The sequence below is a fragment of the Umezawaea endophytica genome (assembly GCF_025061645.1).
In the GTDB taxonomy this organism is placed as follows: Bacteria; Actinomycetota; Actinomycetes; order Mycobacteriales; family Pseudonocardiaceae; genus Umezawaea; species Umezawaea endophytica.
In genome coordinates, this window is record NZ_JANYMP010000001.1 from 116,153 (window position 1) to 173,823 (window position 57,671).

Annotated in this window: 40 protein-coding genes (1 of these 40 cut by a window edge); 19 read left to right on the forward strand and 21 right to left on the reverse strand. The window is 73.6% G+C overall.

Going from position 1 to position 57,671, the window contains the following annotated elements:
• Positions 1–397: 397 nt before the first annotated feature.
• The gene (locus tag NZH93_RS00520) at positions 398–2,992 is read left to right on the forward strand and encodes a tetratricopeptide repeat protein (RefSeq protein ID WP_259620844.1); all 2,595 of its coding nucleotides are present in this window, start codon (positions 398–400) and stop codon (positions 2,990–2,992) included.
• Positions 2,993–2,995: 3 nt separating this feature from the next.
• On the opposite strand, the gene NZH93_RS00525 is transcribed toward NZH93_RS00520, so the two are convergent.
• Positions 2,996–4,363: a permease prefix domain 1-containing protein gene (locus NZH93_RS00525; protein ID WP_259620845.1), complete on the reverse strand. Its 1,368-nt coding sequence runs from the start codon at positions 4,361–4,363 to the stop codon at positions 2,996–2,998.
• The gene (locus tag NZH93_RS00530; RefSeq protein WP_259620846.1) at positions 4,360–4,734 is read right to left on the reverse strand and encodes a PadR family transcriptional regulator; all 375 of its coding nucleotides are present in this window, start codon (positions 4,732–4,734) and stop codon (positions 4,360–4,362) included. Before NZH93_RS00530 ends, NZH93_RS00525 begins: the two co-directional genes overlap by 4 nt.
• Positions 4,735–4,928: 194 nt before the next feature.
• Between NZH93_RS00530 and NZH93_RS00535 the strand changes: the two genes are divergently transcribed.
• Positions 4,929–5,606, forward strand: coding sequence for a hypothetical protein (locus tag NZH93_RS00535; protein WP_259620847.1), 678 nt, complete (start codon positions 4,929–4,931; stop codon positions 5,604–5,606).
• Here the strand turns inward: NZH93_RS00535 and NZH93_RS00540 are convergent.
• The 4 genes from NZH93_RS00540 to NZH93_RS00555 form a co-directional block, all read right to left on the reverse strand.
• Entirely contained in the window at positions 5,547–7,121 is a 1,575-nt protein-coding gene (locus NZH93_RS00540; protein ID WP_259620848.1) for a hypothetical protein, read from the reverse strand. The genes NZH93_RS00535 and NZH93_RS00540 overlap by 60 nt on opposite strands.
• A 182-nt stretch (positions 7,122–7,303) precedes the next feature.
• Positions 7,304–7,933: a TetR/AcrR family transcriptional regulator gene (locus NZH93_RS00545; protein WP_259620849.1), complete on the reverse strand. Its 630-nt coding sequence runs from the start codon at positions 7,931–7,933 to the stop codon at positions 7,304–7,306.
• Between the two features lie 5 nt (positions 7,934–7,938).
• Positions 7,939–9,498 (reverse strand): hypothetical protein, encoded by a 1,560-nt coding sequence (locus NZH93_RS00550; protein ID WP_259620850.1) that lies wholly within the window; start codon positions 9,496–9,498, stop codon positions 7,939–7,941.
• Positions 9,498–10,778: an FAD-dependent monooxygenase gene (locus NZH93_RS00555; protein WP_259620851.1), complete on the reverse strand. Its 1,281-nt coding sequence runs from the start codon at positions 10,776–10,778 to the stop codon at positions 9,498–9,500. Before NZH93_RS00555 ends, NZH93_RS00550 begins: the two co-directional genes overlap by 1 nt.
• Before the next feature lie 146 nt (positions 10,779–10,924).
• Here NZH93_RS00555 and NZH93_RS00560 point away from each other — a divergent pair, with 146 nt between their 5' ends.
• Positions 10,925–11,182: a hypothetical protein gene (locus NZH93_RS00560; RefSeq protein ID WP_259620852.1), complete on the forward strand. Its 258-nt coding sequence runs from the start codon at positions 10,925–10,927 to the stop codon at positions 11,180–11,182.
• Positions 11,183–11,211: 29 nt separating this feature from the next.
• Here the strand turns inward: NZH93_RS00560 and NZH93_RS00565 are convergent, their stop codons facing one another.
• A complete protein-coding gene (locus NZH93_RS00565; RefSeq protein WP_259620853.1) occupies positions 11,212–12,666 on the reverse strand; it encodes a protein adenylyltransferase SelO in 1,455 nt (484 codons plus the stop codon).
• Positions 12,667–12,812: 146 nt separating this feature from the next.
• On the opposite strand from NZH93_RS00565, the gene NZH93_RS00570 reads away from it, so the two are divergent.
• A complete protein-coding gene (locus NZH93_RS00570) occupies positions 12,813–14,630 on the forward strand; it encodes an AMP-binding protein (protein WP_259620854.1) in 1,818 nt (605 codons plus the stop codon).
• 151 nt (positions 14,631–14,781) lie between these two features.
• Positions 14,782–16,266 (forward strand): carboxylesterase/lipase family protein, encoded by a 1,485-nt coding sequence (locus NZH93_RS00575; RefSeq protein ID WP_259620855.1) that lies wholly within the window; start codon positions 14,782–14,784, stop codon positions 16,264–16,266.
• 55 nt (positions 16,267–16,321) lie between these two features.
• Here NZH93_RS00575 and NZH93_RS00580 read toward each other — a convergent pair whose 3' ends face one another.
• From NZH93_RS00580 to NZH93_RS00590, 3 genes are all read right to left on the reverse strand, one after another.
• Entirely contained in the window at positions 16,322–18,502 is a 2,181-nt protein-coding gene (locus NZH93_RS00580) for an MMPL family transporter (protein WP_259620856.1), read from the reverse strand.
• Between the two features lie 5 nt (positions 18,503–18,507).
• A complete protein-coding gene (locus NZH93_RS00585; protein WP_259620857.1) occupies positions 18,508–19,107 on the reverse strand; it encodes a TetR/AcrR family transcriptional regulator in 600 nt (199 codons plus the stop codon).
• Between the two features lie 119 nt (positions 19,108–19,226).
• A complete protein-coding gene (locus tag NZH93_RS00590; RefSeq protein ID WP_259620858.1) occupies positions 19,227–19,733 on the reverse strand; it encodes a neocarzinostatin apoprotein domain-containing protein in 507 nt (168 codons plus the stop codon).
• 115 nt (positions 19,734–19,848) lie between these two features.
• Between NZH93_RS00590 and NZH93_RS00595 the strand changes: the two genes are divergently transcribed.
• Genes NZH93_RS00595 through NZH93_RS00615 form a run of 5 tightly spaced genes read left to right on the forward strand, consistent with a single transcriptional unit; the run spans position 19,849 to position 25,658 of the window.
• A complete protein-coding gene (locus NZH93_RS00595) occupies positions 19,849–20,931 on the forward strand; it encodes a heme/hemin ABC transporter substrate-binding protein (protein WP_259620859.1) in 1,083 nt (360 codons plus the stop codon).
• Positions 20,928–22,040 carry a FecCD family ABC transporter permease gene (locus NZH93_RS00600; protein ID WP_259620860.1) on the forward strand — a complete coding sequence of 371 codons (1,113 nt, stop codon included), beginning with the start codon at positions 20,928–20,930 and terminating at the stop codon, positions 22,038–22,040. Before NZH93_RS00595 ends, NZH93_RS00600 begins: the two co-directional genes overlap by 4 nt.
• Entirely contained in the window at positions 22,040–22,819 is a 780-nt protein-coding gene (locus NZH93_RS00605; protein WP_259620861.1) for a heme ABC transporter ATP-binding protein, read from the forward strand. The genes NZH93_RS00600 and NZH93_RS00605 overlap by 1 nt, the downstream gene beginning before the upstream one ends.
• Positions 22,816–23,616: a hypothetical protein gene (locus tag NZH93_RS00610; protein WP_259620862.1), complete on the forward strand. Its 801-nt coding sequence runs from the start codon at positions 22,816–22,818 to the stop codon at positions 23,614–23,616. The genes NZH93_RS00605 and NZH93_RS00610 overlap by 4 nt, the downstream gene beginning before the upstream one ends.
• Positions 23,613–25,658: an HtaA domain-containing protein gene (locus NZH93_RS00615; protein WP_259620863.1), complete on the forward strand. Its 2,046-nt coding sequence runs from the start codon at positions 23,613–23,615 to the stop codon at positions 25,656–25,658. Before NZH93_RS00610 ends, NZH93_RS00615 begins: the two co-directional genes overlap by 4 nt.
• A gap of 39 nt (positions 25,659–25,697) precedes the next feature.
• On the opposite strand, the gene NZH93_RS00620 is transcribed toward NZH93_RS00615, so the two are convergent.
• On the reverse strand, positions 25,698–26,159 hold the full coding sequence (locus NZH93_RS00620; protein ID WP_259620864.1) for an Lrp/AsnC family transcriptional regulator: 462 nt from the start codon (positions 26,157–26,159) through the stop codon (positions 25,698–25,700).
• 109 nt (positions 26,160–26,268) lie between these two features.
• Between NZH93_RS00620 and NZH93_RS00625 the strand changes: the two genes are divergently transcribed.
• The 8 genes from NZH93_RS00625 to NZH93_RS00660 all read left to right on the forward strand — a co-directional run bounded on the left by NZH93_RS00625 (position 26,269) and on the right by NZH93_RS00660 (position 37,481).
• Positions 26,269–27,336, forward strand: a complete 1,068-nt coding sequence (locus tag NZH93_RS00625; RefSeq protein WP_259620865.1) for a Glu/Leu/Phe/Val dehydrogenase dimerization domain-containing protein — start codon at positions 26,269–26,271, stop codon at positions 27,334–27,336.
• A gap of 80 nt (positions 27,337–27,416) precedes the next feature.
• On the forward strand, positions 27,417–28,052 hold the full coding sequence (locus tag NZH93_RS00630; RefSeq protein ID WP_259620866.1) for a hypothetical protein: 636 nt from the start codon (positions 27,417–27,419) through the stop codon (positions 28,050–28,052).
• Between the two features lie 94 nt (positions 28,053–28,146).
• Entirely contained in the window at positions 28,147–30,978 is a 2,832-nt protein-coding gene (locus NZH93_RS00635) for an nSTAND1 domain-containing NTPase (RefSeq protein ID WP_259620867.1), read from the forward strand.
• Between the two features lie 84 nt (positions 30,979–31,062).
• Entirely contained in the window at positions 31,063–31,446 is a 384-nt protein-coding gene (locus tag NZH93_RS00640; RefSeq protein WP_259620868.1) for a VOC family protein, read from the forward strand.
• A 15-nt stretch (positions 31,447–31,461) separates the two neighbouring features.
• Positions 31,462–32,031: a PadR family transcriptional regulator gene (locus NZH93_RS00645; protein ID WP_259620869.1), complete on the forward strand. Its 570-nt coding sequence runs from the start codon at positions 31,462–31,464 to the stop codon at positions 32,029–32,031.
• A 45-nt stretch (positions 32,032–32,076) separates the two neighbouring features.
• The gene (locus NZH93_RS00650; protein ID WP_259620870.1) at positions 32,077–32,853 is read left to right on the forward strand and encodes an alpha/beta fold hydrolase; all 777 of its coding nucleotides are present in this window, start codon (positions 32,077–32,079) and stop codon (positions 32,851–32,853) included.
• Positions 32,854–32,951: 98 nt separating this feature from the next.
• Positions 32,952–34,766 carry a multicopper oxidase family protein gene (locus NZH93_RS00655; protein WP_259620871.1) on the forward strand — a complete coding sequence of 605 codons (1,815 nt, stop codon included), beginning with the start codon at positions 32,952–32,954 and terminating at the stop codon, positions 34,764–34,766.
• A gap of 24 nt (positions 34,767–34,790) precedes the next feature.
• Entirely contained in the window at positions 34,791–37,481 is a 2,691-nt protein-coding gene (locus NZH93_RS00660) for an AAA family ATPase (RefSeq protein WP_259620872.1), read from the forward strand.
• A gap of 9 nt (positions 37,482–37,490) precedes the next feature.
• Here the strand turns inward: NZH93_RS00660 and NZH93_RS00665 are convergent, their stop codons facing one another.
• The 5 genes from NZH93_RS00665 to NZH93_RS00695 all read right to left on the reverse strand — a co-directional run bounded on the left by NZH93_RS00665 (position 37,491) and on the right by NZH93_RS00695 (position 51,343).
• A complete protein-coding gene (locus NZH93_RS00665) occupies positions 37,491–38,321 on the reverse strand; it encodes an oxygenase MpaB family protein (protein ID WP_259620873.1) in 831 nt (276 codons plus the stop codon).
• A complete protein-coding gene (locus tag NZH93_RS00670; protein WP_259620874.1) occupies positions 38,318–39,250 on the reverse strand; it encodes an FkbO/Hyg5 family chorismatase in 933 nt (310 codons plus the stop codon). Before NZH93_RS00670 ends, NZH93_RS00665 begins: the two co-directional genes overlap by 4 nt.
• On the reverse strand, positions 39,247–40,731 hold the full coding sequence (locus NZH93_RS00675) for a tryptophan 7-halogenase (protein ID WP_259620875.1): 1,485 nt from the start codon (positions 40,729–40,731) through the stop codon (positions 39,247–39,249). The genes NZH93_RS00670 and NZH93_RS00675 overlap by 4 nt, the downstream gene beginning before the upstream one ends.
• The gene (locus NZH93_RS49460) at positions 40,728–48,887 is read right to left on the reverse strand and encodes a type I polyketide synthase (RefSeq protein ID WP_276022488.1); all 8,160 of its coding nucleotides are present in this window, start codon (positions 48,885–48,887) and stop codon (positions 40,728–40,730) included. Before NZH93_RS49460 ends, NZH93_RS00675 begins: the two co-directional genes overlap by 4 nt.
• A 536-nt stretch (positions 48,888–49,423) precedes the next feature.
• Entirely contained in the window at positions 49,424–51,343 is a 1,920-nt protein-coding gene (locus NZH93_RS00695) for a discoidin domain-containing protein (protein WP_259620876.1), read from the reverse strand.
• A gap of 94 nt (positions 51,344–51,437) precedes the next feature.
• Here NZH93_RS00695 and NZH93_RS00700 point away from each other — a divergent pair, with 94 nt between their 5' ends.
• The gene (locus NZH93_RS00700; RefSeq protein WP_259620877.1) at positions 51,438–52,436 is read left to right on the forward strand and encodes a LacI family DNA-binding transcriptional regulator; all 999 of its coding nucleotides are present in this window, start codon (positions 51,438–51,440) and stop codon (positions 52,434–52,436) included.
• 32 nt (positions 52,437–52,468) lie between these two features.
• Here the strand turns inward: NZH93_RS00700 and NZH93_RS00705 are convergent, their stop codons facing one another.
• The 5 genes in view from NZH93_RS00705 to NZH93_RS00725 are tightly spaced (each overlapping or abutting the next) and all read right to left on the reverse strand, a layout consistent with a single transcriptional unit that may run on beyond the window.
• On the reverse strand, positions 52,469–53,104 hold the full coding sequence (locus NZH93_RS00705; protein WP_259620878.1) for a hypothetical protein: 636 nt from the start codon (positions 53,102–53,104) through the stop codon (positions 52,469–52,471).
• On the reverse strand, positions 53,101–54,987 hold the full coding sequence (locus NZH93_RS00710) for a WD40 repeat domain-containing protein (RefSeq protein WP_259620879.1): 1,887 nt from the start codon (positions 54,985–54,987) through the stop codon (positions 53,101–53,103). The genes NZH93_RS00705 and NZH93_RS00710 overlap by 4 nt, the downstream gene beginning before the upstream one ends.
• Entirely contained in the window at positions 54,984–55,616 is a 633-nt protein-coding gene (locus NZH93_RS00715) for a hypothetical protein (RefSeq protein WP_259620880.1), read from the reverse strand. The genes NZH93_RS00710 and NZH93_RS00715 overlap by 4 nt, the downstream gene beginning before the upstream one ends.
• Positions 55,613–57,553 carry a WD40 repeat domain-containing protein gene (locus NZH93_RS50450; protein ID WP_259620881.1) on the reverse strand — a complete coding sequence of 647 codons (1,941 nt, stop codon included), beginning with the start codon at positions 57,551–57,553 and terminating at the stop codon, positions 55,613–55,615. The genes NZH93_RS00715 and NZH93_RS50450 overlap by 4 nt, the downstream gene beginning before the upstream one ends.
• Positions 57,550–57,671: the 3' end of an MFS transporter gene (locus NZH93_RS00725; RefSeq protein ID WP_259620882.1), read on the reverse strand. 1,111 nt of this gene lie beyond the right edge of the window; the window shows 122 of its 1,233 coding nt (coding positions 1,112–1,233); its start codon lies off the right edge, out of view; its stop codon occupies positions 57,550–57,552. Before NZH93_RS00725 ends, NZH93_RS50450 begins: the two co-directional genes overlap by 4 nt.

A 57,671-nucleotide genomic window follows, 5' to 3' on the forward strand; every position in this document is an offset into this window, starting at 1 on the left:
CGGGGGGGGGGGGGGGGGGGCCCCCCCCCCGGCGCCCGCCCTTCCCGCCACCACGGGCCCAGACCATCGGGGAGGAGTGGGTCCGAACCCGGAGAGCGCCCGGTGTGCACCCCCCAGAGCAGCGCACACCGGACTCGCGGCACGGCGGCGCGCCTCCACGCGGGGGCCGGGGTCGGTGGGACGACCCCGGCCCGGCCAACCGCCGTGCCCGGTCCCCGTCGCAGGCCCTTCGCCTCGCCGCCCCTCCTACCAGGACGAGTCGGTGCGGACCTGCCCGGCGCCCCCTCGTGATCACCGGTCTGCCACCAACCCTGCCCCGTCGCGCAGCGCGGGGGTGGGATCCCGACCGAATCCGAACGCGGGTATAACGGTGGGCAACGGCCATCTCTGGAGGACCATGCCCACACCGCGCGATCCGGATGACGCGTTCGCGGTGTTGCCCGATCCCGGTCAGGCCGACTCGCTCGACGACGTCGTGGAACGGTTGCGGTCGCTGAAGGTCTGGGCGGGCGACCCGTCGTACGAGACCATCAAGGACCGGGTCAACGGGGCGTGGACCGCGGCCGGTCGCCCGGCGGGCGACCTGGTGGGCAAGACCACCGTCGTGGACTGCTTCCGGCTCGGCAGGCGGCGGCTCAACACCAACCTGGTCCTCGCGGTGGTGTCGGCGCTGCACCCGGACCAGGGGTACGTCGCCCAGTGGCGGCAGGCGCTGCGGGTCGTCGGCGGCGAAACCCGTGCGGCGGCCCAGGTCCGCGTTCAGGACGGCCTCCCCGAGGACCTGAGCGGGTTCACCGGCCGCGCCGCCGAACTGGACGCGCTCGCGGAGGCGCTGACCCGCGGCGGCCGGGACGGCGACCCGGTGGTGGTCTCCGCGATCGAGGGCATGGCGGGCGTCGGGAAGACCCGGCTGGCGATTCACGCCGCCCACCTGCTGGCCCGGCGCGAACCGTTCGACCACGTGCTCTTCGTGAACCTGCGCGGATTCCACCCCGATCCCGGTCAGCCGCCCGCCGATCCCGCCGCCGTCCTGGACGGCTTCCTGCGGCTGCTCGGCGTGCCCGGCCACGAGATCCCGCACGGCCTCACCGAACGCGCCGCCGTCTACCGCGACCGGCTCGGCGGCACCCGCACGCTGGTGCTGCTGGACAACGCGGCCGACGAGGACCAGGTCCGCCCGCTGCTCCCCGACTCCCCCGGCTGCCCCACCCTGGTCACCAGCAGGCGCCACCTCACCGACCTCAAACCCGCCACGCACCTGGCCGTCGACGTGTTCACGCCCGCCGAGGCGCTGCGGTTCCTGGACAACGCCGCGCCGGGGGTGCCGGTCGGGCCCAGCCCGACCGCGGCGGACCGGATCGCCGCGCGGTGCGGCCACCTCCCGCTGGCGCTGAGCCTGGTCGCGGGCCACATCCGCGCCACCCCGGACTGGACGCTGACCGACCACGCCGACCGGCTCGACGAACGCCACCGCGACCGCAGGCTGGAGGGCGGCGTGGAACTCGCGCTCGACCTGTCCTACCGGCGGCTGCCCGCCCAGCGGCGCCGACTGCTGCGGCTGGTCGCGCTGCACCCCGGCCAGGACTTCGACGCCCACGCGGCCGCCGCGCTCGTCGGCACCGACCTGCGCACCGCCCGCACGGACCTGGACCACCTGTGCGACGAGAACCTCCTCCAGGCGACGGCGGGCAGGCACACGTTCCACGACCTCGTGCGCGCCTACGCCGCGGTGCGGGCGGGTGACGAGGACCGCCCGACCGAGCGCCGCGCCGCCCTCACCCGCCTGTTCGACCACTACCTCGCGGGCGCCGCCGCGGCGATGGACGTCCTGTACCCGGCGGAAGCCCACCACCGGCCCCGGATACCGGCGCCCACCACACCGCTTCCGACGACGTCCGACCCGGACGCCGCGCGGGACTGGCTGGACACCGAACGCCCGATCCTCGTCGCGGTGGCCGCGCACACCGCGAACCACGGCTGGCCCGAGCACACCACCCGGCTGTCCGCCACGCTGTTCCGGTACTTCACCGGCGGCCACTTCGCCGACGCGGTGGCGATCCACGGCCACGCGCGGATCGCCGCCGAGCTGACCGGCGACTCCACCGCGCAGGCCGCCGCGCTGACCAACCTCGGTGTCGCGCACATGCAGATGGGCAGGCACGGGTCGGCCGCCGAGTGCTTCGCCGCCGCGCTCCCCCTGTTCCGGCGGAACGACGACCGGGTCGGGGAGGCCCGCGCGGTGCACAACCTCGGCATCGTCGAGCACCGCCTCGGCCGCTACGCCCCCGCCGGCACGCACTACGAGCGGGCGCTGGAGCTGTGCAGGCTGACCGGCGACCGGACCGGCGAAGCCGGGGCGCACAACGGACTGGGCATGGTCGAGTTCCGGCTCGGCCGCCTCACCAGCTCGGCCGACCACCACGAGCGGGCGCTGGCGCTGGTCCGCGAGGCGGGTGACCGGCTCGGCGAGGCCAACACGCTGATGAACCTCGGTGACGTCGAGGTCGCGCTGGACCGACTGGAGTCGGCCGCCGACCACCTGGGCCAGACCTTGGCGCTGTACCGGGCGATGGGCGACCGCGACGGCGAGGCGTGGACGTCGGACAGCCTCGGCGTGCTGGAACTTCGCCGGGGTCGGCCCGACCTCGCGACCGACCACCACGAGCGGGCGCTGGTCATCCACCGGGAGACGGGCGAGCGCGACGGCGAGGCCAACGCGCTCAACGGCCTGGGCGAAGCCGCCCAGGCCGCCGGGCGCGCCGCCGACGCGCTCGCCCACCACACCGCCGCGCTCGCCATCACCACCGCCACGGGGGCGGGTGACGAGCGGGCCCGCGCCCACACCGGACTCGGCAACGCCCACCGCGAGCTGGGCGACGTCACCCCGGCCCGCGAGGAGTACGGGCGGGCGTTGGCCCTCTACACCGAACTCGGCATGCCGGAGGCAGACGTGATCCGCTCCCGGCTCACCGCCCTCGACGGCGAGCGGTGACCATCAGAGGTAGCCGAACACCGGCGGGAACACCAGGACCACGATCCACGCCCACACCGCGAACACCGGGAGGTACGTGGTCTGCCAGCGTTCGAGCGCCGCGAACGGCGTGCTGCGCCGGACGAGACCCAGCAGCAGCCACGCCGCCCAGGTGAGGTTGGCCAGCAGGATGATGTTCTCGCCGAGCGCCGCCGCCTTGTTCGGCGTGGTGCCGAACTCGGAGATGCGGCCGGTGATCTCCAGCAGCACCAGCACGTCGATGGCCAGCGCGCTGACCACGAGTGCGAGCTGGAGCTTGTCGAACAGGCCGGGCGGGGCCAGCGGGTCGCGCGCCGAGATCGAGTAGAGCAGCAGCGCCAGCACCACGACCAGCAGCAGGTCGAACAGGATCAGCGCCTCCCGCTCGACGTCGATGCCCCCGCTGCTGATGCCGAACGCGACGAGGAAAGCCAGCAGCACCAACGTGAACAGCGGCGTGAACAGGCGGGTGAGCACCGGCGCGATGTTCTCGACGACGCTCTGCTTGGCCTCGACGAGCCAGCCGGAGACCACCACCGCGGCCATCCCGCCGCACGGGACGAGCCACTGCCCGACGAACGTCTCCGGGGAGATCCCGATGGCGCTGAAGGTGCCGACCGTGAACCCGATCAGCACGCCACCGCCGAGTCCGATGAGGACGGTGTAGACGAACCACTCGCCGGTGAACCGGATGAAGTCCATCCGGCGGCGCGGTGAGCGCAGGTCGTCGGAGACGTAGGCCAGCCCGACCACGAACCACAGCGCGATGGGCAGGTGGATGCTGGTCAGCACCACCGACATGGACTCCTCGCCGAGCGGGTAGGCGTTGGCCGCCACCGCGCCCAGCGCGAACAGCGCCAGCAGCACACCCATCAGCGCCCTGGGGGCCTTGCGGCGCCAGGCGAGGAACGCCGCCAGCCACGGGAAGGCGAACAGCGCGGCGTTCGGCGCGTAGAAGGCGCCGTCCCGTTCGAACTCCAGGCCGAACAGCTCCGGCACCTTGATCGACGCCGCCGCGCCGAGCGCGCAGACGACCATCGCGAACAGGTCGCGCCGCGACCGGGTGTCCGCTACCGGGCCGTCGGTGTCGCCGGTCAGCACGAGCTGCTTCCACAGGCGTTCCGAGTGCTCCCTGGCGAACTCGCGCGACAGGTCGTCCAGGCTGCCCATCCGCTTGACCGCGACCAGGAACGCCTCGTCGGCGTGCAGGCCCGCCGAGACCAGCTCGTCGACGGACCCCCGGAGGTGGTCCTCGAGCTCGTCGGCGTCGGTCTGCCGCAACTCCCGGCGCCGCTGCACGTAGTGCCGCCACTGCGCGAACTGGGCTTCCAGCTCGTCCTGACCTTCCGTCATGCCGGTCCCCCTAGCGGAATCGCGGTGAACGACCTCGCGTCGCCCGGCCCGCGCCAGATCTCCTTGAGCGCGTCGACGACCGTGTCCCACTGCCGACGCTGCTCGGCCAACTCGGCCAGCCCGCTCTCCGTGACGCGGTAGTACTTGCGCCGCCGCTCCCCCGGCACCGTCTGCCAGGTCGCCTCCACGTGCCCGAGCCGTTCGAGCCGGTGCAACAACGGGTAGAGCAACCCCTCGGTCCAGTCCAACTCCCCACCGGACAACTCGTTGATCCGCCGCAGGATGGCGTACCCGTAGCTGTCCGCCTCGGCGAGGATGCCGAGCACCATCGGCGTGGCCGAGGCGGCCACAAGATCTTTGGCGACTTTCACGCGACCCCGCTCCGTTCGTACCCTAGAAGTACTAGGCATAGTAGTTCTAGGTATCGAGCGGCGCAAGGAACCAGGGCGCTCACCACGCTCCCGGCCCTCCTGGCCGGCACTGGCGCAACCAGTCCGGTACCCGCACAGCGCTTCGCGATCCCGGACGCAGCGGCCGACAGGGATGAGCGGAGTACGATCGCTCGATGACCAGCGAGGACGCCAAAGCGCTGCGAGCCGGACTGATCAGCGCGCTGGCCACGGCGGCGGCCGGCTTCGGCGCGATGACCGCCTTCGCCTTCACCGCTCCGTCCTCGGTGCGACACCTACCCGACCTGTGGAGCTACCAGAGCGCCACCTGGGGCGACGGCATCTTGTTGCCGTTGTCGTGCGGCGCACTGGTGTATTCCCGCGCCAAACTGACCACCAGTGGACTACGCGGGGTAACCGTGGCAGCGGCGGTGGCCGGCGGACTCCTGGGGCTTGCGACTCAGGCTCTGTGGCTCCTGGATGACGATCCCCGGTTGAACTGGACCCTTCCCGAGCCTCATCACTTCACCACCGCCGGGGTGTACCACGGCATGTACCTGGTGACGATGTCCGCTGTCTTCGCCGCCCTGTGGACCTCCGTCCTCTGCCGCGCGAGGGCGGCCGTTCGAAACGGTGATGACGTCGACTGGCCGTCGGTCAGCGGCGGAGCGGGTCTCGCGGTGTGCTCCGGCATCGGCTTCGCCGCCTTGGTCGTCGCCGACAATCAGGTGAGTTCCGGTTCCAGCGCGAGCACGGCCACGCTTGCCGCCATCGGCACCGCACTGGCCTGCGCGCTAGGCACCGGACTCGTCGTCCTCCGGATTCTTCGGCAACGGCGTCGTCTCCGACGGTAGGTTGTTCTCGACCCGTGACTTCACGGCCAGCGGAATGACCATGACCCACACCACCGAGATCGCGAACAATCCCAACGTCGCCTTGTTCTGCCACCAGAGATGGGATCGAAGCCGACTGCGGAACTCACGAATTCCAGCCGGGTTTCCGGCTAGCAATTTAATTTCTCGCCCGAACTCGTGCATGAGGTGCTCGGCGTTCATCTGGGTCGTGTACGCATAAATGCGGTACAGCAGCCACGTCACAGCACCAAAGGCCAGTAGCGGTTTCACGTTCTGCGGGATGTCAGGATTCAGTCGCGCGACCAGGATACTGGGCAACCAACAGGTCGCCGCTGCGAGGAAGAGGTACAGAGCCTGCCCTTGAATGCCGTTGCTCCCGGTACTCCTCACCGTGAGCTGCTGGTGCTCGGTGGAGGTCGAGAACGCCAGGACGAAGTAGATCGCCGCAACGCACACCATACCGAGGCTGAATTGCCCCAAGGTCAGCAACGCGGAGGGGAAGGCGACTCCCCGCCAAGGCCCCACCCACAGTTGCCGCTCCACCATCCACACGACCAAGGCGCTCACGGTGAAAGCACCGACAACAGCCAGCAGGCGGGTGGCACCGTTCTCCAGCACCAGGTGCAGTCGGATCGTGGTGACGATCAGGTCTTCGCCGTAGAAGACGCCGACAGCCACGGCCAGCACGAGGATGTACGCGACGACATAGGGCGGCCACGGAGCGGCCGAGGCCAGGACGTCATGAAGGACCACAGTGCTCAAGCCACCGGACGCGGCCACGACCAGACAGGCGGCGACCGGGTTGACCTGGGGTCTCTCCTTCTCCGCCGGACTCCGCCTTCGAGTCCATGAAGCGACCAGAACCCCCGCCAACGCGACCACCGCCGCGGCGCCGATCGCGTAACCTGTCGCCCACTCGCTCGACGGCGGCTTGGCATCCGTGGGAATGTCCAGACCAAGAGGACGGCCGAGCAGCACGAAAACAGGTACCGCTGCCGCCAGCACGCCAAATCCCGTCAAGAGCGTGGCGATGAGAACCGGCACTTGCGGGGTGTCATTGGTTTCGTCCCGCTCGGCCGCCACCATGAGCGAGTAGAAGGACGGACCAACGAGGTGCGCCGCCACCAGCGCGAGACCGGCGAGTCCCACCATCGCCACCGCCGCGGACGCGGCCGACCACGTCGCCTGATAGGCGCGCGTGGCCAGGGCGATCACGGCAACCACTCCGAAGGCGTAGAGCGCGGCATTGAACTGCGTCTTCCACGTCTGCGGCACGATCACCACGGTCAACCCGCACGCGAGCCCCCACACGAGGACCACCTGTAGTGATCGTGGACTGTTCGACGCAACGGAAAGAGATGCCGACACGCCGCCGATCGCCCAGAGCGGCGCCACCACGATCGCGATCAACCGACTGCGGGCGGTGAGGCCGAACGCCAGCACCACGGCCGCGATGATCACACCCACCAGCATGGCGGGAAGCCACCATGCCAAATGGCTGCGGATCAGTGTCATGAGTAGACCATCGACCCGTTGGGCTGCCCGTTACGACAGATTCGGAACCCATACCCGTTCGGACCACACACCCCGCACAGGTGATTTTGCCGAGGATTCCCCGGTCCGGGCGAACGTCTAATTCAAGGCTGCCGAATTCCAGCCCACGATTTCGCCATTCACCCGTAGAAGGCCCGACGGCGTCACCCGCCCGACGACTTGCGGAGCTTCGCGCGCAGGGCGCGGCGGGCTACCGGGCCGAGGTCGTCGACGACCTCGACGAGGGTCGCCATGCGGTCGAGTGCGTCGAGGGCCGACTGTGCGCCGGCGGGGTCGACGCCCTCGAAGAGTTCCAGGCCGATGAAGCCCGCGCACACGGCTCGGGCGAGGCCTGCGGTGTCCAGGAGCGCGGCGACCGGGGAGTCTGCGAGCAGGCGGTCCAGTGCCTGTTCGATCGGGTCGATCCACAGGTGCAGGGCGGCCGCGGTGGCCTTCGCCAGTTTCGGGTCGGCCTGGGCTCCCGCGAGCATCTGGGCGAGCACCATGACGTTGCCGAGCGCGCGTTCCTCCGTGTGCAGGCCGCGGCCGAGGTCGAGTAGCTGCCGCAGGGTGGTGATCTGGTCTAGCTGCTCCAGGAACGGCGCGACCCTGGCGCTGGTGGCGACCACGCACGCTTCCTCCAGCAGCTCGTGCACGCTGCCGAAGTGGTAGAAGACCAACGCCTGGTTGGCGCCCGCCGCGGCGGCGATCGTCCGCGCGGACGTCCCCGCGATGCCGTGCCGCCGGATCGCCTCGATCGCGCCGTCGATCAGTCGTTGTCGGGTGTCCGCCATGGTGATCACGGTAGGCGTGCGGGGTCGCGGACCTTCACGGGGCGCGCGCAGAGGTACGGGCGGGACAGGACCAGGGCGGTCGCGGTGAGGGCGATCCCGACGAAAACCGGGGCCAGGTGGAGGAGGTCGGTGTAGTGGATCGTGCCGTGCACGACGACCGCTGGCAGGAAGCCGGCGGCCGCGGCGAGCGCGAGCGTCCACCAGACCCAGGCCTCGCCCCGCCGCCACCCCCACGCGCTCAGCAGCGTGATCGCTGCGGCGGCTGCCATCAGCGCCCCGCCGAAGCCCGCCCGGTCGTGCGCGACGAACGACAGCAGCCGCGGGTTGGCGGCGCGCAGGGCGTCCGCGTCGGTCCCGAGGAACTCCAGGTCGCTGGCCACGAAGACGTCGGTGAGCCCGACCGCCGACACGACGACACCGCCGATGAACAGCCCGATCCCGGTGCACACCATCAGGAGTTGCCCGACCAGCGCCCGACGCCGCACGGACTCCGGGCCCTCGGCGAGGACCGTCCACCGAGGACGGTCGGTTCGGCGGTGGACGGCGACCAGGAACATCGGGAACAGCACGACGGCGACCGCGGTGTGCAGCGGTTCCACGAACCCGTGGCCCAGGAAGTAGAGCAGCGACGGGAACCCGATCCACCCGGACACGAGGAACGCCTCACGGGCCCAGCCCCAGCCCTGTCGCAGACCGCCGACGGACAAGCCCGCGTAGAGCACGCCGATCGCCACCATCGTGCCCGCCATGGTGATCCGGTCGTGCTGGAGGAAGTGCACCAGGTGGTGGTTGACCGCGTGCAGCCCGTCCAGCCCGGTGCCGAGGAACTCGCGGTCGTACCAGAGCAGCACCGGTCCGAGCGTGATCGCGGCGGCGCCCAGACCGGCGCCCGCCATGCCGAGGCCGACCAGCAGGCCCCACCACCACGCGGGCCACCGCCGGGGATCGAGGCCGAGGTCGCGCACGGAGGGCGGCGGTTCGGTCGGTGTCGCCGCCTCGGTCACCCTGGCGAACCAGCCGGGCCCGGCCGCCACCAGCACGGCGGGGGTGGCCAGCACCGCCGCCGCGCGGTCGGCGAGCGCGTCGACGGCGGGCGCCACCAGCGGGGACGTCACGTGGAGCGCGGCCGGGTCGGCCTCGGTCCTGACCGCGTCGACGTGCCCAGCCAGCGCGGCCACGACCGCCGCCGCGTCCGGCCCGACCGCGTGCACCACCACCGGGACCCGCCGCCCCTCCGCCGCCTCGCGCACCGCCGGGACGTCGGCGAGGCCGACCGGCGCCACCTCGACGAACCCCGCGCCCACCGGCGGCAACGCGCGCACCGCGTCCCGTGCCACGCCGGGCGGAACCACGGCGCCGAGCCGGTTCCGCACCGCGACGCCCGCGACCGTCCCGGCCAGGTGCGCGGGCGGGTGCCGGTGCCCGAACCCTCGTGCGATCAGGCCGCCGCCACCGGGCAGCGAGCCGACGGTGGCCAGTGCCCGCAACGCGGCCAGCCGCGACCGGCGCGGGCCCAGCAGCGCGGCGGCGATCCCGCGCAGCGGGTGGTAGGTCCAGTCGGGCACTAGGGGGCTCCCGGTGGTGTCCAGCCGAGGACCGGCGCCATGGCGCGCAGGGTCAGGGCGGCGGGGATGGTCCTGGCGGCGAGGTCGCGGACCGCCACCGCGGGCGGCCACGACCACAGTGCGACGGAGCCGAGCCGGGCCGACCGGCGGACGACCGCGCGGGTCCGCGGTCGGCGCACCGCGTCGTAGCGGGCCAGCGCCGCGTCGACGTCCGCGGTCGCGGCCAGGCAGTCGGCGAGCGTGACCGCGTCCTCCAACGCCTGGCACGCGCCCTGCCCGAGCATCGGGTCCATCGCGTGCGCCGCGTCGCCCAGCAGCACCGCCCGACCGCGCACGTAGGTCGACAGCGGCGGCAGGGCGTGGACGTCGTGGCGGAGCACGCGGTCCGCGGGGACGGCCGCCAGCAGCGCGGGGATCGGGTCGGGCCAGCCGCCGAACCGGCTCAGCAGTTCGGCGTGGGCACCACGGCCGGGCGGCGCGGCGGCGGTGAAGCAGGGGAACCGGCGGCCGGGCAGCGTGGGGATCGGGTCGAGCCAGCCCTGCGCCTCGGCGTGGACAGCGCCACCCGCCGCCGCAGAATCACCGGTTCGGCTCAGCTCCTCGGCGTGAGCGCCGGGCGCCGTGGCGGCGAAGCAGTAGAACCTGCCGCCGGGCAGCGCGGTGAACCCGAACCGCTCGCCACGGCCCCACAGCACCGCCCCCTCCGGTCGCAGGCCGGGCAGCGGTTCGGTGATCGCGCGCCACGCGACGTGGCCCGACTTGACGGGCTCCGCCGCGTCCGGCCACCACTGCCGCCGCACGCCGCTGCGCAGGCCGTCGGCGCCGACCACCAGGTCCGCGCGCACGGTCCCGCCCCGGAACTCGACCACCACGCCCTCGCCGTCCCGGCGGATCGCGCCGACCTCGCTGCCCGGTCGCAGCACGGCGGGCGGCAGCGCCTCGACCAGCACGCGGACCAGTTCGGCCCGGTGCACCACGACGAGCGGCCAGCCGTGGCGCCGCGCGATCTCGCCGTTGTCCACCCTGGACAGCCAGCGGCCCCGACGATCGCGGACGCCACCCGCCGTCTCGACCGCGCCGACCGCCCGCACCTCCTCGGCCAGGCCGAGCGCCCCGAGCGCGCGCATCGCGTTCGGCCACAGCGACAGCCCCGCGCCGACCTCGGTGAACTCCGCGGCCCGTTCCAGCACCACGACCCGCCACCCGGACCGGTGCAGCGCCAGCGCGGCGGCCAGCCCACCGATCCCACCCCCGACCACAGCCGCGACCCGCTCGACCATCGGACTCTCCTTCTTGAGCGGTCGCTCAAAAGAAGCATAGGTCGTTTTGAGCGACCGCTCAACCACGAAAGCGTGACTCCGAACGGTGTAACCAGTCGGGCCGCCCCGTCGATACAGACCAGACCAGCGACGGAAGGACTTTGGCGGTGCGATGTGGTCGCGTTGATGTAGTCCTGTCGTTCGCGTTGGGGACGCTCTTGGTCTGCGGTGTGGTGGACGTGGTGGTGGCCGTGCTCTGGGGCGCGTGGTGGCTGTGGACCGTGGGCGGGCTGTGCCTGGCGGCCGCGGCGGTGGTCGCGGCCAAGTGGCACGGGCACGCGACCCGGTGCGACGCCCCGCCGTCCGCCGCGGAGCCTCCCGAACGCCTGCGGTCGGTCGCGGACGTGCTGAAAGCCGTCGCCTGAACGCGGCGGCAAACCTCCGGACGGCGGCCTCAGGTCCCGCAGAAGGTCCGGTAGGCGCCGAAGTCCTCCGGCGCGGGCGCCGCGTAGCGCTCCAGGCCGGGACGCTCGTCGTACGGAGCGGTCACCGCCTCCAGGAGCCGGTCGAGCGGCCCCTGGTCACCGTCCGTCGCGGCGGCGAGCGCCTCCTCGACCAGGTGGTTGCGCGGGATGTACACCGGGTTCACCCGGTCCATCACGGCGGCGTCCGGACCGAGGGCCCGCCAGCGCGCCAGCCAGCCGTCGATCCCGGCGAGGTCCAGGAACACCTCCCGAGCGGGCTCGGCGTCACCGCGGGCGGCCGAACCGAGGCGGCGGTAGAACGACGTGTGGTCGACGTGGTTCTCCCGCAGGAGGGTGAGCAGGTCGTCGACCAGCGCCGCGGCGTCGACGCCGTCCGGCAGGCCGAGCTTCGCGCGCATCCCGGCCGACCAGGCGCTCTCGAAGTGCTCGCGGAACGCTCCGAGCGCCTCGACCGCCAGCTCGACGCCCTGCTCCTGGTCGTCGGAGAGCAGCGGGAGCAGGGCCTCGGCCAGCCGGGCGAGGTTCCACTGCGCCACCGCGGGCTGGTTGCCGAAGGCGTAGCGGCCGCCGTGGTCGATGGAGCTGTACACGGTCGCCGGGTCGAACGCATCGAGGAACGCGCACGGCCCGTAGTCGATGGTCTCGCCGGAGATCGTCATGTTGTCGGTGTTCATCACCCCGTGCACGAACCCCACGAGCATCCACCGCGCCACCAGCGCCGCCTGCGCCGCGACGACCGCCTCGAAGAGCGCGAGGTGACGCCCCTCGGCCCCCGCCGCGGCCGGGTGGTGGCGGTCGATCGCGTGGTCCGCGAGCCTGCGCAGCAGGTCGACGTCGTCCGTGGCGCGCGCGTACTGGAAGCTGCCGACGCGCAGGTGGCTGCTCGCCGTCCGGGCCAGCACGGCCCCCGGCAGCACCGTCTCGCGGCGCACCGGACGGCCGGTCGCCACCACGGCCAGCGACCGGGTCGTCGGAATCCCGAGCGCGTGCATCGCCTCGCTGACCACGTACTCGCGCAGCATCGGCCCGACCGCGGCCAGTCCGTCTCCCCCGCGCGCGAACGGTGTCCGCCCGGACCCCTTCAGGTGCAGGTCGCGCAGCCCGCCGTCGGCGTGCACCAGCTCACCGAGCAGCAACGCCCGCCCGTCCCCCAACCGCGGCGAGTAGTTCCCGAACTGGTGACCGGCGTAGGCCTGCGCCACCGGCGCCGCCCCCTCGGGCACGTGCCCGCCGACCAGCAGCCGCAGCCCCTCACCCTCCCGCAGCCAGTCGACGTCGAGCCCGAACTCCCCGGCCAGCCGCTCGTTGAGCACCAGCAGGCGCGGCTCGGGGGCCTCCTCGGCCTGCCAGGCCATGGCCATCTCGGGAAGCGCGCGGGCGAACTGGTCGCCCAGGGTGGCGGTCGACGCCGGTGCGGTGCTCACGCCGTCAACGGTACTTGCGCGGGCACTTGGCCCCAAAAGACGGCGAGATCATGACTCGTCCCCTCGAAAGCGGCCGGTTTCCCGCCATCATGGTCACCGAGGCGGACAGTCCACGCGGCCGCCTCGTACCCGTCGAGGAGGACGGCATGACCACCACGGTTCAGTTCACGACGCTCTGCGAGGCCTTCCAGCACACGGCGGCGCTCAGGCCCGACGCGGTGGCGTTGCGCACCCTGGGTGGTGCGCAGGAGTTGACGTGGCGGGAGTATGCCGACCGGGTGCGGCGGGTCGCGGGTGGGCTGGACTCGCTCGGGCTTCGGCGGGGCGACACGATGGCGTTGCTGCTGACCAACCGGCCCGAGTTCAACCTCGTCGACACGGCCGCGCTGCACCTCGGGCTGGTGCCGTTCTCGATCTACCAGACGTCGGCGCCCGCGCAGATCGCGTACCTGCTGCGGCACTCGCGGTGCCGGGTCGTGGTGACCGAGCGGCAGTTCCTCGACCAGGTGCGGGCCGCGGGGGTGCCGGTCGAGCACCTGGTCGTCGTGGACGGCCCGGTCGAGGGGACCGCCTCGCTGGGGCTGGACGACCTGGAGAACACCGAGGCGGACGGGTTCGACTTCGACGCGACCTGGCGCTCGGTCGAGGGCTCGGACGTGCTGACGCTGATCTACACCTCCGGCACGACCGGTGACCCCAAGGGCGTCGAGCTGACCCACGCCAACGTGCTGGCCGGGATCATGGCGGTGGACGACGAACTCGGCGTGCACGCGGAGGACCGGACCATCTCGTACCTGCCGTCGGCGCACATCGCCGACCGGGTGTCGGCGCACTACATCCAGATCGCCCACGGGATCGAGGTCACCTCGATCACCGATGCCCGCCGGGTCGCCGAAGCGCTGGTGGACGCCCGGCCCACGTTCTGGTTCGCCGTCCCGAGGGTCTGGCAGAAGATCAAGCTCGCGCTCGAGTCACGGCTGGCGGCGGCACCCGCCGAGCAGGCGGCGGCGATCTCGCGCGCGTTCGAGGTGGCGCTCGCCAGGGTGCGCGCCCAGCAGGCCGGGCTGGACGTCGAGCCGGAGGTGGAGGCCGAGTTCCAGGCGCTCGACCAGGCCGTGCTGGCGCCGATGCGCGCGGCGATCGGGTTCGACCGGATGCGGTGGGCGATGTCCGGCGCCGCCGCCATCGCGCCGAAGACGCTGGAGTTCTTCATGGCGCTGGGCCTCACGATCGTGGAGGTCTGGGGCATGTCCGAGACGACCGGCGCCGCCACCTACAACCCGCCGTCCAAGGTGAAGATCGGCACCGTCGGCGTCGCCGTCCCCGGCGTGGACCTCCGCGTCGACGAGGACGGCGAACTGCTGGTGCGCGGTCCCATCCTGATGAGCGGCTACCGCGACGACCCGGCCCGCACCGCCGAGACGTTCACCGAGGACGGGTGGCTGCGCACCGGTGACGTGGTGACGATCGACGACGAGGGCTACGTGACGATCGTCGACCGCAAGAAGGAGCTGATCATCAACTCCGGCGGCAAGAACATGTCGCCGACCGCCATCGAGAACACCGTCAAGGTCGCCTGCCCGCTGGTCGGCGAGATCGTCGTGATCGGCGACGACCGCTCGTACAACACGGCGCTGGTCGCGCTGGAGCCGGACGTGTCCGCCGCGGTGGCGGCCAAGGCGGGCATCGCCGACGCCTCCCCCGCCGCCCTGTCGCGGCACCCGGTCGTGGTCGAGGCGATCAGGGCGGGGATCGCCGAGGCCAACGCGAAGCTCTCGCGGATCGAGCAGGTCAAGCGGTTCCGGGTGCTCCCGACGATCTGGGAGCCCGGTGGTGACGAGATCACGCCGACGATGAAGCTCAAGCGCCGCAACATCGGCCGGAAGTACGCCGCCGACGTCGAGGTGCTGTACCAGGAGTCACTGGCGGAGGGCGTGCACGAGCCCTCCGAGCGGACCGGGTGACGGCGGCGACACCTCCGCGGTGACCCCGGTGGCCGGGTGGTAAGGATGGACGTGAGCCCGGCCGGGTGGTCGGCCGTCAGGCGGAGGAGGTCCACGACCCGGCCCGCCGGGTGGTCGACCTCCTCGGCGCCCGACCCGACCCGGAGGACCGTTGATCACCCAGCCCGTCGTCACCACCCGCCACGGGAGCGTTCGAGGCAGCGCCACCGACTCGAACGTCCTGGTCTTCAAGGGGATCCCGTACGCCGCGCCGCCGGTGGGGCCGAACAGGTTCCAGCCGCCGCGGGAGCCCGAGCCGTGGTCGGGGCCTCGGGACGCCACCCGGTTCGGCCCCACCGCGCCGCAGACCGCGGGCGACGGCCCGCTGGGCGACCTGGTCCCGCGGGCGATCACCCCCGGTGACGACCACCTCAACCTCAACGTCTGGACTCCCTCGACCACGGGCCGCGCGCCGGTCATGGTGTTCGTCCACGGCGGGTCGTTCACCAGCGGCTCGGGCTCGATCCACGGCTACGACGGCACCCGGTTCGCCCGTGACGGCGTGGTGCTGGTGACGATCAACTACCGGCTCGGCGCGGACGGCTTCCTCTGGTTCGGCGATGGCGTGCCGAACCTCGGCCTGCTGGACCAGGTCGCCGCGCTGGAGTGGGTCCGCGACAACATCGCCGGGTTCGGCGGCGACCCGGACAACGTCACCGCCTTCGGCGAGTCCGCGGGCGCGATGAGCGTGTGCTCGCTGCTCGCCATGCCCGCCGCGAAGGGCCTGTTCCACCGCGCCATCGCCCAGTCCGGCGCGGGCCACAGCAGCGTCTCCCCGGCCACGGCCCGGCTGATCGGCACCCGGCTGGCCGCGATCCTCGGCGTCGCCCCGACCCGCGAAGCCGTCGCGGAGGTCCCCGTGGAGCGGTTGCTGGCCGCGCAGGACCAGGTGGCTCGGGAGGTCGGCGCCAAACCGAGGGTGGGCCGCTGGGGTGACGTGGCGCGCAACCTGATGCCGTTCGAGCCGGTGGTGGACGGCGACGTGCTGCCCGCGGCCCCGATCGCCGCCGTCGCGGCGGGCGTGAGCGCGGAGGTCGACGTGCTGATCGGCACGAACACCGAGGAGGCGCGGCTGTTCCTCGTCCCGACCGGCGCCATGGCGAGGATGAACGCCCTGGCCCCGCACGTCGTGGCGCGGCGGTACGGGCTGCCCGCCCGCACGGCGGTCCGCCGGTACCGCGCCAACCGGCCGGGCGCCACGCCGGGCGACCTGGTGAGCGCGATCATCACCGACTGGTACTACCGCATCCCCGCCCTGCGGCTGGCGGAGGGCCACCGGGGCAGCGCGCACGTGTACGAGTTCGCCTGGCGCTCCCCCGCCTACGGCGGCACGCTGGGCGCCTGCCACGCCATCGAGCTGCCATTCGTCTTCGACAACCTCGACGACCCCGCGCTCGCCGCCATCACCGACGGCCACCCGCCCCGTGAGCTGGCCGACACCGTGCACCGGGCGTGGGTCGACTTCGCCACGAGCGGCGATCCCGGCTGGCCCGCCTACCGGGCGGACCACCGCGTCGCGATGCGCTTCGACACCGCGTCGGCGACCACCGTCGACGACCGGGCCGACGAGCGCCTCCTCTGGGAGGGCCGCCGCTGAACGGCCGGTGGCCCCCGGCGCCGGAGCGCCGAGGGCCACCAAGGCCGCGAACGGGTCACCGCTCGCCGACCGAGACCTCCACCTTCTTCTCCGCCACGGGGGCCTTCTCGGTCAGCGCCGAGCCCTCGACGTCCAGCGCGGGCAGCCAGTTCAGCCAGCGCGGCAGCCACCAGGCGCGCTCGCCGAGCAGGGCGAGCGCGGCGGGGACGAGGACCATGCGGACGACGAACGCGTCGAAGAGGATGCCCGCGGCGAGCGCGAAGGCGATCGACTTCAGGGTGGCGTCACCGGCGGGCACGAAGCCCGCGAACACCGAGAACATGATCAGCGCCGCCGCGACGACCACGGGGGCCGCCTGCCGGAAGCCGGTGCGGATCGCGTCCAGCGGCGCGGCTCCGTGGCTGTGCGCCTCGTGCATCCGGGACACCAGGAAGATCTGGTAGTCCATCGCGAGGCCGAACAGGATGCCGATCACCAGGATCGGGGTGAGGCTGATCAGCGGTCCGGTGCTGTCGAGTGCGACCAGGTCGGCCAGCCAGCCCCACTGGAACACCGCGACCGTGGCGCCCAGCGAGGCGCCGATGGTCAGCAGGAAGCCGAGCACGCCGACGAGCGGCACGAGCAGCGAGCGGAAGACGAGCACCAGCAGCGCCAGCGCCAGGCCGACGACCAACGCGAGGTAGATCGGCAGGGCGTCGTCGAGGCTCTTGGCGACGTCGACGCTGACCGCCGTGGCGCCGGTGACGGAGAAGCCCGGACCGTCGGTGGCGGCGGGCAGCGCGCGCAGGTCCTCCACGAGCTGCTCGGTGTCCTCGCTGGTGGGGCCGGACTTCGGGATCACGGTGACCAGCGCGGCGGTGCCGTCCGCGTTCGGGATCGGCGGGGTCACGAGGGCGACGTCGTTCAGGGCGGCGATCGACGGGCCCGCCTTCTCGGCGGCGGCCGGGGCACCGGCGCCGTCGAACAGCACGATGATCGGGCCGTTGAACCCGGCGCCGAAGCCGTCGGTGAGGATCTGGTCGGCACGCGCCTGGGTGCTGTCCGAGGCGGGGCGCTGCACCAGGGTGGTGTGCATCGAGGCGAACGGGATCGAGACCACGGCGAGCGCGGCCACCGCGAGCGCCAGCGACAGGACGCGCTGACGCGTGACGACGGTGCTCCAGCGGGCCAGGAACCCGCGGCCGCTCGTCACCTCGGCGTCGTCCGCGACGACGACCCCGCGCTGCTTGCGCGGCAGCACGCGCTGTCCGAGCAGGCTCAGGGCCGCCGGGACGAGGGTGATCGCGACCAGCACGGCGACGACGATGGTCGCGGCGGCGGCGACACCCATCTGGGTCAGGAACGGGATGCCGACCACGACCAGGCCGGTCAGGGCGATGACCACGGTCAGGCCGGCGGTGACGACGGCCGAGCCCGCGGTGCCCACGGCCGTGGAGATGGCGGCTCCGACGTCGGAGCCGCGGCGCAGCTCGTGGCGGAACCGGGTGACGATGAACAGGGCGTAGTCGATGCCGACGGCGAGGCCGAGCATGCCCGCCAGGATCGGGGTGGTCGACGACAGGTCGGCGAAGCCGGTGGCGATGGTGACGCCCAGGACGCCGATGCCGACACCCACGAGCGCGGTCAGCAGGTTCATCCCGGCGGCGATCAGCGAGCCGTAGGTGATGACCAGGATCAGCAGGGCGACGACGACGCCGAGGCCCTCGGCGATGCCGCCGATGTGGAAGGCGGGCTGGACGGCCTGGCCGGTGGCCTCGACGGTGAAGCCGGTGCTCCTGGCCTCGTCCACGGCCTTGAGCAGGGCGTCCTGCTGTTCGACGGTCACCTCGCCGACGGCCGCGGTGTACGTCACGGTGCTGTAGGCGGTGTTCTGCTGGGCGTTGACCGACGGGGCGGCCGGGTCCAGCGGGTTGGTGGCCGACTCGACGCCGGGCAGGCCGCCGAGCTTCGCGACCAGCTCACCGAGCGCCTTGGCGCCCTCCGGCGTGGTCAGCGTCCGCCCTTCGGGGGCGCGCACCACGACCTTGGCCTGGGCGCCGTCGGAGCCGAACTCCTGGCCGATCCGCTCCAGGGCGGTGGTCGACTCCTGGCCGGGGATGGAGAAGGAGCTGGAGGTCTCCCCGGCGAGGGTGACGGCTCCGGCGCCCGCGCCGAAGAGCACGACCAGCCAGACGGCGATCACGGAGAACCGGTGCCGGTGCGCGAACGCCCCGATCCGGGACAGGAAACGTGCCATGGAGATCAGTCCTCAACCTGGTCGGAGTCAGAACGGGACGCGCCGGGACGACCGTGGCCGAGCGCGTCGAAGCAGGTGGCGATGATGTGGGGGCGCCAGGTGGCGACCTGGTCGGACCGGTGCGCGGCGAGGCCGAGGACGGCCAGCACGACCAGCGCGCCCGCCACCCGGACGCTGCGCTCGGTCACGGGGGTCAGCGGGTCGAGGCCGAACGCCTCGAACGCGGCTCCCCCGATGCCGCCGTCGGCGGGCTTGATGGCGTCGGAGCTGCCCTGCATGACGGGCGTGAGGAGCATGGCGACCAGGCCGGGGTGGGCGAACGCGACGTCGACCAGCACCTCGATGGCCGACCGGTCGCGGTCGACGCCCGCGGGCAGGTGCCGCACCTGGGCGAGCACCCGTTCCCCCAGCGAGACCGCCTGGGCGACGACGGCCTCGTGCAGCGCGTCCTTGCTCGGGAAGTGGTGCAGCAGACCGGTTTTCGACAGGCCGACGGCGTCGGCGACCTCCTGCACGGAGGTCTTGGCGACGCCGCGGCGGGCGAAGAGGGCGGCGGCCTGGTCGAGGATGCTCTCGTCGACCTGCTGCCGGAACGGTCGGGTCATGACGACCACGGTACGAGCTTGCGGACCAAGTTGGTCTGTTTACCGACCAACTTGGTCGGTGGCCTTCGTCATAGTCCCGGACGGGCGGGGCGCGCCGGAGCCCCCCCCGCCGCTGTCAACTACCAGGACACGGGGATGAAGACGTCCGAGTCGCGGTTGGACGACGCGAGGTGGTCGCGCCGCGAGACGATCGCGCACGTCACGACGCCGCAGTCGAGCCCGGCCGTCACCTTGGTGACCCGGATCTGGGTGGTGAAGCTGCCGTCGGCGGCGATCGGCGAGGACGGGTTGCCGGGCACGCCCGCGTTGGTGACCCACGCGGAGGCCGTGACGCCGCCGCCCTGACCGTCGCCACCGGAGCACGGCGACGGCTTCACGCCGTACTCGTAGTCGTCGGGCACCTGGCAGAGCGCGATGTAGTAGCCGGCCGACGGCGAGTAGCCGGTGCCGGTGACCGTGACGGTCTCCCCCGACGCCACGAGCCCGCTCGCGTTCGAGGCGGACAGGGTGAGGCCGTTGCGGGACGCGCTGCCGGGGGCCGCGGACGCGGGGAGGGCGAGTCCGACCGTCACGGCGAACGCCGAGGCGAGGACCAGGACGACGCGCGCGGAGGAGCGGAGCGACATGTGGGTTTCTTCCCTTCGAACGGGGTGTCCGTGGTGGGAGTGATCAAGACCCTATCCAGATCGTCGGGAGTTTGGATAGCCTTGCCTTATTAACCTGGTCACGCAGGGGGGTCGGATGAGAACGCTGTGCGCACTGCTGCTCGTGCTGGCGCTCGCCGGGTGCGACGCGCCCGGCGCGGCGTCCGGCACGCGCCCGCCCGGCGCGCTCGACGACCGGCCACCGCTGTCCGCGCTGACACCGCTGGCCGATCCCCGCGCGCACACCGGACCGTCCACGGCGGTGCTGTCCCAGCCGGACGTCGTCGCCGTGCGGGAGAACCCGGTCCAGCGGCTCCCGGTGACCGTGACCGACTTCCAGGGAACGTCGGTCACGGTGACGGACACCAGCCGCGTCCTGGCGTTCGACCGGGCGGGCACGCTGTCCGCGACGGTGTTCGGGCTGGGCCTCGGGAAGTCCGTGGTCGGCCGGGACGTCTCCACGGGTTTCCCGGCGGCGCAACACCTCCCGCTCATCACGACGGGCGGCCACCAGCTCAACGCCGAGGCCGTCCTCGGTCTGCGGCCGACCGTCGTGATCACCGACACGACCGTCGGGCCGTGGGACGTGGTGCTGCAACTGCGCGACTCGGGCATCCCCGTCGTCGTCGTGGACTCCGCGCGCACCATGGACAACACCGCCGAGCTGACGACGTCGGTGGCGGCGGCGCTCGGCGTTCCCGAGGCGGGGCGGGAACTCGCCGCGTCGATCACCTCGCGGATCGACGCCAAGAAGGCCGAGATCGCGAAACTCGCCCCCGCGGCGGCGGACCGGAAGCCGCGGGTGGTGTTCCTCTACGTGCGCGGGCAGTCCGGCGTGTACTACATGTTCGGCAAGGGGTCCGGGGCCGACTCGCTGATCGGCGCGCTCGGCGCGGTCGACGTCGCGACCGAGGTCGGCTGGGAGGGCATGCGCCCGATCAACCCCGAGGCGCTGGCGAAGGCCGCCCCGGACGTGATCCTGATGATGACCGCGGGCCTGGAGTCCGTCGGCGGCGTCGACGGCGCCGTACGCATCCCCGGCGTCGCGCAGACCCCGGCCGCCGCCCACCGGCGGTTCATCGACATGAGCGACCACCAGGTCCTCGGCTTCGGGCCGCTCACGCCGGACGTGCTGGACGCGTTGGCACGGGCGCTGTACGCGCCGGAGGCCGGGCGGTGACCGAACGGCGGCTGCGGCTCATCGAACCGCCCACGACCCCACCCCCGCCGACACCCCCGGTCCGCCGGGCGGCGCCACGGCGACGGGTCCGGGTCGCGGTGCTGTTCGCGGTGCTGGTCGTCGGCACGGTGCTGGTGTCGTTGCTGTCGGCGGGGAGCGGGCAGTTCGACGTGCCGCTCGGGCAGGTCGTCGGCTCGGTGCTGCACCACGTCGGCGTCGGCGGCTCCTCGCTGGACCGGTTCGCCGAGGCGACGCTGTGGGAGGTGCGGTTCCCGCGGGTCGTGATGGCGCTGGTGGTGGGCTGCCTGCTCGGGGCGTCCGGGGCGTTGATGCAGGGGATCTTCGGCAACCCGCTGGCCGAGCCCGGCGTGGTCGGGGTGTCCTCGGGCGCCGCCGTCGGGGCGTGCCTGTCCATCGTGTTCGGGTGGGGGTTCCTCGGGGCGTTCACGACGCCCGCGCTGGCGTTCGTCACCGGGTTGCTCACGACGCTGCTGGTGTACGTGCTGTCGCGGTCGGGCGGCCGGTCCGAGGTGGTCACGCTGATCCTCACCGGGGTGGCGGTCAACGCGGTGGCCGGGGCCGTGATCGCGTTCCTGACGTTCCTGTCCGACCAGTCCTCGCGCGAGCAGATCGTGTTCTGGCAACTGGGTTCCCTGGCCGGGAGCAGGTGGGTCTACGTGTACTCGCTGCTCCCGCTCGCGGTGGCGGGGTTCCTGGTCGCGGGTGTGCTGGCCAAGCGCCTCGACCTGCTCGCGCTCGGCGACCGGCAGGCCCGCCACCTCGGCGTCCGGGTGGAGGCGCTGCGGATGGTGTCCGTGGTCGTGGTGGCGCTGATGGTGTCGGCGGCCGTGTCCTACGCGGGGATCATCGGGTTCGTCGGACTCGTGGTGCCGCACCTGGTCCGGATGGTCGCCGGTCCGGGGCACCGGGTGCTGGTTCCCGCGTCGGCGTTGGCCGGAGCGCTGCTGCTCGGCGGCGCGGACCTGGTGGCGCGCACGCTGTTCCGCTTCGCGGACCTGCCGATCGGGGCGCTCACCGCGCTGGTCGGCGGGCCGTTCTTCTTCTGGCTGCTGCTGCGCACCCGGCGGCGCGCGGGCGGGTGGCTGTGATGTCCGTGCGGGCGCACGAGGTGAGCGTGGTCGTCGACGGGAAGTCGTTGCTGGACAGCGTGTCCCTCGCGCTGGAGGCGGGCGAGGTCCTGGCGCTGGTCGGGCCGAACGGGGCGGGCAAGTCGACGCTGCTCGACGTCCTCGCGGGCGACCGGAAGCCGGACGGGGGCGCCGTCGAGCTGTGCGGGAAGCCGCTGCGGGGGTGGTCGACGCTGGAGCAGGCGCGGCGCCGGGCCGTGCTGCCGCAGCAGAACTCGGTGGCGTTCCCCTTCACCTGCGCCGAAGTCGTCCGGATGGGCCGAGCGCCGTGGGAGGGCACCGACGCCGACCAGCACGACGACGTCGAGGTCGCGACCGCGTTCGAGCTGACCGGGACGGCGGGGTTCGCCGACCGGCCGTTCACCTCGCTGTCCGGCGGCGAGCGGGCGCTGGTCGCGCTCGCCCGCGTGCTGGCCCAGCGGACCGACGTGCTGCTGCTGGACGAACCGACGGCGGCGCTGGACCTGCGGCACCAGGAGCGGGTGCTCGGCATCGCCCGCGAGCGCGCCGACGACGGCTGCGGCGTGCTCGCGGTGCTGCACGACCTCGGACTGGCCGCCGCGCACGCGGACCGGATCGCCGTGCTGGCGGGCGGCTCCCTGGCCGCCGTGGGCGTTCCGGCCGAGATCTGCACCGCGGACCTGCTGAGCGAGGTCTACCAGCACCCGGTCGAGGTCTTCCCCCACCCCCGCACGGGCAGACCGGTCGTGCTGCCGCACCGAGAGGAGAACCGCCGATGAGGTGGCTGATCGTGGCCTTGCTGCTGGTGGGGCTCGCGCCTCCGGCGTCCGCGCAGGGCGCCGCGGTGGCGGTGTCCACCGGCACCGCCGATCCCGACTACGCGACGGCGATCGACCTGAGCGGGTCCGGGTTCCAGTCGATCCCCAAGGGCCACGGCGGGATCTACGTCCTGTTCGGCTGGGTCGCGGACCCGTGGCGGCCGAGCCAGGGCGGCGCGGCGGGCGTGACCTACCGGTACGTGCAGGACAGCGAGGCCAAGGACAACAACGGGTTCCAGCGGTTCGTGGCGTTCCCCGACAGCGACACGGCCTCGGCGGCCAACGGCGGTGTGATCGCCGCGGACGGCACGTGGCGGACCCGGATCGTCGTGCCCGGCGCGCGGTTCAAGGCCGCCGACCGCACCGGGTCGGTGACCGAGGTCGACTGCCGCCAGGTGCGCTGCGGCGTCATCACGATCGGCGCGCACGGCGTGGTGAACCCGACCAACGAGACGTTCACGCCGATCACGTTCGCCGTGCCGCGGCAGGCTCCCCCTCCCCCACCCGTCCCGACGACGACGCCTCCCGCCGTGACCACGACGACGGAGGCACCCACCACGACCACCACCACGACCACGACCACGAGCAGCACGACCACCACGACGTCCTCGGCGGCGCCGGTGGACGTGGCGACGGAACCGGTGAGCGGCAGCAGGTCCACCTGGATCGCGGCCGTCCTCGCCGGACTGGTGGTCGCGGGCGGCGCGGTCGTGGCGATCAGGGCACGACGTCGAGCTTCGGAAGGGAAGCCGGAATGACGACCACAAGACGGGCGCTGGGCGCCGTGGCGGCGGCGGTGCTGCTCACGGCGCTGAGCGGCGCGCCGGTGCTGGCACAGGACGGTCCGAGGGTGACGGTCACGCCGTCCACCGGACTGGCCGCCGACGGCAGCACGGAGATCACCATCTCCGGCACCGGCTTCGCCCCGGACGGCAACGGCGGGCTGGGCTACGGCCTGCGCGGCGGTCCGGAGCTGGCGACGCTGAAGGACCCGGCCACCACGCACGGGTTCCAGCTCGCGAAGCTGATCAAGAAGGGCGCGGTGGGCGCGCAGATCCCGCTGACCGACGCGGGCACGTGGGAGTTCAAGACCAGCCTCAAGGCAGTCTACGCGGGCAGCGACGGCCAGACCCACGACGCGGCGAAGACCCCGTTCAGGATCCACACCTTCGGCTGGAAGTCGGCCGAGACCACCTGGGACACCGCGACCCCGATCTCCTTCGCGGGCACCACCCCCGATCCCCCGTCCGGCACCGGACTGTCCTGGGGCGTCAAGCAGTCGTGGCGGAGCTACGTCGCCACCTTCGGCGGCACGGCCACCGGCAGCGGCGGGGTGGTGATGGACCCCGCGTACACCTGGCCGGTGTCCGGGGTGGACGCCGACGGGACCGTGCGCTTCGGCGGCGCGGTGCACTACTCGGTGCCCAGCCACCTGATCTGGGACATCGGTATCGCCGAACCCCGGATCGTGCCGACCGGCGCGGGAACGGCCACGCTGCACGCCAAGGTGAACTTCTCCTTGCAGGGCACCAAGGAGGTGCCGCAGCTCAGCCAGCCGCCGACCGACACCGCGCTGGCCGACCTGACGCTGGGCACGCCGAGGCCCGACGGGGACAAGGTGACCACGGACATCACGGCGGCCGTGCTGACCGAGGCCGGCGCGGCGGCGTTCGCGGGCTTCTACCAGCCGGGCACCGCGCTGGACACCGGCTCGTTCACCCACGTCGGCCGCACGACACCGCCCGCGTACCAGCCGAAGCTCGCGCTCGGCGCGGCCTCCGTGGTCAAGGGCGGCACGCTCGCCGTCACCGGCAGCGGGTTCGCGCCGGACGAGGACGTGACCCTGACCGGCGTCGCGGGGACCGCCCGCACCGACGCCGCGGGCGCCTTCAGCACCTCGCCGGTGGTCGACCTGGAGCCGGGCGAGCACACCGTCACCGCGACCGGCGCCGTCTCCAAGACCCCGGCGACGGCCACCGTCACCGTGACCGCTCCCCCGTCATCGGAACCGTGCGCCATCAACGGGGAGGTCACCCGCGGGAACCTGCTGTGGGGCTTCAAGAAGTCGTTCCGCCAGTACGTCGGCACGGGCCTGACCGGCGGTCCTGCCACCGGCAACAGCATCACCGCCGCGGACGGCGCGGAGATCACGAACGTCGACGAGGTGGTCGGCGGTGGCAGGCCGAACCCGGACGGCATCCCCACGGGCGCCTACCAGTTCGGCTTCTCCTCGGCGACCTACGCGTCACCGACCGACCTGACCGGGCAGTTCGCGGGCTCGATCCGGTTCAGCTACCCGGCGCACCTGTTCACCCTCACCCTGGCCAGGCCGAAGGTCGTGCTGACCGGTGACGGCGGCACGCTGTACGCCGACGTCAAGCTGGAGAGCACGCCCGGAGCGCCGTCCGAGCCGAAGGAGCTGACCGGCGTCGCGCTGGCCACCCTGGACTCCTCGGGCGCCACCCGGACGTCCGAGGACGGGGTCGTGGTGGTGAGCGGCGTCAAGGCGACGCTGACCAGCTCCGAGGCGTTCGCCGGGTTCTACGAGACCGGCGCGGCGCTCGACGACGTCACGGTCACGCTCGGCGCGTCCTGCGCCACCCTGCCCGAGGGCGGCGGCACACCGCCACCGCCGGGTGGGCAGGGCGGCGGCGACGGGGAGAACCTCGTGCCGGCGCTCCAGTACCGGCCGCTGGCGTCCACCGGCGCGACCCTGACGCCGCTGTACGCGGGCGCCGGGTTCCTGGTGGGCGGCGCGGTGCTGCTGTTCCTGGCCCGCCGCAGGCACGCGCGGGTGTGACGGCCCTGCTCGCGGGGGCGATGGCTCCCGCGAGCAGGCTCACCCCTGCCGGACCGGATCAACCGAGAGCCGCCGCCGGTGGTCGTAGATGATCGACGTGCGGAAGCCGACCACCTCCTTCCGCTTGCTGAAGCGGTCCACCAGCATCGTGTGCATGTCGCTGATCGTCGGGATGGCCACGTGCACCAGGAAGTCGTCGCCGCCCCCGAGGACGAAGACGGCCAGCACCTCCGGCTGCTCCAGCGCGAAGGTCTCGAAGCCGCGGATGACGTCCCGACTCAGCGGGCGGATGGTGAAGGCGATCAGCGCCTGCACACCCCGGCCGATCTTGGCCAGGTCCACCTGCGCGTGGAACCCGGTCAGGATGCCCTGCTCCCGCAACGCCCGCGTGCGCACCAGGCAGCTCGACGGCGCCAGGCCGACGCGGGCCGCCAGCTCGCGGTTGGTGAGCCGGGCGTCCGCTTGCAGTTCGCGCAGGATCGCCGAATCAAGTTCGTCCACGTCCGACCTTCCCCTCCTCGTTCCGAACGACGTTCGGCACCCGCACCACAGCGGGTCCACCAGGGTCAAAGTTAGCCCGGGTCGTCGAACGTCCGAACAGGAGAAGAGCATGACGCTGAACCTCGACACCGGGTCCGCCGTGGTCGCGCGGACGCCGGAGGCGGTGCGGATCGAGCGCGGTGCGCGCAGCGGGCAGATGATCATCGTTTGCGTCGACTCGACCCGGCTCGGTCCCGCGCTGGGCGGCTGCCGGATCAAGGCCTACCCGACCTGGCGGGACGGGCTCACCGACGCGCTGCGGCTGTCGTCGGCGATGACCGAGAAGGCGGCCCTGGCCGGGCTCGCGCACGGCGGCGGCAAGACGGTCGTGGCGCTCGACCCCGCCACCGCGGCCGAGGCCACCGGCCCGCGCCGCGCCGACCTGCTGGCCGACATCGCCGACCTGGTGGGTTCCTTCGACGGTCGCTACTCCACCGGACCGGACATCGGGTCCACCCCGCAGGACATGATCGCGATCGGCCGCGGCACCACGCGCGCGCTGTGCCGTCCGGAGTCGGCGGGTGGCAGCGGCGACTCGTCCGGCCCCACCGCGGCCGGGGTGATCGCCTCGATCGAGGCCGTGCGGCACCACGTCCTGGGTGACCGCCCGCTGGGGTCGCTGAGCTTCTCCCTGCTCGGGCTGGGCCACGTCGGCACCCTGGTCGGCGAGCACCTGGCGGCGGCGGGCGCCCGCCTGGTGGCCGCCGACGTCGATCCCTCCCGCCGGGCGCCGGCGGCGAGGTGGGGCGCGACGTGGAGCGAGCCGGGCGACGCGCTGGTCGCGGACGTCGACGTGGTCGTCCCGGCGGCGGTCGGCGGCCTCCTGACCCCGGAAACCGTGCCCCGCCTGCGGTGCCGGGCGGTCGTCGGCCCGGCGAACAACCAGCTCGACGTCGACTCCACCGCCGACCTGCTGCACGACCGCGGGATCTGCTGGGCCCCGGACACGGTGGTCAGCGCGGGCGGCGTCGTCTCCGCCGTCGCGCGTGAACTGGACGGCGCGACGCCTGAGGAGACCGACTTCCGGGTGCGCGACATCGGCCGACGGCTCGGCGAGGTCCTGGCCGCGGCGGCGGAGCGCGGCACCCCGCCGCTGCACGAGGCCCGCCGCCGGGCGCGGGACCTGCTCGGGGGCTGAGCCACGCGTCCACAGAGGACTTCCGGCGGGCGGCCGTTCGGCGGTCTCGGGCTCGCCCCACCGGTGGAAGACTCTTGCCGGTGAACGCACGTGTGCTGGGGAGGACATCCGGGCTGGCCGTCTTGTGCGCGGGGCTGCTCGCCTGCGGCAGCGCGGAACCCGTGGCCGGTCAGCGAACCGGGTCGGCGCCGGTCACGACGACGGCGGCGCCGACGACCACGACGACGACACCCCGCCGACTCGACCCGAAGACCGATCTCGAAGCGGTGTGCAAGGGCAAGAGCTTCCCCGCCGGGGCGGCCTACGACGGGCCGCCGCCGCACCCGACCCAGGCGCACGGTTTCGGCACCCTGTACGGCGAGTACGACGAGTGGCCGGACCCGTGGCCGTCGTGGGCGCCGGACAAGGCCGACTCGGGCGACATCCAGCTCGTGCTGTGCGAGGACAAGCCGGACGCCGAGCCGACCGACCTGGTCTGCGAGTACGGGCCCGCGTTCGGGGACTCCGGCGGGAACCGCTCGCTCACCGTGGAACTCGACGTCGCGGAGGTGAAGCTCTACGAGGTGAGGACCGGCGAGCTGGTCGCGGAGGCCCGGATCACCGGTCCGCGCGAGTGCCCGGAGACCGCGGCGGTGGGCGAAGGTGAGAGCACGGTGACGTCGTTCGTCGAGGTCGCCGCCTACGCGGAAGCGTTGAAGGCGCACGTGACCGGGTGACGGTCGTGCGCGCTGTCCGCACGGGGTGCTCCCGCCCAATTTCCTGGACGGCGGCCGACCGGAGCCGGGAGAATCGCTCCGGGGGTGTGGGGGGATGCCGAGAAGGGAACGGCCGCTCGACGTCGGGGACAGCGCGCTGCTGCGGTTCGCGCAAGACCTGAGGTCGTTGCGGGACAAGGCGGGCAGGCCGACCTACCGGGAACTGAGCGCCCGCGCGCACTACTCGACGGCGGTGCTGTCGCAGGCCGCGGCGGGCAGGCGGATGCCGAGCCTCCCGGTGACGCTCGCGTACGTGGAGGCGTGCGGCGGCCAGGTCGCCGAGTGGCGGGAGCGGTGGCGCCGGGTCGTGGCCGACCAGGAGCCGCGACCGGACGGCGAACGCCCGTACGTCGGCCTCAACGCCTTCCAGCCGACCGACGCGAACCGGTTCTTCGGTCGCGCCCGGATGGTCCGGGAAGTGTTGGCGCGCTTGGCGGACCAGCGCGTCGTCCTGCTCTTCGGCGCGTCCGGCGCGGGCAAGTCGTCGCTGCTGCGGGCCGGGGTCGTCGCCCGGCTGGACGGCCCGGTGCTGCTGTTCACCCCCGGCGAGCACCCGCTGGAGGAGTGCGCCATCCACCTCGGCAGGCTCGGCGGTACACCGGCACCCTCGTTGGGGGGCACCAGGTTCGCGCTGGCCGAGCACCTCCGGCAGGCCGTGCCGGACGGGACCGAACCGGTGGTCGTCGTGGACCAGTTCGAGGAGGTCTTCACGCTGTGCCGCGACCCCGCCGAGCGGGAGGCGTTCGTCGACGCGCTGCTCACCGCCGCGTCCGAGGAGCACGGCCGGTGCCGAGTGGTGCTCGGGGTGCGCGCGGACTTCTACGCCCACTGCACCACGTCGGCGCCGCTGGTCGAGGCGATGGCCGCGGGTCAGATCACCCTCGGGCCGATGACGACGGACGAGCTCCGGCAGGCGGTCCTCCAGCCCGCCGTCCGCGCGGGGTACGCGGTGGAGACCGCGCTGCTGACCGAACTCGTCGCCCACGCGCGGGGACAGCACGGCGTGCTGCCGCTGCTCTCGCACGCGCTGCTGGAGACGTGGTTGCGCCGCAAGGGGAACACGCTCACGCTGGCGGGTTTCCAGGCGGCGGGCGGCATCGACGGCGCACTGGCCCAGACGGCGGAGGCGCTGTTCGCCGGGCTGACGGCGCGGCAGCAGGTCGTGGCCAGGGACCTGGTGCTCCGGCTGATCGCCCCTGGGGACGGCACCGAGGACACCAAGCGCCGCATCACCTGGGCCGAGCTGGACGACGACCCGGACGTCCGCGCCGTGCTCGACCTGCTCGGCGGGGCCCGGCTCGTCACGCTCGACCGGCACAACGTGGAGCTGTCCCACGAGGCGCTCGTGCGGGCGTGGCCGAGGCTGCGCGACTGGCTGGCCGAGGAGCGCGAAGGGCTGCGGCTGCACCGGGAACTCACCCGCGCCACGGACGCCTGGGAGGCGCTGGACGGCGACAGCAGCGCCCTGTACCGGGGCACGCGGCTCGTCCTCGCCCGGCAGTGGGCGTCCCGGAACCCGACCGCGCTCACCGCGCGGGAGCGGCGGCTGCTGGACGCGAGCCTGGCCGCCGACGCGGCGGAGACCGAGCAGGCCAGGAAGCGGGCGCACCAGCAGAAGCACGCCGTCGTGCTGCTCGGCGTCCTGTTCCTGCTCGCCGTCACGGCCACCGCGTACGCCGTCAGCGCGCAGCAGTCCGCCCGGTGGCAGCGCGACCGCGCGCTGTCCGAAATCGTCGCCGCGAAGGCCGTGAACCTGCGGCCCGAGGACCCGGCGCTGGCGGCCCAGCTCAGCCTCGCCGCGTACCGGCTCGCGCCGACCGGCGAGGCGCGGGCGAGCCTGCTGGCGACGTTCCCCTACCCGTACCGGCGGCTCACCGGGCACAGCGCCAACCTCGACTCGGTCGCGGTCGGCTCGGACGGCCTCCTGCTGGTGACCGCGGGCCACGACCGGGTGGCGCGGCTGTGGGACCTCACCGACCGCGGCCGTCCGGTCCGGGCGGGAACCCTGGTCGGGCACGAGGACACCGTCAACGGCGTCGCGGTCCAGCCCGGCGGCCGGGTCGTCGCGACGGCGAGTTGGGACCGCACGGCCAGGCTGTGGGACGCGACCGATCCGAGCGCGCCCGTGCTCCTGAGCACCCTCGGCACGCACACCGACGACGTCAACGCGGTCGCGTTCAGCCCGGACGGCCGGACGGTGGCGACCACGAGCACCGACCGCACCGCCAAGCTCTGGGACGTCACGAACCCGCGGAACCCCCGTGAGACCACCACGTTGGCCGGGCACGGGAACGGCGTGGTGGCGGTGGCGTTCAGCCCGGACGGCCGCACGCTCGCGACGGCCTCGTTCGACAACACCGTCGTGCTGTGGGACCTGACCGGGTCCGGTGCCAGGACGGTGCTGGCGGGCCACCAGGCCCCGGTGACGGCGGTGGCGTTCAGCCCGGACGGCACGAGGGTCGTGTCCGCGGGGCAGGACCGGGTGGCCAGGCTGTGGGAGACGGCGACCGGGCACGAACTCGCCGTGCTGCGCGGGCACGACGGCATCGTGCGCGCGGCCGTGTTCAGCCCCGACGGGCGGACCGTCGCGACCGGGTCCGAGGACATCACCGTTCAGCTCTGGAGCACCGCGGGTGGCGGGCGGGTCGCCGAGTTGGGCGCGCACGCGGAAGCCGTGGTGTCGCTGGCGTTCACCTCGGACGGGCGCACCCTCGTGTCGGGCAGCGACGACGACACCGCGGTGCTCTGGCGGATCCCGGACGTGCCGCTGGAGCAGGTCGACGTCGACGACGCCGCGGGCTGGGTGTGCCGGGCCGTCGACGGCCCGGTGACGAGGGAGCAGTGGGACGCCTACTTCCCCGGTCTCCCCTATCGACCTCCCTGCTAGCCAAACTTGACTAGTGGCCTCTCGAGGCCCTACCTTCGGTTCCGGTAGTCAAATTTGGCTAGTCAATCGAGGAGATCCCAGCCCATGTCGACCTTGACGCCCTACGTGATGGTGGAGAGCGCCCGTCCCTTCGCCACCTTCCTGGAGACCACCTTCGGGGCCGAGGTGACCACCGTCGTCCCCCTGCCCACCGACCCCGAGCGGGTCCTGCACGCCGAGGCGCGCATCGGCGACGGAACGCTGTTCTTCGCCGACTCGGGTCCGGACGGCTGCCAGTGCCGGGCCTTCCCCGACGAACCCGCGCACGTCCAGTTGTGGATGACCGTGCCGGACGCCGAAGCCGCGTTCGAGCGGGCGGTGACCGGCGGCGCCCACCCGGCGGTGCCGGTGGCGGCGCAGCACGACGGCAGCCGCATGGGAGGCTTCGTCGCGTTCGGCGCCCTGTGGTGGGTCAGCACAGCGGCCTGAGGGAACTGGAGCACCATGACCGCGGTTCGACTGCTCGTGCTCGGCGCCGTGCGGCGCCGGGCACGGGCGCACGGCTACCAGGTCCGGGCCGACCTGGAGTCCTGGGGCGCCCACGAGTGGGCGAACGTCAAGTCGGGGTCGGTCTACCACGCGCTGAAGGCCATGACGGCCGAGGGCCTGCTGGTCGCGCACGACACCACGCCGAGCGAGGCGGGCGGTCCGCCGCGGGTGGAGTACGGGGTGACCGCCGACGGCGACCGGACGTACCTGGCGCTGCTGCGCACCGCCCTCGCCCACCGCGACCCGCGGCTCGACGTCCTCGCCGGAGCGGTCGGCCTCATCGAGGACCTGACCCGCGCCGAGGCGATCGACCTGCTGCGCGAGCGCGCCGGGACGATGGACCAGTGGCGGGCGAGCGTCACCGCAGGCCTGCCCGCCGACGCCGACCTCGACACGTGGGGTCCGGTCGGCGAGGTGCTGGGCCTGTGGATCCACACCGCCGACAGCCGCGCCGAGTGGACCCGCCGGTTGATCCGACGCCTGGAGGACGGGGCTTTCACCATGGCGGGCGAGGAACCTGGCTGACGGCCTACCGCTACCGTGATCGTTCCCACTTCCACGGAGGCGACGTTGGCCACCACTGTCACGGGTGACGGGTACCGGCTCTGGTACGAGGTTTCGGGCGACGGCCCGGCCGTCATCTTCCCGGCGCGGTTCCGCGCCGAGCAGGCCGCACTGGGTCGCGCCCTCGCGGACGGCCGCCGGATCGTCCGGTACAAGCCGCGCCAGGTGGTCGGCGTGCTGGAGGCCGACGAGGACGCGGGCGGCCCGTGGGACCCGACCGCCCTGACCCGCTACCCGCTCGACATGGAGGTCGCCGACCTGCACGCCGTGGCCGACGCGGCGGGCGTGGACACGTTCGTGCTCGCCGGGTACTCGGGCATGGCGGCGCTGGCCGGTTTCCTGGTCACCGCGAGCGACCGCGCCACCGGCCTCCTGGTCGGCGGCTTCCCGCTGCTGGCCGGGTACGACTACTGGCTCGGCTACGTCGAGGGCGCTCGCGGGGCGCTGCGGCAGGCCGGGCTGCCGGACAAGGCGGACGAGCACCACGTGGGCGTGCTGCTGTACCGGGACTGGGTCGACCGCGACGACACCGCCGCGCTGACGGCACTGCCCGGCCCGAAGATCCTCTGGTACGGCTCGCGGGACGGCGAACCGGACTGCCGGATGCACGACGTGGTCGGCGGCAGCGCCATCGCCCGCCGCGTCCGCGCCCACGCGGACCCGTTGCGGCGGGCGGGTTTCGAGCTGATCGAGTTCGACGGCCTGGACCACATCGGAGCACTGTCGACCACCGACGTGGTCGGCCCGCGCCTGTCCACGGCACTGACCGAAGCGGGCTGGTGACCGGACCGCGCCTACTGGTCGTGGTGTGACCACCCATCGGTGCGATTAGGCAATTCCCACCGACGCGAACGCGGGCCGGGTCGGGTGATCGTGGTCGGGTGTTCGAACCGCTCTTCCTCACAGACATGGTCCTCGCCCTGCTGGCGATGGTGTCCGCGCTCGTCGTCGGCCTGCGGGCGGGTGGTGACGGGCCGCGGTCGCGCCGCTGGCTGCACATCACCGCGGCGCTGGTGGCGGCGCGGCTGGTCGCCGCCCTCCTGATCCTCACCGGCGGGCTCGCGCTGGCCGACTCGCGGCTGCTCGTGCAGGTCCCGCTGGCGGTGCTGCCGATGGCCTTCGCGGTGTGGCGGCCGAGTCCGACGGCCGTCCACGTCGGCGCGGCCGGTGCGCTGCTGTCGGGCTGGTGGCTGTTCGTGCCGTTCGGGCCCCAGGACGTGGTGGCCGTGGTCGGCGGGTCGCTGGTGGCGTTGGCCGTGGTCGGCGGTCTCGGGTTGTGGCGGCGGTCGGGTTCTCGCGCTTCGCGCCTGCCGTGGCCCGCGGTCGCGGTCCTGCTCGTGCCCGTGGTGGCGCTGGTCGTCGGAGGCCAGGCCAACGCCACCGCGGGCGGGCACGACCACCACGCCGCGGGTGGCGGGACGAGCGTCGACCGGCTCACCGGGCCGCGCGACGGGACGCCCGACGTGCGGCTCACGCTGACCGCGGCCAGGACGACCCTCGCGCTGGACTCCGGGCGGACCGTGGACGCGGTGACGTTCAACGGCGTCTCGCCCGGCCCGGAGATCCGGGCGAAGCGGGGGCAGCTCGTCGAGGTGACGCTGGTCAACACCGACGTCGAGGAGGGCGTGACCGTGCACTGGCACGGGGTCGACGTGCCCAACGCGGAGGACGGCGTGCCGGGCGTGACGCAGGACGCCGTCCGGCCGGGCGGGCGGCACGTCTACCGGTTCGTGCCCACCCGGTCGGGCACGTTCTGGTACCACACGCACCGCGACGCGGTGAACACCGTGCAGCGCGGGCTGTTCGGGGCGCTCGTCGTCGAGGACGGGGCACCGTTCGACGGGGTCGAGCGCACGGTGTTCGCCCACCTGTGGCCCAGCGGCGACCGGCCGGTCGCCGCCTTCGACCGGGCCGACCAGCCCTCCCGGCAGGCGGTCGACGCCGGGAAGCGGGTCCTCCTCAGGCTGGTCAACAGCTCCCGCGAACCGCAGCGGATCCACGTCGACGGCACCGGGTTCGCCGTCGCGGCCATCGACGGCAACGCCGTCCACGGCGGCGCGCAGCTCGATCGGGGCACCGACTTCCTGCTGGCCGCGGGCGGTCGGCACGACATCACCTTCACGATGCCGGACGGCCCGGTGACCGTCGCCATGCCCGACGCCGCGCTGGTCTTCAGCCCCGGTGGCACGGCGGACCCCGCGCCACCGGCCACCGGGCCGCTGTTCGACGCGCTCGCCTACGGGTCGGGCTCGGACCCCGCGCCGGAGGACCACCAGCGGACGTTCGACCTCCGGCTGGACGACGGGTTCGGCTTCAGCCAGGGCCGTTTCGGCTACGTCAGCAGCCTGATCAACGGCCGCCTCTACCCGGCCGTGCCCACGCTGGTGGTCGCGCGGGGCGACCGGGTGAAGGTGCGCATCGCCAACCGGAGCGTCATCGACCACCCCATCCACCTGCACGGCCACCGGGTCCGCGTGCTGTCCCGCAACGGCGTCCCCGCCACCGGGTCCCCGTGGTGGACCGACACGCTCAACGTGGCTCCGGGCCAGGTCTTCGAGGTCTCGTTCACGGCGGACAACCCCGGCGTCTGGATGGACCACTGCCACAACTTCGAGCACGGCGCCGACGGCATGGTCATGCACCTCGCCTACGAAGGCGTGAGTACGCCGTACTCGGCGGACCACACGCCCGAGTGAACGCGGGTCGCTACCGTACGGGGTATGCGGACGTTGGTTCCCCCACCCGGCCCACTCGTCGGCAGGCAGGCCGAGGTCGGGCGCGTGGACGAGCTGACCGCCGCCGCGCGCGGGGGCCGGGGCGGGGTGCTGGTCCTGCGGGGCGAGGCGGGCATCGGCAAGAGCGCGCTGCTGGACCACGCCCGCCGGGCGGCCGGGTTCCGGGTCATCCAGGTGACCGGGTCGGAGTTCGAGTCGGAGCTGCCGTTCGCCGCGCTGCACCAGCTCTGCGTGCCCGTGCTGGCGCACCTCGACGACCTGCCCGAGCGGCACGGCGAGGCGCTCCGGGTCGCGTTCGGGCTGGCGACCGGGACCCCGGACCTCTTCCGCATCGGCTTGGCGGTGCTGGAACTGCTGGCGCTCGCCGCCCGTGAGGTCCCGGTGCTGTGCGTGGTGGACGACGCCCAGTGGCTGGACTCCGCGTCGTCCGGGGCGCTGGCCTTCCTCGCCCGGCGGGTCGCCGCCGAACCCGTCGCGCTGGTGTTCGCGGTCCGGCTGCCCGGCGAGCCGGGTGAGCTGGACGCGCTGCCGGGGCTGGTCGTCGACGGGCTGGGCGACGCGGACGCGCGGACGCTGCTGGCGGCGGGCGGGCACGTGACGCTCGACGAGCAGGTGCGGGACCGGGTCATGGCCGAGGCGCGCGGGAACCCGTTGGCGCTGCTGGAACTGCCCAAGGCCGGAGGCTTCGCGCCACCGGACACGTCGTCGGTGCCGAGCCGGGTCGAACGCGGTTTCCAGGCCAGGCTGGACGGTCTGCCCGCCGGGGCGCGGCTGCTGCTGGCCATCGCGAGCGCCGACCCGACCGGCGACCCCGGTCTGCTGTGGCCCGCCGCGCGCCTGCTGGACCTGGACGTGACGGCGGCGGGCGAGGCCGCCGCGGCCACCGGGCTGGTCGAGTTCGCCACCCGCGTCCGCTTCTGCCACCCGCTGGCCAGGTCGGCGGTCTACCGGGCCGCGGCGGCCGACCAGCGCCGGACGGCCCACCGGGTGCTGTCCGAGGTCACCGACCCGGTCGTGGACCCGGACCGGCGGGCCTGGCACCGCGCGCAGGCCTGCGCCGGTCCCGACGACGACGTCGCCGCCGACCTGGAGCGCTCCGCGTCCCGCGCCCTGTCGCGCGGGGGCGTGGTGGCCGCGGCGGCGTTCCTGGACCGCGCGGCGGCCCTGTCGCTGGACACCGACGAGCGGATCGCCAGGACGTTCGCCGCGGTGCGGGCCAAGCTCGACGCGGGCGCCACCGAGGCCGCCGCCGCACTCCTCACGACCGTCGAGAACGCGGCCCTGGACGATCTCCGGCACGCCGAGGTCGACCTGCTGCGGGGCCGGATCGCCTTCGTGCGGCACAACGACGGCAACGGCCCGACGTTCATGCTGCGCGCCGCGCGGCAGCTCGCGGGGCCCGCCCCGGACCGGTCGCGCGAGTGCTTCCTGGACGCGCTGGAGATGGCGCTGCTCGTCGGTCGGGCGACCGGCGTGATGGACACCGTCCTGGACGCCGCGCAGACCGCGGCGCGGTCTCCGCGCACCCCCGACGTCCTGGACGCGTTGAGCCTGCTGGCCACCGAGGGGCACCGCGCGGCGGTTCCCCTGCTGCGCGGCCTCCTCGACGGCGGCGAGAGTCCGATGTGGACGCGGCGGCCCGCGCTAGCCGTCATGGTCGCCGGTGAGCTGTGGGACCCGCACGCCCACGCGGCGATCGTCGAGTGGCTGGTGAAGACCGGCCGCGAATCGGGGTCGCCGCTCGTGCTGCGCCTCGGTCTCGCGCAGGTGGCGTCCGGCGCCGTGCTGAGCGGCGACTTCGGCCGGGCGATGGCCGCGATAGCCGAGGAGGAGGCGATAGCCGACGCCTCGGGCGGGCACCCGGTCCACTACCACCGGTTGCAGGTGGCCGCGATGCGCGGTCGCCGCCAGGAGGGGGTCGCGCTGTTCGAGCGGGCCACCGCGGCGGCGACGGCGAGCGGGGCGGGGCAGCTCGTCGCCAACGTCCACTGGGCGTCGGCCGTGCTGCACAACGGGGTGGCCGACTACCCGGAGGCGCTGGCCCAGGCCAGGCGGGCCACCGAGCACGGCGACCTGTTCCTCGCCGGGGCCGCACTGCCCGAGCTGGTGGAGGCGGCCGTCCGGTGCGGCGAGCCCGCCGCCGCGGCCGAGGCGCTGGAGTCGCTGACCGAGCGCACCGCGGCGAGCGGGACGGCCTCGGGGCTGGGGGTCGCGGCCTACGCGCGGGGCCTGGTGACCGGGGTGGAGGACCACTACCGGGAGGCCGTCGAGCACCTGGACGAGTCCCCGATGCTCCCCTACCGGGCCAGGGCCCACCTCCTCTACGGGGAGTGGCTGCGCCGCGAAGGCCGCAGGCGGGACTGCCGCACGCACCTGCGCACCGCCCACGAACTGCTGTCCACCGCCGGGATCGAGGGGTTCGCCCGGCGGGCGGCCGACGAGCTGCGGGCCACCGGCGAGAAGGCCCGCAGCCGGTCGGGGAACACCCTCGACCAGCTCACCATGCAGGAGGTGTCGATCGCCCGCCTGGTCGCCACCGGCGCCACGTCGAACGAGGTGGCGGCCCGCCTGTTCCTCAGCCCCCGCACCGTGGACGCCCACCTGCGCAACATCTTCCGCAAGCTCGGCATCACCTCGCGCAGGCAGCTCAGGGACCAGCCCGACCTCGGCTCCTGACGGGCGGCGTCACGCGCGGGCGAAGGCGGTCCTGGCCCGCTCCACGTACCGCCACCGACGCGGCACCACCGGCCACCCGAGCCGGACCGCGACCCGTGCCGCGCGGAAGACGACCCGCCGCGCGCCGGTCGACCGGTAGCCCAACACCTCCCGCACGGCAGGGGGCAGCGCCGCCACGCTGACCGCACGGGGCACGGCCGCCAGCGGCGCGAGCAGCCGCCACACCCACGCGGGCACCCACGGCTGTGCCATCGACCCCGGCCGGTCGAACACCTCCCGGAAGCGCCGCGCGGCCGGGGTCATCTCCAGTTCCTCGGCGCACACGCGGTCGAAGTAGCGCCGGAACGCCGGGTAGTCGGCGGGGACGTCCCGCGTGCCCAGCCCGAACTGCCGCCAACACCGCAGCATCTCCTGGTAGAAGGCCTCCCGCTCGACGTCGTCCATCGGGTGGTCGAAGGCGTCCACCACGGCGATGACGTTCTCCGTGATCGTCGCGAACGCCCAGAAGAAGACCCTCGGCTCCAGCGCGTGGTACCGCTCGCCCCGGTGGTCGAAGCCCGTGACCGGCCGGTGCAGGTCGCGGACCGACACCGCCGTCCGCGCGGCGTCGGGGCCGTCGTAGACGAGGCCGGCGATGGCGGGCAGCGACCGCAGGACCCGGTCCCAGGGCTCGGTGTGGAACGCCGAGTGGTCGACGACGCCCGCGCTCAGCGGCGGGTACATGAGCTGGAGGTACCCGATCCGGCCGAGGAGCAGCAGCATCCGCCGGTCGCCGCAGTAGCGCCAGGCCAACGACTCCGGCCCCAGCGGCTCGACCACCTCCCGACGGGACCCGGTCACCGGACCGGGCTCCACGTTCCCTCGATCTCGACGAGGAGGTCCGGCCTGCACAGGTCCACCACGAAGAACGCGATGTCCGCCCCGGCGGGAAAAGCTCGCAGGCACTGACGGCGGACTTCCTCCACGTCCTCCGCGCGACGGACGTAGACCTTGATCCGGTCGAGGCCCGCGAGGTCGGCGGGCGCGTCCAGCAGCGCCTCGACGTTGCGCAGCGCCTCGCGGCACTGCCCGGCCACGTCACCGGGGAACACCGTGCGGTGGCCCACGATGGCGGCCGTGCCCGACAGGTGCAGCTCGTCGCCCCGCCGGGTCGCCCGCGCGAAGCTGGGCGGCTTCGGCCCGTACCGCCGGGGGTAGTGGTAGGCGGGGACCTGCCGCGGGTTCTCCAGGTGCCGCACCGGTTCCCGGCACGCGAGCAGGTGCACGGAGATCCCACCGCCGAGCGCGCCGACGCCGGTGGCCGCGGGCATCGCGGCCGGACCGCCGTGGCGGTCGAACGCCCTGGCCCTGCCGAGGCAGAAGTCCTGGTAGACCTCCAGCCCGTCGGCGTTGAGGCCGTTGACGTCCTCGACGTACTGCCAGACCCGGAACAGCTCGCGGTACCCCGTGGCGGCGGTGAGGGCGAACAGCTCGGTGTAGAGCCGTTCCACGGCGTCCGCGTAGCGGTCCGACCGGGGCACCCGCGCGGCGAACAGCGCGACCTCGCCGTCGTGGGCGTACTTCACCCGGCCCCCGTCGACCACCGACACCGGCCGGGAGGTCGTCCACACGTCCACCGCGTCCGGTTCGCCCGGCGCGGTGAGGTGCACGTCCATGGTGAGGGCACCGGACGCGACGGACGGGTCACCGGACCGGCCGGTGTAGCGGATCGTCCCGAGCGCACGCGTCGCCGTGCCGGGTCTCGTGACCACGTCGGCCGGACCCCTCATCCCTGCACGGTCCAGGCCAGCCCGTCGGCCGTCGGCACGACCTCGCCCGCCGAGGGCTCGGCGGCGTCGAGGCCACCGCCGTACAGCGCCTGCTCCTGGAGCTGGCGGCCCTCGCTGAAGACACCGCTGATCACGGTCGACTCCAGCAGCGGGTTGCGCCGGTCGCCGGTGGTGGACAGCCGCCGCACCGCCTCGCTCACGTCGGCCGCGGCGGCGGTCAGCCGCTCGCCGAACTCCTCGGGCCGCAGCACCGCGGCGTCCCCGGAAACCAGGCCTCCCACCAGGTCGGCGAAGGCCTCGGCCTCGGGCGCGGACACGTCGGTGACCCGCTTCGCGGACCAGAAGTAGGACCGGTGGTCCTTCTGCATGTCGTAGAACGTCGTGAGGAACTCGTAGAACTGGCCGTACTCGCGCCGGTAGCGGTCCTCGAACTCGGTGAAGCTCCGCTTCTCCTCCAGCCCGTCCTCCAGGCACGCGTTGATCGAACGGGCGGCGAGCAGCGCCCCGTAGGTCGCGAGGTGCACACCCGAGGACAGCACCGGGTCGACGAAGCACGCCGCGTCGCCGACCAGCACCAGGCCGGGCTTCCAGAAGCCCTTCTTCCAGTACGAGTAGTCCTTCCGCACCCGGATCTCGTCGTACGGGGCGGCGGTCGCCGTCGGCACCCCGCGCAGCAGGTCGCGCACCTCCGGGCAGGAGTCGATCATCCGCCGCCACGCGCCGCGCGGGTCGCGCTGGATCGCCGCGGTGTGCTCGGGCCCGACGACGGCGCCGACGCTGGTGAGGTCGTCCCGCAGCGGGATGTACCACAGCCAGCCCTCGTCGAAGGCGGCGCAGAAGATGTTGCCGTCGTTCGGTTTCGGCAGTCGGCCGCCACCCTCGAAGTAGCCGAACACCGCGAGGTTGCGGAAGAAGTCCGAGTACACCCGCCGCCCCGCGACCTGACCGTGCAACCGGCTCGTGTTGCCCGACGCGTCCACGACGTGCCGCGCGCGCACGACGTGCTCGACGCCGTCGGCGTCCGCGTACCGCACGCCCTCGACCCGGTCCTCCCCGTCGAGGACTCCCAGCACCCGGCTGCCCTCCCGGACGTCCACGCCCTTGCGGGCCGCGTTGCGGAGCAGGATCTCGTCGAACCGGCTCCGCTCGACCTGGAACGCCGTCGAGGTCGGGTCGGGCAGCCGCGGGGACAGCGCGAACGAGAACTGCCACGGCTCCGGGTCGGTGCCCCAGCGGAAGGTGCCGCCGCGCTTGAGCTTGAAGCCCGCGGCGGCCACCTCGTCCGCGACGCCGAGCAGGCGACACAGGCCGTGCACCGTCGACGGCAGCAGCGATTCCCCGATCTGGTAGCGGGGGAAGACCTCCTTCTCCAGCAGCAGCACGCGGTGTCCGCGCAGCGCCACCACCGTGGCCGCCGTGGCCCCGGCGGGGCCTCCGCCGACCACGACCACGTCGAAGGTCTCCTCGGTCGAGCCCGTCATCCTGTTCCCCTCATCTCCTCGGTCAAGGCCTCGATCCAGTCGCGCACGGCGGCCGCGGTGGTGTCCGCTCGCTGGTCGCGCATCGACTGGTGGTCGCCCGGCACGTCCACCACGTCGTGCGGGAACGGCCAGTGAGGACGCCAGTCGGTCAGCGGCACGGGCCCGCGCATCGACGGGGTCGGGGTGTCCGCGCGCACCAGCAGGGTGGGCACGGTCCCCGGTTCCGGTCGCCACCCGTCGAACAACCGGACGTAGGCCCCGCCCGCGAGGAGCGCGCGATCGGTGCACAACCCGGTGAAGTCCTCCTCGGACATGTCCGACACCTGCGAGACCAGCGCGGACAGGCGGCCGTCGGCCCGGAAGCCCTCCGACAGGTGCGTGTCGAGCAGGACCAGCCCCGCGGGTGGTGTGCCCGCGTCCTCCAACACCGCTGCCACCGCGTGCGCCACGACGCCACCGAGGCAGTGGCCGACCAGCACGAACGGCGCGTCCCCCAGCAGCGTTCGGATCGCCTCGGCGTGCACGAGCGCCAGCGTCTCCACGCTGTCCGGCACGGCCGGATCGCCGAGCATCCCGGGGTGGTCCAGCACGTGCACGTCCGAGTAGCCGTCGAACGCCTCCAGCAGCCTGGGGGTCGAGCCGGGGGTGAAGGTCACGTAGCTGTCCAGGTAGAGCAGGGCGGGACCGCGACCGCCCCCGGCCACCCGGCGGGGCAGGACGGCGTGTGCCGCCCGATCGGCCGCGGCGAACGCGGGCAGCGCGTACGAGGCGAGGAACCGCATCGTCATCGCCTCCGCCGGGCCCTTGGAGTGGACGACCCGGTGGTACACCGAGGCGAACCTCAGCTCCGCCGGACCGCTCTCGACCGGCGGCGGTGGGAGGCTGTCCGCCAGCACCGAGTGCACGTAGGCGGTCAGCGCGTCGAGCGTCGGGTGGTCCAGCACCATCGTCGCCGCGAGGCGGGCGCCGGTGGCGTAGGCGACCCGGTTGCGGAGCTGGACGGCGGTCAGCGAGTCGAAGCCCACCTCGTCGAAGCCGCGGTCGACGGGGAACGCCGCCGGGTCCGCGAAGCCGAGCACCAGTGCCATTTCCGCGGTGAGCAGCCTCGCCAGCTCGGTCTGCCGCTCGGCCGCCGGGAGTCCGCTGAGGACGGTGCGCCAGGCGCCGGGCGACTCGGCCGCCGGTTCGACGTCCACCGCCTGGACGGCCGCCGGGCGCGGGGGCAGGACGGCGGCGAAGATCGGTGGTGTGTCCGGGTCGTCGCGCAGGACGTCGAGGTCGAGCGGGGCGAGCAGCAGCACGGGTTCCGGGGTGCGGAGGGCCCGGTCCAGCAGCAGGTTGCCGTGCCGCGGCGTGATGGCCGCGGTGGCGCGGTCCTGCCGGACACCCTCGCCCATGCCGCCGCCCTCGGTCTCCCACAGGCCCCACGCCAGCGACTGGGCGGGGAGCCCGGTCGCGACGCGGTGGCGGGCGAGCGCGTCGAGGAAGGCGTTGGCCGCCGCGTAGTTCGCCTGGCCCGGTCGGCCGAACAGCCCGGACGCCGACGAGTACAGGACGAACGCCGACAGGTCCAGGTGTTCGGTGGCGGTGTGCAGGGCCCAGGCCGCCGTCACCTTCGGCGCCAGCACGGCGTCCAGCCGGTCCGGGGTGAGGCTCGCCAGCACGCCGTCGTCGAGCACCCCGGCGAGGTGGAACACCGCCGTGAGCGCGGGCGCGCAGTCGGCCACGAGCTTCGCCACCGCCGCCGGATCGGTGAGGTCGCACGCGACCAGGCGCACCTCGGCCCCAAGACCGACCAACCGCGCCCGCAACTCCTCGACCCCCGCCGCGCTGGCACCGCGCCGACTGGCGAGCACCAGGTGCCGCACACCGTGCGCCACCACGAGGTGCTCGGCCAACACCGCGCCCAGCGCCCCACCACCACCCGTGACGAGGACCGTGCCGTTCGGGTCGACCGGCCGCGAGAACACCGGTGCGGCGGGTGGGGGGTCGAAGTCGACGAGGCCCAGGGACGGCGCCCCAGCCCCGACACCGGCAGGCCCTCGGGACACCACGCCGGCAGGCGAAGCGCCGAGATCAGCCAGGCGCGGGGACACCGCGACGAGCGGCGGGCCGCCGAGGTCGGTTAGACCCGCGGAGGCCACCCCAGCCGACGGACCGCCACGGTCGGCCAGACCCGCGGACGTTGCCCGAGTCGACAGACCGCCACGGTCGACCAGACCCGCCGACACCGCCACAGCCGACGGCGCCCCGAGGTCGGCCAGCGCCGCAGTCACCGCCCCGGACGACCGATCGCCAAGGTCGGCCAGACCCGCGGACGTTGCCCCAGCCAGCAACGCCCCACGGTCGGCCGGACGCCCCGCCTCGGCGGGCGGGGTGTCGACGTGGGCGAGACGGGGGGTGTGGGGTTTGCCGTGGCGGATGGCGAGGTGGGGTTCGGCGAGCGTGATCGCGCTGCCGAGTGCCGCGGCCGAGTCGGCGGACTCGTCCAGGTCGACCAGCACGAGCCTGTGAGGGTTCTCCGCCTGGGCCGATCGGATCAGGCCCGACACGGCGGCGGCGGCGAGGTCGGGGTCGGTGGTGGTGGCGTCGCGGGTCACCACGACGAGGCGGGCGTCGGTGCGGTACGCGGTGCTGTCCAGCCAGTCGCGCACCACCTCCAGGACCGTGCCGACCAGGTCGCGCGCCCGTGCGGCCGGGTCGAGGTCGTCGCGTGGGCGGGCCGCCAGCACGAGGTGCGTGGCGGACTCGGGCTCCACGACGCCGATCATGTGCGCCGCCAGCCCCAGGACGTCCTCCCCCAGCACCGCCCACGCGCCGGGAACGGGTTCGGGCAGCGGGACCGGCACCCAGTCCAGGCGGTACGTCGCGCGGCTCGCGACGGCGTCGGCCGCGGTGGCGGCGTCGAGCGGTCGGGTGACCAGCGACTCGACCGTGAGGACCGGCCGGTCGGCGTGGTCGGTCACCGCGACGGAGAAGCCGTCCGGGCCGCTGGGCGCCATCCGGACCCGGACCGACGTGGCCCGCGTGGCGTGCAGGTCCACCCCGGTGAACGCGAACGGCACCAGCGCGGTGGCCTCCTCGCGGTCGGACCCGGACGCCAGCGCGCCGCAGTGCAGCGCGGCGTCCAGCAGGACGGGGTGGACCCCGAACGACCCGGCGGCCCCGTCCGGCAGGGCCACCTCGGCGAACACCTCGTCACCCCGGACCCACGCCGCCGTCACGGCGCGGAACGCCGGGCCGTAGCGCAGCCCCCGCTCGGCCAGCCGGTCGTAGCCGCCGGTCAGGTCGACCGGCCGCGATCCCGGCGGCGGCCAAGCCCCCGACCGGGCGGGCGCCTGCCGTCCGGTGCGCGCGACCTGGCCGGTCACGTGCCTGGTCCACGGTTCGACCGACCCGGTGCGGGCGTACACGTCGAACGGGTACCGGTCGTCGGCGAGGTCCCCCACGACGACCTGGACCTCGGGCGCCTCGCCGTCCGCGAGGGTCAGCGGCGCCAGCACGAGGAGTTCGTCCAGCCGCGTGCTCCCCCGCTCCCCGGCGGCCGTCAGCGCGAGGTCCACGAACGCCGACGCCGGGACGACCACGGTGCCGCCCACGGCGTGCTCGGCGAGCCACGGCTGGGACACCGGGGACACCCGGCCGGAGTGCCGGACGTGCGCCGTGTCGGCGCCGGGCACCGGGGCCGACAGGAACGGGTGATCGCCCGCGGTCGACGTGGAGGTCAGGGCGTCGAGCCAGTACCGCGAGCGCTGGAACGGGTAGGTCGGCAGCTCGCACCGGCGGGCGCCGCCGCCCGCGTGCACGGCCGCCCAGTCGACGGGCACGCCCCGGACGTGCAGCCGCGCGAGCGCGGCGAGCAGGCCGGTGTCCTCGGCGCGGGACGCTTGGACCGCCGCGACGCACACCGCCCCGCCGCTCTGCTCCTCGGCGAGCGCGGTGAGCACCGCGTCCGGCCCGACCTCGAGGAACGCCGTGACACCGGACTCGGTGAGCGCGGTCATCGCGTCGCCGAAGCGCACGGCCTCCTCGGCGTGGCGGACCCAGTGGTCGGCGTCGAAGCCGGTGGCACCGGCCACGGTGGACACGACGGGAATCGTCGGCCGGTGGTGGGTCACGCCCTCCGCGACCTCCCGGAACGCCTCCAACACGGGCCGCACCAGCGGCGAGTGGAACGCGTGGCTGACCCGCAGCCGGGTCGTGCGGGCGAAGTGCCCCGCGATCCGCACGACGTCGGCCTCGACACCGGAGATCACCACCGACGACGGGCCGTTGACCGCCGCGACGGCGACGCGGTCCGGCAGGAGCAGCGGCTCGACCTCGGCGACCGACGCCTCCAGGGCGATCATGGCCCCACCGGGCGGGAGTTCGGCCATGAGCCGCCCCCGCGCGGCCACGAGCCGGGCCGCGTCCGGCAGGGACAGCACCCCGGCCACGTGCGCCGCGGCCACCTCCCCCACCGAGTGGCCGACCAGGACGTCCGGGCGGACGCCCCAGCTCTCCAGCAGCCGGAACAGCGCCACCTCGAAGGCGAACAGCGCGGCCTGCGCGAAGTCGGTGCGGTGCAGCAGGTCCGGCTCCCCCACGCCGTCGACCACGTCGCGGAGCGGCGCGTCGAACTGGCGGCAGACCTCGTCGTACGCCTCGCGGAAGACCGGGAACCGGGCGGCCATGCACTGTCCCATGTGGACCCGCTGAGCGCCCTGACCGGTGAAGAGGAACGCGAGCCTGGCAGGCCCGCGCACCCGGCCGCGGACGACGTCCGGGTGCGCGGAGCCCTCGGCGACCGCCAGCAGCGCGGCCCCGAGCCGGGCCGGGTCGTCGGCCGACACCGCCACCCGGTGTTCGAACGAGTCCCGGCCCACGGCGAGCGAGTAGCCGACGTCGGCGAGCGGGCGGTCCACCAGTGCCGCGAGCGCGCGGGCCTGGTCCCGCACACCGGCCTCGTCGCGCGCCGAGAACATCCACGGGGACACCAGGGGGTCCGCCGGGGCTCCGGCCTCGTCGACGGCGGGCGGCTCCTCGATGATCACGTGCGCGTTGGTGCCGCCGATGCCGAACGAGGACACGCCCGCGCGCCGCGGCCGGTCACCCGCGGGCCACGGCCTGGCCCGGTCCAGCAGGGTCACGGCGCCCGCGGACCAGTCCACCCTGGACGACGGCGTCCCGGAGTGCAGCGAGCGCGGGAGTTCGCCGTGGCGCAGGGCCTGGACGACCTTGATGATCCCGCCGACCCCCGCCGCGGCCTGGGTGTGGCCGATGTTGGACTTGAGCGACCCCAGCCAGAGAGGGCGGTCCGGCTCCCGGTCCTGGCCGTAGGTGTCGAGCAGCGCCTCGATCTCGATCGGGTCGCCGAGCGTGGTGCCGGTGCCGTGCCCCTCGACCACGTCGACGTCGGCGGGCTCCAGGCCCGCGTCGGCCAGCGCGAGCCGGATCAGGGCGCGCTGGGCGTCACCGTTCGGCGCGGTGAGGCCGTTGGACGCGCCGTCGGAGTTGACCGCCGACCCCCGCACGACGGCGAGCACCGGGTGGCCGAGCCTGCGCGCGTCGGAAAGCCGTTCCAGCAGCAGGAAACCCGCGCCCTCCGCCCACCCGGTGCCGTCCGCCCCGTCGGAGAAGGAGCGGCACCGGCCGTCGGGCGACAGGGCGCGCTGGCGGCTGAACGAGATCAGCGGCTTGGGCGTCGACATCACCGTGACGCCGCCCGCGAGGGCCAGGGAGCACTCGCCGTCGCGCAGCGACTTGGCCGCCAGGTGCAGCGCCACCAGCGACGCGGAGCAGGCGGTGTCCACGGTGAGCGTCGGACCGGTCAGGCCGAGCGTGTAGGCGATCCGGCCGGAGGCGACGCTGCCCGCGGACCCGATGCCCAGGTGCGACTCCAACTCGTGCCGCGACAGCCTGGTCCCGTAGTCGCCGTGCATGACGCCGACGAACACGCCGGTGTCCGAGCCGCGCAGCGAGGAGGGCGCGATGCCCGCGTTCTCCAGCGCCTCCCAGGCGATCTCCAGCAGGAGCCGCTGCTGGGGGTCGGTGGCCAAAGCCTCGCGCGGCGAGATGCCGAAGAAGCCCGCGTCGAAGTCCGCGAGGTCGTGCAGGTAGCCGCCGCGCCGGGTGTAGGACTTGCCGACGCGGTCCGGGTCCGGGTCGTACAGGTCGGCGAGGTCCCAGCCGCGGTCGGTCGGCAGGTCGCCCGTCGCGTCGACACCGTCCGCGACGAGCCGCCACAGGTCCTCCGGCGACCCGACCCCGCCGGGGTAGCGGCACGACATCGCGACGATCGCCACGGGCTCGTCGGCCGTCGCACGCGGACGCGGCACGGCCTGGCGCGCGACCGCGCCGGTGAGCCGGGCGTTCAGGTGGTCGACCACGGCGGCGGGGTCGGGGTGGTCGAAGACCGTGCTGCTCGACAGCCGCAGCCCGGTCGCCGCGCCCAACCGCTCCGCGAGCGCGACCGCGCCCAGCGACGTGAGGCCCAGGGAGGTGAACGCGGTGCCCATCGGCACGTCGTCCGCCGACGGCCACCCGCAGGCGAACGCCGTCTCGGCCCTGACCAGGTCGCGCAGGACGGCGGTCCGCTCCGCGTCGGGCAGCGCCGCCAGTTCCGCCGCGCGGGCCGCCGCCGTGGCGGGACCGGCGGCAGCCTCGGCGGCCAGCCCGGCCACCAGGACGCGCCGCAGCGGCTTGCCGGAGGCGGTGCGCGGGATCTCGTCGACCAGCAGCACCGCGTCCGGCACCTTCACCTCGGCCAGCGCCGCCGCGCAGGCGTGCCGGAGGACGAGGGGCTCCACGGTCTCGTCGGCGGGCACGACGAACGCCACGGGGACCGCGCCGAGCACGGGGTGGGGCCTGCCGACGACAATGGCGTCCCGCACGCCCGGCAGGCCGAGCAGCAGCCGTTCGACCTCGGCCGGGTGGATGTTCTCGCCGCCGCGGATGATCACGTCGTCGACCCGGCCGGACAGGACCAGGTGGCCGTGCTCGCCGACCCGGCCCAGGTCGCCGGTCCGGTACCACCCGTCCACGACCGCCTTGGCGGTGGCTCCTGGGTTCGCGTGGTAGCCGGTCATGACGCCGGGGCTCCGCACCCAGATCTCGCCGTCCGCCCCCGGCGGGACGTCCACGGCCGTCTCCGGGTCGACGACGCGCACCTCGGTGCCGGGCAGCGGAGGCCCGCAGGACCCCTCCACCCGCGGCCCGTCGAGCGGCTGCACCGCGATCATCCCGCACGTCTCGGTGCTGCCGTAGCAGTCGTTCAGCGCAGTGCCCAGCAGGGCTTCCGCGGCAGTGCGCAACTCGGTCGCCAGCGGCGCGCCCGCCGTGACGCACAACCGCAGCGCGGGGGCCGTCAGCGGCTCGTCGACGTCCAGGAACCGGTGGTACGTGGTGGGCACGCCCGCCAGCACGGTCGCCGACGACTCCTCGACCAGCCGCAGCACGGTCGCGGGCAGCGGGGGTTCGCTGACGATCCGCGCGCTCGCGCCGACGGCGGTGATCCCGACGACGCACAGCGAGTGCGAGAAGCTGTGGAACAGCGGGAGTGGCCACAGCAGCCGGTCGTCCGCCGTCAGGCCGAGTTCCGGCACGTAGCAGGCGGCGACCGACCACAGCGCGGTGCGCTGCGTCGACACGACGCCCTGCGGGCCGCCGGTGGTACCGGACGTGTGCAGGATCCAGGCCGGCTCGTCGAGCCCCAGGTCGTCGCGCGCGGGTTCGGGTGGTTCGGTGGCGACGAGGTCGTCGTACCGCGTCGCCCCCGGCCCGCCGTCGCCCACGACGACGACCCTGAGCAGCGGCCGGTCGGCCGCCATCCGCTCCACCTGGGCCGCGTGGCGCGCGTCGGTCACGACCGCGGCGGCGGCGCAGTCGTCCAGCAGCGCGCCGAGTTCGACGTCCGTGCAGTTCGGGTTGACCGGCACGCCGACGACCGCGGCCCGCACCCCGGCCAACAGGACCTCCACGTACTCCACCCGGTTGTCCAGGTAGACCACCAGGCGCTCCCCGCGGCCGACCCCCAGCGCCGCGAGGTGGCCCGCGAACCGCCCCGTGCGTTCCAGCAGCGCGCCGTAGGTGACGGCCAGGCGCGCGTCGCGGAACGCCTCCCTGTCCGGATCGCGCTCGGCGTGCGACTTCAGCGCGTCGGGCAAAGGGCGGATCAAAGCCTCATCAGACATGCCGAATGAGCCCTCTCGAGGAGAAATCACGTGCGAGGACGCAGTGAAAGCGGCGGCGGGTTCCCCCTTCCATCTTTACACCGCGGACGACGCTTATGACAGGTGGTGGGGAAAGTCGGGTGCCCAGCTCGACCGGACGACGCGGGCCATCAGGCGGGAACCGTTGGTGTGGAACGACTCCGCTCACCTGGCGAAGGCGAGGACCGGGTGCGGTGAGCAGGCACGCGAATCGCTATCGCGGCGAGCGTGAATTGAATACCGCTCCGAAAAGGACCAGACCAGAAGCCCCAGTGGAACAGTCCGTTTCGAACACCACCACGTCCGGAACCGACTTTCCACGGCATCCGCTCAAGGGCAGGCAGGACGGCTCGTAATACGCTGCGCTGCGGAAACTGGGGCGAGGGCTCGCCCGGCCGCCGGCTCGGACACGGCGGACGGGCGGAGGTACGCGCAGGGCAGCGTCGAGGAGGTCATCACCCTGGTTTCCGGTGGCGGGAACGTGTCCCGCCACCGGAGGTCGATCAGGCGTACAGGCGCACGTCGCTGACGCTCCACCAGTTCCCGGCCTGCGCCGTGGCGGTGATCCTCAGGTGCCGGGCGCGCGTGCGGGGCACGTCCACATTGGTCAACTGCCCAACGCCCACGCCACTGGCCAGTTCTCGCCAGTCCGTCCCGTTGTCGCTGACCGAGAGCCGCCACCCGCGGGCGAAGTCCCCGAGGTTGCCGCCGCTGTCGATCGCGACCCGCCGGAACACCTTGCCACCACCGAGGTCGACCTGCACGTACTGGCCGGGTTCCTGGCCCTGGCCGCTGCTCCACCAGGTCGACGCCTCGGCGTCCACCGCGGACGCGGGGTCGGTGCCCGCGGGTGACGTGGTGACCTTCGCTCCGGTCAGCGCGACCTGGTCCAGGTCGGGGCGCGGGGCGCGGTCACGCGGCCAGGTGAAGGTCGCGAGTGCCCCGCCGGGCAGGGTGTAGTCGAGGACCCGGTCGCCGACCGCGACGGCGAACGACCTCGGCTCGTCGTTCTCGTTGTGCACCACCAGTGCCGTGGAGCCGTCGGGGTTGCGGAACGCCACGTCGGCGATCTGGCCGTTCCAGCCCGTGGAGCCGAACGACGTGCTGGCGATCCGCCTCGCACCCGGTTTCACGAACTTCGAGAGGTGCCCGACCGTGTAGTACTCGGCGTTGGTGGTCACGGTCTTGTCGGCGTTGACGGTCACCAGGCCGGTGCACGTGTCGCAGCCGCCCAGGTGCGGTCCGCCGGTCTCGTCGAGCGCGATGTTCCAGTTCACCACGGACTTCGCCCAGTTCCGGGTGGTGCCGATGGCGATGGTGCGCGCGTGCCAGACCAGGGTGTCCCGGAAGACCTTCGACGGCGGGTCGGCCGGACCGTGCGAGCCGGAGCACTCGGTGAACCAGATCCCCTTGTCCGGGTGGGCGTTCCGCAGCGCGGTCTGCGCGGAGGGGTCGCCGTAGTAGCAGTGGAAGGCGGTGCCCGCGACCCACTTCGCGGCCGGGCCGGACAGGAAGTCCTCGGGGTAGTCGGTCTCCGGGTCCTGGCCGGGCGGCGTGGTGCCGATGTCGCCGGGGTGGGTGGCCCAGTTGTGGTCGTACGCCAGGATCTTCGTCCGAGGGCTGGCCCAGCGCAGCAGCGGGCCGAGCGCGCTGACGACCTTCTCCTGCTGCCCGACGGGCATGTCCGCGCCCGGATAGCCGACCGGGGTGCGGTTCTGCGGCTCGTTCTGCACGGTCAGGTAGTCGACGGGCACTCCGGCCTCGGCGTAGGCGCGCACGAACTTCACCAGGTAGCGCGCGTAGGCGTCGTAGATCGCGGGGTCGTCCTTGAGCCGTCCGCCCACCAGCGAGTCGTTGGTCTTCATCCACGCCGGAGGGCTCCACGGCGTGGCGATGATCTTGAGCTTGGGGTTGAGCCGCTTCGCCCGGCGCAGCAGCGGCAGCACCTGCTCCTCGTCGTGGGCGATGCTGAAGTGCCGCAGCGGGAAGTCGGTCTGCCCGGCGGGGACGTCGTCGAACGTGTAGTGCTCGGCCGCCGCGGTGAAGTCCGAGGAGCCGATGGGCTGCCGCAGGAAGCTGACGCCGATGCCGCGCTCCGGGTCGAACAGCTTGCGCAGCGCGTCCTCGCGCGCGGCCGGGCTCAGCCGGTGGAGGACCGCAGCGGAGGAGTCGGTGATCGAGGCGCCGAACCCGTCGACCTCCTGGAAGACCTGGTCGGGGTCGACGACGATCGTCTGATGGGGCGAGTCGCCCCGGCGGAACGCCACGGACGGCTGTTCGGCCAGCAGGTGGGTCCGGTCCGCGGTGGTGAGCCAGACCCTGGCCTTCGGGGAGTCGTGCCCGCGGTCGGCGAGCACCCCGCCGGGCGTGCCGAGCACGAGAGCGACCACGGAGGTCAGGGCTACGACGGCGGTGGTTCTCATCGCTCTCCTTCGAGCAGCATGTAACAAGCCGTTCCAGGATGGAACACGGCCGTCGAAGCGGCGTCAAGACGCAAGTCGTCGTTAAGATCGGCTGGTGGAGAACCGGCGCGCGAAGGTCCGCGACATCGCCGCGGAGACCGGCGTCTCGATCGCCACCGTCTCGCGCGTGCTCAACGACCACGCCAACGTGTCGCCGCGGACCCGCGACCTCGTGCTCCAGGCGGTCGAGCGCCACCAGCGGCCCACCGCGCCCGACGGCCCGCCCCGCACGGTCTACGTGCGCTGCCCCTACCTGCTCACCGACTACTTCGGCCTCATCGTCTCCTCGATCGCCGAGACCCTGCGCCTGCACGGCGCGCGAATGGTGCTCGACGCGGGCGAGGCGTCCCAGGGATCCGACGTCCTCGCGGGCCTGCCGGACGAACCGGGGGTCGACGCCGCCATCCTCATCCTGCCGCCGGAGGACGACGAGCGGCTCGTGGCGCTGTCCCGGCGCGGGTTCCCGTTCCTCGTGGTCGACCCGCGCACCGCGCCGCCCCCGGACGTGCCCTCGATCTCGGCCGCCCACCTCTCCGGCGCCCGCGCGCTCACCTCGCACCTGGTGCGGCAGGGCCACCGGGACATCGGCGTCATCGCGGGCCCCGACGTGTGGCTGGCGGGCGACGCCCGGCTCGCGGGCCACCACGCGGCCCTCGCCCAGGCGGGCGTCCTGCCCTCACCGCACCTGACCAGGCACGTCGAGCCGACGATCGACGACGGCGTGCGCGCGGCCGGGGAACTGCTGGACGGCGGCGGACGGCTGACCGCGCTCGTGTGCTTCAACGACAAGCTCGCCGTCGGCGCCCTCCAGGCCGCTCACGCGCGCGGCCTGCGCGTGCCGGAGGACCTGTCCGTCGCGGGCTTCGACGACATCGACCTCAGCCGCGCCACCCGTCCCGCCCTCACCACGGTCCGCCAGCCGCTCCAGGAGATGGGCCGCCTGGCCGTCACGCAGCTCGCGCGCGTCCTGGACGGGCACCGGCCGGAAGCGCTGCACCTGGAGCTGTCCACGACCCTGGTCGTCCGCGACTCCACGGGGCCCGCGCCCGCGTGACGCGCCCTGTTCCACCTGTTACACGGGGCGGTTCACCAGTCGCACGCCACGAGCACCAGGCAGAGCACGTTCTCCTCGTCGTCGACGATCTCGTAGCCGGTGAGGTTCTCCGTGGCGATCGGGAGCACGAAGGCGTTCAGCCCGGCCTGGTCGTCGAGCACGGCCTCCACCCAGTTGTCCCGCCGCAGGAACGGGCCCTTGGCCTCGATGCGCTCCCGCACGTCCGGGATGAAGGAGGGCACGCCGTCCTCCAACGGGAGCGAGGCGCGCATGGCTTCCTCGCCCCACAGCACGGCGTAGTCCTCGACGTGGTGGATGTCGTCGTAGCCCTCGACGTCCCAGTCCGCCTCCGCGATCCGCTCGGGCTCCGCCACCATGATCACGACCATGCTCGCCGTGTAGCGGAACGAGTCGGGGTTCCACCTGTCGCGGGTGCGGGCGTAGCCGCCCACGTGCACCGGGTGGCTGCCCGCGGCCAGCTCGTGCATGAACCCGCCGTCGGTGCGCCACGGGGTCTCCCAGATGACCGGACCGCCCGCCACCTCCAGGTTCCCGACGTGGTCGAACCACGTGGGCCTGACCGTGTAGGGGCCACAGCGCTCGACGGGCGTGTACTGGTCGGCCAGCCGCCACAACAGCCGTTGGACGTCGGATCCGCTTCCCGTCATCGGTTCACCCGCAGCACCGAGAGGGCCAGGTCGGCGTCGGCGCTGGTGGCCACCACCAGTCGGCCGTCGGGCGCGCCGAACGCGGTCATCTTCGACGTGGAGTCGTCACCGACGGCCAACTCCTCCACCCGCTCACCCGTCCGCGCGTCCCACACCAGCACCACCCCGCCCTTGCCCATGCTCACGAACACCTGGCGCCCACCGTCCAGCCGGGCCGCGTGCAGCGAGAACACCGAGTAGTTCTCGCGGTGGCCGAGCATGAGCCCGCTGATCGGCTGCCCGGTCTCCGCGTCCCACAGGCGCAGCCTGCTGTGCTTCTCCGCGAAGGCGAGCACCGCGCGGCCGTCGTCCAGGACGATCGAGGCCACCGGTCCGTCCACCCCGTCCTCGCCGGTGATCGGCTCCCCCACGGGCTCTCCCGTCTCCACGTCCCACCGCAGCACCCGGTAGTCGGAGGTCATGACCGCCAGCAGCGTGCGGCCGTCGCGGAGGCGCACGGTGACCAGCGACCGCGGGCGCGGGCCTGCCCCGGTCAGCGGGTCGCCGACGGGCTGTCCCGTCAGCGCGTCCCAGAACCTCACGGCGCCGTCCCAGGAGCCGCTGGCGATGAGGACCCGCCCGCTGGACAGCGTGAACACGTCCAGGCACGTCACCATCCCGACGTGGCCGACGAGGGGTTCCCCCACCCGCTGCCCGGTCTCGGCGTCCCAGCGGTGCACCAGGCAACCCTCGTCCCCGCTGACGACCAGCGTGCGCCCGTCGACCGGCCCGAGCGCGGCGACCGACCGCACCTGCGTGGTGTGGCCCGCCATCGCGTCACCGAAGGGCAGGCCGGTGACCGGGTCCCAGCGGCGGACCGTGGTGTCGCCACCGCTGACCAGCAGCGTGCGGCCGTCGGGCAACCCGGTGGTGACCAGCCCGGTCACGTAGGCGGTGTGGCCGGTCAGCGGGACGCCGACGGCCTCACCCGTGGCCGCGTCCCAGCGGCGCACCTCGCCGTCGTCGGAACCGCTGAACACCAGCACCCGGCCGTCGTCCGCCTCGACGGCGGCCAGCGAACGCACCGGACCGCGATGGCCCGCGAGCGGCAGGGCGGTGTCGCCGTCCCACCGGAGCACCGAGCCGTCACGGGAGCCGCCCACGAGCACGGACCGCCCGTCGGGGAGGGTGACCGAGAGGAGGGACAGCACCGTCGCGGTGAGCGGATCGCCCACCGGCTGCCCGGTCTCCACGTCCCAGCGCCGCACGGTCCCGTCGTCGGAAGCGCTGTACAGCACCGAACCCACGACCGCCAAAGCCCGCACGGGTCCGGTGTGGACGGTCACCGGCTCGCCAACGGGCAGACCCGTCGCCACGTCCCACCGCCACAGCGCGCCATCAGCGAACCCACCGACCAGCAGCGTGCGACCATCGGACAGCACGACCGTCGCCAACGACCAGACCGAGAACGGCCGACCGGGCAGCGGATCGCCAGCGGATGAGCCCGTGGTCAGGTCCCAGCGCCGCACGTCGCCCTCGTCGGACCCGGTGAATACCACGTCGCCGACGACCGCCAGCGACCGCACCCACCCGGTCCGGGCCTCGCCGTCCAGCCGCTTCCCGGAGGCCGCGTCCCACCGCGCCAGCCTGCCGTCCTGGAAACCGCCCACGACCAGCGCGCGCCCGTCATCGGCCGGGGCGGTGGTCAGCGCCCACACCCAGCCGGTCCCGTCGAGCGGGTCGTCCAGCGGCTCACCGGTCACCGCGTCCCACCGGCGCACACCACCGTCGCTCGACCCGCTGACGAGCACCGCGCGGCCGTCGACCCGGAGCGCGGTCAGCGCGGTGACGGGGCCGCGGTGCGGGGTCCTCAGCGCCAGCGGCTTGCTCGCGAGGCCGTTCACCAGCCCACCTCCGTCAGCACCAGGCACAGCAGGTTCTCCTCGTCGTCGACGATCTCGTAGCCGGTCAGGTTCTCGGCGATGATGGGGAACACGAGCGCGTTGACCCCGGTCTCCTGGTCCAGCACGACCTCGGCCCAGTTGTCCCGCCGCAGGAACGGCCCCTTGGTCTCGATGCGCTCGCGCACGTCGTGGAAGAACGCGGGCACCTTGTCCGGGTGCGGCAGCGTCGACCGCATGGCCTCCTCGCCCCACAGCACGGCGTAGTCCTCGACCTCGTGGATGTCGTCGTAGCCCTCGACGTCCCAGTCCGCGTCGACGATCCGCTCGGGCTCGGCCAGCGTGATCACCAGCATCCGGGTGGTGTACCGGAACGCGTCGGGGTCCCGGTCGTCCGGGGTGTGGGCCGAGGTGCCGACGTGGACCGGGTAGGCGCCGGGCGGGAGGGTGTGGACGAAGCCGCCCTCGGTTTCCCACGGCGTTTCCCAGATGACCTGGCCGTTGGCCACGACGAGGTCGCCCGCGTGGTCGAACCAGGTCGGCTTGGCCCGCTCGGAGGGCGCGAACCGGTCGGCCAGGCGCCACAGCAGCCGTTCGACGTCCACGGTGCCCTCTCCCCTCGTCCCGGTCATCGGGCCACCCTCCGCACCGCGATGTCCGCGCCGGGGTAGTGGCCGGTGACGACCACCAGTCCGCCGTCGGCCGCGCCGCGCGCCGTCATCCGCCGCGCGTGCTCACCGCACTCGATCGGCGGCCCCTCGCGGACGCCTGTCTCCGCGTCCCACCTCAACACGGCCCCGCCCTTCCCGACGCTGACGAACAACGGACGTCCTCCCTCCGGTCGTACCGACACCAGCGAGAACACCGCGTAGTCGGTGCGATGGCCCTCCATCGCCCCACCGACCGGCTGCCCGGTCTCCGCGTCGTACCGCCGCAAGCTGCTGTCGCGGTCCGCCGAGGCGAGCACCGCGCGCCCGTCGTCCAGCTCGGCCGCGGCCACCGGCCCGCGGATGCCCCTGGCCCCGACGATCGGCTTGCCGATCGGGAGCCCCGTCTCGACGTCCCAGCGCAGCAGGGCCCAGTCCTTGGCGCTGGTCACCAGCAGCGTGCGGCCGTCGCGCAGGCGCACGACGGCCATCGAGCGCACGTCGATCGGGTCGTCGCCGAGCGGTCCGCCCACGGGCAGGCCGCTCCCCGCGTCCCAGAGGCGCACGGTCCGGTCCTGGGAGCTGCTCGCGATCAGCGCCCGCCCGTCGGGCAGGTGGAAGGCGGTCACGCACATGACGGTCTTGGTGTGGCCGACGAGCGGGTCACCCACCGGGCGGCCGGTCTCGGCGTCCCAGCGGCGCACAGTGCCGTCCGTGCCCCCGGTGACGAGCAGCGTGCGCCCGTCCGGTTGGCCGAGCACGGCGGCCGACCACACCTTCTCCCCGTGGGCGACGAGCGGTTCCCCCACCAGGCTGCCGGTGTCCAGGTCCCAGACGTGCGCCGCGGGACCGCCCGTGCTGACGAGCAGCGTGCGGCCGTCGGCCCCTTCCGCCGTGATCATCGAGGTCACGTGGTCGACCGGGCCGGTCAGTGGGGCGCCGACGGCCTCGCCCGTGGCGGCGTCCCACCGGCGCACGTCGCCGTCGTCGGAACCGCTGAACACGACCTCGCCGACAGCCGCCAGCGACCGCACCGGACCGGCGTGCCCGGCGGATGGCTCCCCCGCGGTCTCGCCGGTCACCGCGTCCCACCGGAGCACCGAGCCGTCACGGGAGCCGCCCACGACCAGCGCGCGTCCGTCGGGGAGGGTGACCGGGACCAGCGAGAGCACCGTCGCGGTGAGCGGGTCGCCCACCGGTTGTCCGGTCTCCACGTCCCAGCGCCGCACCGTCCCGTCATCGGAAGCGCTATACAGCAAGGAATCCACGACCGCCAACGCCCGAACGGGTCCGGTGTGGACGGTCACCGGCTCACCCACCGGAAGACCCGTCGCCACGTCCCACCGCCACAGCGCGCCGTCGGCGAAACCACCGACCAGCAGCGTGCGACCATCGGACAGCACCGCGGTGGCCAGTGCCCAGACCGAGGAGGGCCTGCCCGGCAGCGGGTCGCCTGCGGGCAGGCCGGTGGTCACGTCCCAGCGCCGCACGTCACCGTCGTCGGAACCGCTGAACACCACGTCGCCGACGACCGCCAGCGACCGCACCCACCCGGTCCGCGCCTCGTCGGCCAACCGCTTCCCGCTGTCCGCGTCCCACCGCACCAGTCGGCCGTCCTGGAAGCCGCCGACGACCAGCGACCGTCCGTCCTCGGTGGACGCCACGACCGACGACCACACCCACCCGTCCGAGTCGAGCGGGTCGTCCAGCGGCTCACCGGTCATCGCGTCCCACCGGCGCACACCACCGTCGTTCGACCCGCTGACGAGCACCGCCCGTCCGTCGCCACGCCGGAACGCGGCCACCGTGGTGATCGGTCCGCGGTGCGGGGCGCGGATCGTCAGCGACCTCTCCCGCTCGACGGGGCGCTCGACCGCCTGCTGGTAGCCCATGGCGGCGATCGTCCGCCATGGGATGATCACCTGACTGAGGGGGCCTCAGGTTCGGGCCGCTCCACGCGCATCGGCGAACGCGGCACCAGCACCACCGCGAGGACGGCGGCGAACACCGTCGCACCGCACGCGACCAGGGCCGCGGCCG

Bases quoted from the DNA above. Each gene is read 5' to 3' on its own strand.
- NZH93_RS00520 (WP_259620844.1), top strand. From the start codon at position 398: ATGCCCACACCGCGCGATCCGGATGACGCGTTCGCGGTGTTGCCCGAT.
- NZH93_RS00525 (WP_259620845.1), bottom strand. From the start codon at position 4,363: ATGACGGAAGGTCAGGACGAGCTGGAAGCCCAGTTCGCGCAGTGGCGG.
- NZH93_RS00535 (WP_259620847.1), top strand. From the start codon at position 4,929: ATGACCAGCGAGGACGCCAAAGCGCTGCGAGCCGGACTGATCAGCGCG.
- NZH93_RS00540 (WP_259620848.1), bottom strand. From the start codon at position 7,121: ATGACACTGATCCGCAGCCATTTGGCATGGTGGCTTCCCGCCATGCTG.
- NZH93_RS00545 (WP_259620849.1), bottom strand. From the start codon at position 7,933: ATGGCGGACACCCGACAACGACTGATCGACGGCGCGATCGAGGCGATC.
- NZH93_RS00555 (WP_259620851.1), bottom strand. From the start codon at position 10,778: ATGGTCGAGCGGGTCGCGGCTGTGGTCGGGGGTGGGATCGGTGGGCTG.
- NZH93_RS00570 (WP_259620854.1), top strand. From the start codon at position 12,813: ATGACCACCACGGTTCAGTTCACGACGCTCTGCGAGGCCTTCCAGCAC.
- NZH93_RS00580 (WP_259620856.1), bottom strand. From the start codon at position 18,502: ATGGCACGTTTCCTGTCCCGGATCGGGGCGTTCGCGCACCGGCACCGG.
- NZH93_RS00585 (WP_259620857.1), bottom strand. From the start codon at position 19,107: ATGACCCGACCGTTCCGGCAGCAGGTCGACGAGAGCATCCTCGACCAG.
- NZH93_RS00590 (WP_259620858.1), bottom strand. From the start codon at position 19,733: ATGTCGCTCCGCTCCTCCGCGCGCGTCGTCCTGGTCCTCGCCTCGGCG.
- NZH93_RS00595 (WP_259620859.1), top strand. From the start codon at position 19,849: ATGAGAACGCTGTGCGCACTGCTGCTCGTGCTGGCGCTCGCCGGGTGC.
- NZH93_RS00605 (WP_259620861.1), top strand. From the start codon at position 22,040: ATGTCCGTGCGGGCGCACGAGGTGAGCGTGGTCGTCGACGGGAAGTCG.
- NZH93_RS00610 (WP_259620862.1), top strand. From the start codon at position 22,816: ATGAGGTGGCTGATCGTGGCCTTGCTGCTGGTGGGGCTCGCGCCTCCG.
- NZH93_RS00615 (WP_259620863.1), top strand. From the start codon at position 23,613: ATGACGACCACAAGACGGGCGCTGGGCGCCGTGGCGGCGGCGGTGCTG.
- NZH93_RS00625 (WP_259620865.1), top strand. From the start codon at position 26,269: ATGACGCTGAACCTCGACACCGGGTCCGCCGTGGTCGCGCGGACGCCG.
- NZH93_RS00635 (WP_259620867.1), top strand. From the start codon at position 28,147: ATGCCGAGAAGGGAACGGCCGCTCGACGTCGGGGACAGCGCGCTGCTG.
- NZH93_RS00640 (WP_259620868.1), top strand. From the start codon at position 31,063: ATGTCGACCTTGACGCCCTACGTGATGGTGGAGAGCGCCCGTCCCTTC.
- NZH93_RS00645 (WP_259620869.1), top strand. From the start codon at position 31,462: ATGACCGCGGTTCGACTGCTCGTGCTCGGCGCCGTGCGGCGCCGGGCA.
- NZH93_RS00660 (WP_259620872.1), top strand. From the start codon at position 34,791: ATGCGGACGTTGGTTCCCCCACCCGGCCCACTCGTCGGCAGGCAGGCC.
- NZH93_RS00670 (WP_259620874.1), bottom strand. From the start codon at position 39,250: ATGAGGGGTCCGGCCGACGTGGTCACGAGACCCGGCACGGCGACGCGT.
- NZH93_RS00675 (WP_259620875.1), bottom strand. From the start codon at position 40,731: ATGACGGGCTCGACCGAGGAGACCTTCGACGTGGTCGTGGTCGGCGGA.
- NZH93_RS00695 (WP_259620876.1), bottom strand. From the start codon at position 51,343: ATGAGAACCACCGCCGTCGTAGCCCTGACCTCCGTGGTCGCTCTCGTG.
- NZH93_RS00705 (WP_259620878.1), bottom strand. From the start codon at position 53,104: ATGACGGGAAGCGGATCCGACGTCCAACGGCTGTTGTGGCGGCTGGCC.
- NZH93_RS00715 (WP_259620880.1), bottom strand. From the start codon at position 55,616: ATGACCGGGACGAGGGGAGAGGGCACCGTGGACGTCGAACGGCTGCTG.